Origin of the sequence: Microbispora sp. NPDC046933 (assembly GCF_040644635.1) — a bacterium.
In the GTDB taxonomy this organism is placed as follows: Bacteria; Actinomycetota; Actinomycetes; order Streptosporangiales; family Streptosporangiaceae; genus Microbispora.
On record NZ_JBEYWW010000035.1, the window covers coordinates 57,672 to 101,336 of the forward strand.

At 72.0% G+C, this 43,665-nt stretch carries 40 protein-coding genes and 3 pseudogenes (1 of these 43 cut by a window edge); 14 read left to right on the forward strand and 29 right to left on the reverse strand.

The genetic code is table 11. From position 1 onward, the window contains the following. A protein-coding gene (locus tag ABZ857_RS35175; protein WP_357052226.1) for a serine hydrolase domain-containing protein crosses the window boundary here: on the reverse strand, positions 1–694 show its 5' portion. The gene continues 533 nt to the left of window position 1, outside the view; the window shows 694 of its 1,227 coding nt (coding positions 1–694); its start codon is at positions 692–694; the stop codon falls past the left edge of the window. Between the two features lie 263 nt (positions 695–957). Here ABZ857_RS35175 and ABZ857_RS35180 point away from each other — a divergent pair, with 263 nt between their 5' ends. From ABZ857_RS35180 to ABZ857_RS35190, 3 genes are all read left to right on the forward strand, one after another. Further along, positions 958–1,704: a MarR family transcriptional regulator gene (locus ABZ857_RS35180; protein WP_357052119.1), complete on the forward strand. Its 747-nt coding sequence runs from the start codon at positions 958–960 to the stop codon at positions 1,702–1,704. Positions 1,705–1,898: 194 nt separating this feature from the next. Beyond that, a complete protein-coding gene (locus tag ABZ857_RS35185) occupies positions 1,899–2,771 on the forward strand; it encodes a LysR family transcriptional regulator (RefSeq protein WP_357052122.1) in 873 nt (290 codons plus the stop codon). Positions 2,772–2,819: 48 nt separating this feature from the next. Further along, a complete protein-coding gene (locus tag ABZ857_RS35190; protein WP_357052125.1) occupies positions 2,820–3,548 on the forward strand; it encodes a class I SAM-dependent methyltransferase in 729 nt (242 codons plus the stop codon). A 6-nt stretch (positions 3,549–3,554) separates the two neighbouring features. On the opposite strand, the gene ABZ857_RS35195 is transcribed toward ABZ857_RS35190, so the two are convergent. The 11 genes from ABZ857_RS35195 to ABZ857_RS35245 form a co-directional block, all read right to left on the reverse strand. After that, positions 3,555–4,334 (reverse strand): CoA ester lyase, encoded by a 780-nt coding sequence (locus ABZ857_RS35195; protein WP_357052128.1) that lies wholly within the window; start codon positions 4,332–4,334, stop codon positions 3,555–3,557. 267 nt (positions 4,335–4,601) lie between these two features. After that, entirely contained in the window at positions 4,602–5,777 is a 1,176-nt protein-coding gene (locus ABZ857_RS35200) for a CoA transferase (protein ID WP_357052229.1), read from the reverse strand. Positions 5,778–5,815: 38 nt separating this feature from the next. Continuing rightward, positions 5,816–6,697 (reverse strand): ribokinase, encoded by an 882-nt coding sequence (locus ABZ857_RS35205; protein WP_357052130.1) that lies wholly within the window; start codon positions 6,695–6,697, stop codon positions 5,816–5,818. After that, positions 6,694–8,058: an ADP-ribosylglycohydrolase family protein gene (locus tag ABZ857_RS35210; RefSeq protein WP_357052133.1), complete on the reverse strand. Its 1,365-nt coding sequence runs from the start codon at positions 8,056–8,058 to the stop codon at positions 6,694–6,696. Before ABZ857_RS35210 ends, ABZ857_RS35205 begins: the two co-directional genes overlap by 4 nt. 55 nt (positions 8,059–8,113) lie before the next feature. Further along, entirely contained in the window at positions 8,114–9,346 is a 1,233-nt protein-coding gene (locus ABZ857_RS35215) for an ADP-ribosylglycohydrolase family protein (protein ID WP_357052136.1), read from the reverse strand. Positions 9,347–9,386: 40 nt separating this feature from the next. Beyond that, on the reverse strand, positions 9,387–10,418 hold the full coding sequence (locus ABZ857_RS35220; RefSeq protein WP_357052139.1) for an ADP-ribosylglycohydrolase family protein: 1,032 nt from the start codon (positions 10,416–10,418) through the stop codon (positions 9,387–9,389). A 6-nt stretch (positions 10,419–10,424) separates the two neighbouring features. Further along, positions 10,425–11,435, reverse strand: coding sequence for an ADP-ribosylglycohydrolase family protein (locus ABZ857_RS35225; RefSeq protein WP_357052142.1), 1,011 nt, complete (start codon positions 11,433–11,435; stop codon positions 10,425–10,427). Beyond that, positions 11,432–12,745: a sugar ABC transporter substrate-binding protein gene (locus ABZ857_RS35230; protein WP_357052145.1), complete on the reverse strand. Its 1,314-nt coding sequence runs from the start codon at positions 12,743–12,745 to the stop codon at positions 11,432–11,434. Before ABZ857_RS35230 ends, ABZ857_RS35225 begins: the two co-directional genes overlap by 4 nt. 33 nt (positions 12,746–12,778) lie before the next feature. Next, on the reverse strand, positions 12,779–13,597 hold the full coding sequence (locus ABZ857_RS35235; protein ID WP_357052148.1) for a carbohydrate ABC transporter permease: 819 nt from the start codon (positions 13,595–13,597) through the stop codon (positions 12,779–12,781). A 1-nt stretch (position 13,598) separates the two neighbouring features. Next, positions 13,599–14,516 (reverse strand): sugar ABC transporter permease, encoded by a 918-nt coding sequence (locus ABZ857_RS35240; RefSeq protein ID WP_357052151.1) that lies wholly within the window; start codon positions 14,514–14,516, stop codon positions 13,599–13,601. Continuing rightward, a complete protein-coding gene (locus tag ABZ857_RS35245; protein ID WP_357052154.1) occupies positions 14,513–15,556 on the reverse strand; it encodes a LacI family DNA-binding transcriptional regulator in 1,044 nt (347 codons plus the stop codon). The genes ABZ857_RS35240 and ABZ857_RS35245 overlap by 4 nt, the downstream gene beginning before the upstream one ends. Before the next feature lie 212 nt (positions 15,557–15,768). On the opposite strand from ABZ857_RS35245, the gene ABZ857_RS35250 reads away from it, so the two are divergent. Beyond that, complete coding sequence (locus ABZ857_RS35250; protein WP_357052157.1) at positions 15,769–16,644, forward strand: hypothetical protein; 876 nt, start codon at positions 15,769–15,771, stop codon at positions 16,642–16,644. Between the two features lie 86 nt (positions 16,645–16,730). On the opposite strand, the gene ABZ857_RS35255 is transcribed toward ABZ857_RS35250, so the two are convergent. From ABZ857_RS35255 to ABZ857_RS35265, 3 genes are read right to left on the reverse strand one after another with little or no spacing between them, the layout of a single operon-like run. Further along, positions 16,731–17,093, reverse strand: a complete 363-nt coding sequence (locus tag ABZ857_RS35255) for a DUF2203 domain-containing protein (RefSeq protein WP_357052160.1) — start codon at positions 17,091–17,093, stop codon at positions 16,731–16,733. A 34-nt stretch (positions 17,094–17,127) separates the two neighbouring features. Then, on the reverse strand, positions 17,128–17,499 hold the full coding sequence (locus ABZ857_RS35260) for a VOC family protein (RefSeq protein WP_357052163.1): 372 nt from the start codon (positions 17,497–17,499) through the stop codon (positions 17,128–17,130). A 10-nt stretch (positions 17,500–17,509) separates the two neighbouring features. After that, positions 17,510–18,397, reverse strand: a complete 888-nt coding sequence (locus tag ABZ857_RS35265; RefSeq protein ID WP_357052166.1) for a helix-turn-helix transcriptional regulator — start codon at positions 18,395–18,397, stop codon at positions 17,510–17,512. A gap of 102 nt (positions 18,398–18,499) precedes the next feature. Between ABZ857_RS35265 and ABZ857_RS35270 the strand changes: the two genes are divergently transcribed. Beyond that, positions 18,500–19,897 (forward strand): MFS transporter, encoded by a 1,398-nt coding sequence (locus ABZ857_RS35270; protein ID WP_357052168.1) that lies wholly within the window; start codon positions 18,500–18,502, stop codon positions 19,895–19,897. 4 nt (positions 19,898–19,901) lie between these two features. On the opposite strand, the gene gdhA is transcribed toward ABZ857_RS35270, so the two are convergent. Further along, a complete protein-coding gene (gene gdhA, locus ABZ857_RS35275) occupies positions 19,902–21,245 on the reverse strand; it encodes an NADP-specific glutamate dehydrogenase (RefSeq protein WP_357052171.1) in 1,344 nt (447 codons plus the stop codon). A 70-nt stretch (positions 21,246–21,315) separates the two neighbouring features. Continuing rightward, the gene (locus ABZ857_RS35280) at positions 21,316–22,248 is read right to left on the reverse strand and encodes a GNAT family N-acetyltransferase (protein ID WP_357052174.1); all 933 of its coding nucleotides are present in this window, start codon (positions 22,246–22,248) and stop codon (positions 21,316–21,318) included. A gap of 209 nt (positions 22,249–22,457) precedes the next feature. Here ABZ857_RS35280 and ABZ857_RS35285 point away from each other — a divergent pair, with 209 nt between their 5' ends. The 4 genes from ABZ857_RS35285 (at position 22,458) to ABZ857_RS35300 (ending at position 27,671) form a co-directional block, all read left to right on the forward strand. Further along, on the forward strand, positions 22,458–22,979 hold the full coding sequence (locus ABZ857_RS35285; RefSeq protein WP_357052176.1) for a SigE family RNA polymerase sigma factor: 522 nt from the start codon (positions 22,458–22,460) through the stop codon (positions 22,977–22,979). Then, the gene (locus tag ABZ857_RS35290; RefSeq protein ID WP_357052179.1) at positions 22,976–23,950 is read left to right on the forward strand and encodes a hypothetical protein; all 975 of its coding nucleotides are present in this window, start codon (positions 22,976–22,978) and stop codon (positions 23,948–23,950) included. Before ABZ857_RS35285 ends, ABZ857_RS35290 begins: the two co-directional genes overlap by 4 nt. Positions 23,951–24,121: 171 nt before the next feature. Further along, on the forward strand, positions 24,122–26,008 hold the full coding sequence (locus tag ABZ857_RS35295) for a PQQ-dependent sugar dehydrogenase (protein ID WP_357052182.1): 1,887 nt from the start codon (positions 24,122–24,124) through the stop codon (positions 26,006–26,008). 175 nt (positions 26,009–26,183) lie between these two features. Further along, complete coding sequence (locus ABZ857_RS35300; protein WP_357052185.1) at positions 26,184–27,671, forward strand: PQQ-dependent sugar dehydrogenase; 1,488 nt, start codon at positions 26,184–26,186, stop codon at positions 27,669–27,671. Between the two features lie 13 nt (positions 27,672–27,684). Here ABZ857_RS35300 and ABZ857_RS35305 read toward each other — a convergent pair whose 3' ends face one another. The 4 genes and pseudogenes from ABZ857_RS35305 to ABZ857_RS35320 form a co-directional block, all read right to left on the reverse strand. Then, positions 27,685–28,458, reverse strand: a complete 774-nt coding sequence (locus ABZ857_RS35305; RefSeq protein WP_357052188.1) for a thioesterase family protein — start codon at positions 28,456–28,458, stop codon at positions 27,685–27,687. Positions 28,459–28,469: 11 nt separating this feature from the next. Beyond that, a pseudogene (locus ABZ857_RS35310) lies at positions 28,470–28,772 on the reverse strand (hypothetical protein); the annotation flags it as partial. Positions 28,773–28,873: 101 nt separating this feature from the next. After that, positions 28,874–29,179: a hypothetical protein gene (locus ABZ857_RS35315; RefSeq protein WP_357052191.1), complete on the reverse strand. Its 306-nt coding sequence runs from the start codon at positions 29,177–29,179 to the stop codon at positions 28,874–28,876. A gap of 52 nt (positions 29,180–29,231) precedes the next feature. Continuing rightward, positions 29,232–29,496: pseudogene (locus ABZ857_RS35320) on the reverse strand (transposase); the annotation flags it as partial. A 194-nt stretch (positions 29,497–29,690) separates the two neighbouring features. On the opposite strand from ABZ857_RS35320, the gene ABZ857_RS35325 reads away from it, so the two are divergent. Together ABZ857_RS35325 and ABZ857_RS35330 are read left to right on the forward strand one after the other, a co-directional pair. Beyond that, entirely contained in the window at positions 29,691–29,999 is a 309-nt protein-coding gene (locus ABZ857_RS35325; protein ID WP_357052194.1) for a hypothetical protein, read from the forward strand. Then, positions 29,996–30,391 carry a hypothetical protein gene (locus tag ABZ857_RS35330; protein ID WP_357052197.1) on the forward strand — a complete coding sequence of 132 codons (396 nt, stop codon included), beginning with the start codon at positions 29,996–29,998 and terminating at the stop codon, positions 30,389–30,391. Before ABZ857_RS35325 ends, ABZ857_RS35330 begins: the two co-directional genes overlap by 4 nt. An 837-nt stretch (positions 30,392–31,228) precedes the next feature. Here ABZ857_RS35330 and ABZ857_RS35335 read toward each other — a convergent pair. Further along, a complete protein-coding gene (locus ABZ857_RS35335; protein ID WP_357052200.1) occupies positions 31,229–31,576 on the reverse strand; it encodes a hypothetical protein in 348 nt (115 codons plus the stop codon). A gap of 127 nt (positions 31,577–31,703) precedes the next feature. Further along, positions 31,704–32,219, reverse strand: coding sequence for a hypothetical protein (locus tag ABZ857_RS35340; protein ID WP_357052203.1), 516 nt, complete (start codon positions 32,217–32,219; stop codon positions 31,704–31,706). Between ABZ857_RS35340 and ABZ857_RS35345 the strand changes: the two genes are divergently transcribed. Continuing rightward, positions 32,206–32,418 (forward strand): hypothetical protein, encoded by a 213-nt coding sequence (locus tag ABZ857_RS35345; RefSeq protein WP_357052206.1) that lies wholly within the window; start codon positions 32,206–32,208, stop codon positions 32,416–32,418. The two genes, ABZ857_RS35340 and ABZ857_RS35345, sit on opposite strands and share 14 nt — an antisense overlap. 316 nt (positions 32,419–32,734) lie before the next feature. Here ABZ857_RS35345 and ABZ857_RS35350 read toward each other — a convergent pair whose 3' ends face one another. From ABZ857_RS35350 to ABZ857_RS35370, 5 genes are all read right to left on the reverse strand, one after another. After that, entirely contained in the window at positions 32,735–34,852 is a 2,118-nt protein-coding gene (locus ABZ857_RS35350) for a peptidase domain-containing ABC transporter (RefSeq protein ID WP_357052209.1), read from the reverse strand. Continuing rightward, positions 34,849–35,865, reverse strand: a complete 1,017-nt coding sequence (locus tag ABZ857_RS35355) for a TIGR04500 family putative peptide maturation system protein (protein ID WP_357052212.1) — start codon at positions 35,863–35,865, stop codon at positions 34,849–34,851. Before ABZ857_RS35355 ends, ABZ857_RS35350 begins: the two co-directional genes overlap by 4 nt. After that, complete coding sequence (locus tag ABZ857_RS35360) at positions 35,862–36,833, reverse strand: MvdC/MvdD family ATP grasp protein (RefSeq protein WP_357052214.1); 972 nt, start codon at positions 36,831–36,833, stop codon at positions 35,862–35,864. The genes ABZ857_RS35355 and ABZ857_RS35360 overlap by 4 nt, the downstream gene beginning before the upstream one ends. A gap of 58 nt (positions 36,834–36,891) precedes the next feature. Then, positions 36,892–37,047 (reverse strand): hypothetical protein, encoded by a 156-nt coding sequence (locus tag ABZ857_RS35365; protein ID WP_193202133.1) that lies wholly within the window; start codon positions 37,045–37,047, stop codon positions 36,892–36,894. A 286-nt stretch (positions 37,048–37,333) separates the two neighbouring features. Then, the gene (locus tag ABZ857_RS35370) at positions 37,334–37,804 is read right to left on the reverse strand and encodes a hypothetical protein (protein ID WP_357052217.1); all 471 of its coding nucleotides are present in this window, start codon (positions 37,802–37,804) and stop codon (positions 37,334–37,336) included. A gap of 292 nt (positions 37,805–38,096) precedes the next feature. Here ABZ857_RS35370 and ABZ857_RS35375 point away from each other — a divergent pair. Then, positions 38,097–38,606: pseudogene (locus ABZ857_RS35375) on the forward strand (DDE-type integrase/transposase/recombinase); the annotation flags it as partial. On the opposite strand, the gene ABZ857_RS35380 reads toward ABZ857_RS35375, so the two are convergent. After that, entirely contained in the window at positions 38,603–39,961 is a 1,359-nt protein-coding gene (locus ABZ857_RS35380) for an FAD-binding oxidoreductase (RefSeq protein WP_357052220.1), read from the reverse strand. The pseudogene ABZ857_RS35375 and the gene ABZ857_RS35380 sit on opposite strands and share 4 nt — an antisense overlap. Positions 39,962–40,206: 245 nt before the next feature. On the opposite strand from ABZ857_RS35380, the gene ABZ857_RS35385 reads away from it, so the two are divergent. Beyond that, complete coding sequence (locus tag ABZ857_RS35385) at positions 40,207–43,467, forward strand: BTAD domain-containing putative transcriptional regulator (protein WP_357052232.1); 3,261 nt, start codon at positions 40,207–40,209, stop codon at positions 43,465–43,467. Positions 43,468–43,665: the final 198 nt, after the last annotated feature.

A 43,665-nucleotide genomic window follows, 5' to 3' on the forward strand; every position in this document is an offset into this window, starting at 1 on the left:
TCTGGTCGGCGGGCACGTGGAAGCCGGTGTCGGTCATCCCCAGCGGCCCGAAGACGCGCTCGCGCAGGAACTCCTCGAACGACCGGCCCGTGACCCGGGAGACGAGCACACCGACCAGGTCACTGCTGATCTGGTACTGCCAGCGCTCTCCGGGCTGGTGCATCAGCGGGAGCTCGCCCAGGCGGCGCATCCACTCGTCCGGCTCGGGCATCGGCACCGGCAGGTTGGGCGTGAGCCCCCGCTCGAAGACCGCGTTCATGATCGGAGTGCCCAGCGACGTCATGTCCATGCCGAGCCCGAACGTGGAGGTCAGCACGTCCCGGACGGTGATCGGCCGCCGCGCCGGCACGGTGTCGTCCAGCGGGCCGTCGAACCGCTTCAGCACCCGCCGGTCGGCGAGCTCGGGCAGCCACGGGTCCACGGGGTCGTCCAGGCGCAGCCGGCACTCGTCGAGCAGGACCATCGCCGCCGCGATCGTGACCGGCTTCGACGTGGAGGCCATCCGGAAGATCGTGTCCCGGCACATCGGCGCGCCACCGTCATGACGCATCGTCCCGATCGCTTCGACGTGCGTCTCGTCGCCCCGGCTGAACAGGGCGACCAGCCCGGGGATCCTCCCGGAGTCGACATACCGGTCCAGCACCTCGCGCACCCTGCGCAGCCCTGCCGGGGAGAAGCCGCTCGTGTTCATCATGAACCCCTCACGCATAGTCTTCGGTGTTCGGAAATCCCTGAACGTCCATGACAGTACATTGCGTTCAGAAAACAGTCAACAGAGAAAGAACGACTTTCCTCCTGGTACGTAAGGATGACAGAGCATGCTTTGCAATGAATATGAAGCTGAACGCAATGGACGATCGGCCGCGCATTGCAATGAGATCCGAGTGAATGCATACTGTGCAGCGGGTGTGCGGGCGCAGAGCTCCGCGCATGTCGGCAGACAGGAGACGAGCACCGATGCCCGGAGGCAGACTCACCAGTGAGGACCGTCAGCACATCGCCGCAGGGCTGGCCGAGGGGCTCGGATACGCGGAGATCGGCCGGCGTCTGGGGCGGCCCGCCTCGACCATCATGCGGGAGGTCACCCGCAACGGCGGACCCGACGGTTACGGGGCGGACCGGGCGCACGAAGCCACGCGGCATCGTGCGCGCCGGCACGGGCAGGCTCGGCCTCCCGCCCCGCCGGCCCCCGACGGCGGCCACGGGCGTGACCCCCGAGCCGTCGAGGACTTCACTGAGTCCTTCATCGCTCTCCTGGTCCAGCAGGGCATGCCCCGGATGGAGGCCAGAGTGCTGGCCTGCCTGTACGTCACCGACTCCGGCGCTCTCACCGCCGCCGAACTGGTCCAGCGGCTTCGCGTCAGCCCCGCGTCCGTCTCGCACGCCGTCGCCTACCTCGAACAGCAGGGAATGCTCAGGCGGGAACGGGTTCCCGGCACGCGACGCGAACGCTACGTCATCGACGACGAGATCTGGGTCCGGTCGATCCTCGCGTCTTTGCGGATGAACGAGGCCCTGGCGGCCGCGTCACAGCGCGGAGCGGAGATTCTCGGGGCCACGACCCCCGCGGGTTCCCGCTTCGAGTCCTCCGCCGAACTCCTTGTCCTCGTGAGCGAGGCCTTCCGGCAGGTCATCGAGGAGTGGCGGAAGAACCAGGCCGCCCGCAGCGCCCGGCACCCGGACCCGCAGGCCACGATGGGCTGAGCTCGTGATGTCGCAGCCAGTAGGCCGAGGCGGGCCCTGCGACGCAGGCGCCGGCGCCGGAAACGAGGATGTCCATCACCATGCTCCATCGAGCGAACCGTTCGTACGTTTCGAGGATCGAGTACGGTGAACGCCCGAACAACGACGGATCCCGCAAGATCACCTTCAGTGGAAGTAAACGGAGCAGGTCAGGCGTGGAACTACGCGACATCGAGATCTTCCTGACCCTGGCCGACGAACTGCACTCCGCCCGCACCGCCGCCCGGCTGTGCCTGTCGCCCGCCCGCGTCACCCAGGCGATCCAGAAGCAGGAGCGGCAGATCGGCGCCCCGCTGTTCGAGCGCAACAATCGCGCGGTACGGCTGACGCCGGTCGGGCGGCAGCTCCGCGACGACCTTCGGCCTCTCTACGTCGGGCTGCAGGACAGCGTGCAGCGCGCCCGGATGGCCGGCCAGGGCATCACCGGCACGCTGCGCGTCGGCATGATGCCCCTCAACGCCTACGACCTGCGCCACTACTGGGAGGTCTTCCGCCACCGTCACCCGCAGTGGCGGCTGCGCATCCAGAGCACACAGTTCAGCGACGCCTTCGCCGCGCTGCGCCGTGGGGACGTCGACGTCCTGGTCAGCTGGCTGCCTCTCGACGAGCCCGACCTCACCGTCGGACCGATCCTGTTCGCCGAGCCTCGGGTGCTGGCCGTCGCCACCGATCACGAGCTCGCCCTGCACACGTCGGTCTCACTGGAGATGGTCGCCGATTTCCAGCATCCGCATGCCGACACCGGGCCCGGCTACTGGTACGACGCCTATGCTCCGCGCCAGACCCGCCGTGGCCGCCCGATCGAACGTGGCCCCGTGGTGCGGGACGCGGAAGAGGCCATCACTTTCGCCAGCATGTCCGGGCTTGTCGTGCTCTTTCCCGCTCATATGAGCCGCTACTGGGTAAGGCCGGACATCGCCTACCTGCCGGTCATCGACATGGGGCCGCTGCCGTACGCGCTGGTGTGGCGCAGCGAGACGGAGAACGAGGTCGTCCGCGACCTCGGTCCCCTCCCCTCGGGAGACTGATCGCCCTCCGGACGTGGCGGCGCGCGGCTCGCGGGGTATGGTCGCGGAGTGCCCGACCCGATCTTCGCCCACCCTCGCCTGGCCGCCGTCTACGACGCCTTCGACGGTGACCGCGACGACCTGGGCGCCTACCTCGACATCACCGAGGAACTGGGCGCGGACCGCGTGCTCGACGTCGGCTGCGGAACGGGGTGCCTGGCGGTCCTGCTCGCCGGCGGCGGACGCACGGTCATGGGCGTCGATCCCGCCGAGGCGTCGCTGCGGGTCGCCCGGTCCAAGGATCGGACCGGAAGCATCACCTGGGTCCACGGCGATGCCACCACGCTCCCGGCGTTCGGCGCCGATCTCGCCGTGATGACGGGAAACGTGGCGCAGGTCTTCCTCACCGACGACGACTGGACGCGGACTCTCCGGGGCATCCACGGCGCGCTTCGTCCCCGGGGGCACCTCGTGTTCGAGACCAGGCGTCCAGAACGCCGGGCATGGGAGGAGTGGGCTTCCGACACCGGTCCGGTCGTCCTCGACCTTCCGGAGGCCGGGGTCGTGGAGCAGCGCCTCGAGGTCACCGACGTGAGCCTGCCGTTGGTGTCCTTCCGCTACACCTACACCTTCCTGGCGGACGGCGCGGTCGTCACGTCGGACTCGACCCTCCGGTTTCGCGACCGGGACGAGGTGGAGACGAGCCTGGTCGCGAACGGCTATCGCGTGCTGGAGGTGCGGGACGCCCCCGATCGCCCGGGCCGCGAGTTCGTGTTCCTCGCGCGGCGTACGGCGTGAAGCACGTCAGCGGTCGCCGGCGTCGCTGAGGATGCGGCGGGCCTGGCGGACGACGGCCTCGTCGACGAAGCGGCCGTCGGCGAGGGCGACCGCGCCCTGGTCGGCGGCGGAGACGACCTCCAGGGCGGCCACGATCTCCTCCCTGGTCGGGCGGTAGGCCGCCGCGATCACCGGAAGCTGGATGGGGTGGATGGCCGCCCGGCCGCGAAAGCCCATGGCCCGGCCCGCGGCGCAGGACGCGGCCAGGCCGTCGAGGTCGCGGACGTTCGGGTACACGGACTGGGCCGGGGCCGGCAGCCCCGCCGCCCGGGCCGCGACGACGATGCGGGAACGCGCCCAGGCCAGGCCCGCGTCGTCGGTCACCCCGAGGTCGGCACGCAGGTCGGCCTCGCCCAGGCCGATCCCGGCGACGGCCGGGGAGGCGGTGGCGATCTCGAAGGCGCGCTCCAGCCCGAGGGCCGACTCGACGATCGGGCGCAGCGGCACGCCCGGCACCGCGTCGGCGATCCACCGGACCTCGTCGGCCGACTCCACCTTGGGGATGCGCAGGCCGCCGCCGCCGTGCAGCAGCGACCCGAGCGCGTGCAGGTCGGCCTGGCCGTACGGCGTGCGGACGTCGTTGACGCGGACCTCCACGCGCGGCTGCGGCGTGGCCAGCAGGGCGACGACCTCGGCCCGGGCGGCGCCCTTGTTCTCGGGGGCGACCGCGTCCTCCAGGTCCACGACGACCATGTCCGCCTCGCCGCCGAGGGCCTTGGCGATCCGGTCCGGGCGATCGGCGGGCACGTACAACCACGTCAGGGGGCCGGAAGAAGGCACGGAAGAAGGCACGGAAGAAGGCACGGCAGAAGGCCCAGCGGCAGGCACGGCAGAAGGCACGGCGTCAACTCCTCGCGAATCATCCGTGCCCCTTTCCGGAAGATCGCCGTTCATGCCACCCCCTCGCCTGGCGGCTCGGGGTCACGTCGTGCCGGAGGCGCGCAGGACGGCACCTCGCGAACCGCATTGTGTTCGTTGATTCGCTCGCTCATGCCCGCACCGCGGTGTGACATGTCACACCACTCCCTTGGCACGCAGAGCCTGGATCTCCGCACCGGTCAGGCCGAGGCCGTGCAGGATCTCGTCGGTGTCGGCGCCGTGCGGACGGCCGGTCCACCGGATCCGTCCCGGAGTCTCCGACAGCCGGAACATCACGTTCTGCATCCGCAGCGGGCCCAGCTCGGGGTCCTCCACGGTGGTCACCGCGTCGAGCGCCGCGAGCTGCGGGTCGGCCAGCACGTCGCGCACGTCGTAGATCGGCGCCACGGCGGCCTCCGCCTCCTCGAACGCCCGCAGCACCTCCTCCCGGGTCCGCTCCCCGACCCACGCCGCCACGGCCGCGTCGAGCTCGTCCGCGTGCGCGACCCGGCCCGCGCCGGTGGCGAACCACGGCTCGTCCACCAGGTCGGGCCGCCCGACCAGGCGCATCACCCGTTCGGCGATGCTCTGCGCCGAGGTGGAGACCGCGACCCAGGAGCCGTCGCGGCACCGGTAGGTGTTGCGCGGCGCGTTGTTGACCGAGCGGTTGCCCGTACGCGGGGGCACGACGCCGAGCCGGTCGTAGATCGTCGGCTGGGCGCCGAGCACGGTCAGGATCGGCTCGATGATCGACAGGTCGACGACCTGCCCGCGCCCCGACCGCAGGGCCGTCATCACCGCGAACGCGGTGGCCAGCGCGCAGATGCCGTCCGCGAGCCCGAACGGCGGCAGCGTGGGCGGCCCGCCGGGCTCCCCCGTCATCGCGGCGAACCCGCTCATCGCCTCGGCGAGGGTGCCGAAGCCGGGCCGCCTGGCGTACGGGCCGAACTGGCCGAAGCCGGTGACCCGGGCGAGCACCAGGTCGGGGTTGACCTCGCTGAGCCGGTCCCAGGACAGGTTCCAGCGCTCCAGCGTGCCGGGGCGGAAGTTCTCGATGAGCACGTCGGCGTCCTCGATCAGCCGGACCATCAGGTCCTGGCCCTCCGCCGTGGACAGGTCGAGCGTCATCGTCCGCTTGTTGCGGCCGAGCATCTTCCACCACAGCCCCTCGGGCCCGTGCCCGCGCGACGGGTCCGGCCTGCGCGGGTGCTCCACCTTGACGACGTCCGCGCCGTAGTCGCCCAGCAGCATCGCCGCGGTCGGCCCGGCGAACAGCGTCGCGGCGTCGATCACCCGTACTCCGTCGAGCGCCCCGTTCCGCCCGCCCGCCATGCTCCCCCCGCCCTCCAGGGTCCCCTCGCCCTCCAGGTTCACAGCCCCTCCAGAAGCCGGTCGATCTCGTGCCGGTGCGGCATGGAGGTGCTCGCGCCCTCCCGCTGCACCGACAGCGCCGCCGCGGCCGAGGCGAAGCGCAGCGCCCGCGCCGGATCGGCCCCCTCGGTCCTGGCCACGGCCAGCGCCCCCGCGAAGGTGTCCCCCGCCGCCGTGGTGTCCACCGCCCGCACCGGTACGGCGGGCTCGCGCAGGCGGGTGCCGTCGCGCGACCCGTACAGGGCGCCCCGGGCTCCCAGGGTGACGACGGCCTCGGGGACGAGGTCGAGCAGCGCCTCCAGCGCGTCCCGGGGATCGTCGCGGCCGGTGAGGGCCGCCGCCTCGTGCTCGTTGGGCACGATGAGGTCGACGGCCTCCAGCAGTTCGGCGGGCAGCGGCACCGCCGGGGCCGGGGTCAGGATCACCCCGGCGCCGGGAACGTGAGCCGCGGCGACCACGGCGTCCATCGGCAGCTCCAGTTGCAGCAGCAGCGCGTCGGACCTGCCGATGACCTCCGCGTCCTGCCCGGCGGGCCCGGTGACGGCGCCGTTCGCGCCCGGCACCACGATGATCGAGTTGTCGCCGCCGTCCTGCACGACGATGTGGGCGACGCCCGAGGGGCCGGGGACGACCCGCAGCCCGGCCACCCCGACGCCCGCCTCGGCGAGCGCGGCGCGCAGGCCCGGCCCGAACGCGTCGTCCCCCACGGCCCCGAGGAAGGCCACCTCCGCCCCCGCTCGGGCCGCGGCGATCGCCTGGTTGGCCCCCTTGCCGCCGGGAATCGTGCGGAACTCCCGGCCCGTGATGGTCTCCCCCGGCTTGGGAGCCTGGGCGACGTACGCCACCAGGTCCATGTTGGCGCTGCCGAACACCGAGATCACCGTCGGTCCCCCTCACAAAGCGCGAGCGTGCGGGCGGCGAGCGACTCGATCGAGACGCCGTCGAAGCCGGGCAGGCTGCTGGCCAGCCGATCCCGGGTCGTCCACCGCTCGGGGACGCCGCCCGCCAGCGCCCCGGCGATCGACCCGGCCGTGGCGGCGGCCGAGTCGGTGTCCCAGCCTCCGGCCACGGCCGCGCCGACGGTCGCGGCGAAGTCCCCGGCGCCGTGGACGAGGGCCGCCGCCAGCAGCGCCGCGTTGTTGATGGTGTGCACCCAGTGGAGGTGCCCGTGCCGCGCGTACAGCCGGTCCACGACCCGCTCGAAGTCCGGTTCCGCCGCCGCGTCCGCGACGGCCTGCCGTACGGCTTCGGCGAGGCGCGAGCCGGGCGGCACGACCGACAGCCCGGCCTCGACGACCTCGTCCACGCCTCCGGCCACGAGCGCCTGCGCGCACATCGCGGCGGCGAACATCGCGCCGTAGATCCCGTTGGCCGTGTGGCTGAGCCGGGCGTCCCGCCACGCCCAGGACGCGGCCGTCGCCGGGTCGCCCTGATTGGCCCAGCCGTACACGTCGGCCCTGATCAGCGCGCCGATCCACTCGCGGAACGGGTTGCGGAAGGTGGCGGTGGCGGGTGGTTCGAGACCCATGAGCAGGTTGCGGTACGCCGCACGCTCGGCGGTGAAGACCCGCCCGGCGGGCAGCGCGTCAAGCCAGGTCTGCGCCACGTCCTCGGTCGTGAAGTCCCGTCCGTGCCGTTCGAGCACGGTGAGCGCGAGCAGCGCGTAGTTGAGGTCGTCGTCCTCGGGCACGCCGTCGATGTTCTCGGCCAGGCTGGTGGCCGCGCTGCGGCGGTTCCACGGCCACCGCTCGGCGATCTCCGGCGGCAGCCCCTCGGCGGTGAACCAGCCGCGGATCGGCCAGTTGCCGGTGGCCTCGGCGATGGCCCTGATCCCCTCGCGTGGGATCTTCTCCACCGGCTTGCCGAGGAGGCATCCGGCCGCCCGGCCCCACCAGGCCCCGCGTACGCGGCCGGGCGCTGGACGGATCCGCGGGCGGGCCTGCGGGCGGGAGGCGGGCCAGTCCGGGCAGCACGCCACGATCTCCTCCAGCGCCGAGGGCTCGGGCAGCGGCGAGGGGATCGCCGCGAGTTCGTCGAGCAGCTCCCCGGCCAGCGTGCGCAGCTCTTCCGGGGCGGGCCCGGCGGAGGCGCCCGCCCGGGGCGGCGCGTCGTGTCCCCCGGCGGCGCGCCAGCGGTCGCCGACGGCCGCCACCTGCGCGAGCGCGCCGCGTCCGTCCTCGGCCGCCTGCCGCAGCTCGTGGCCGACCAGGTCCTCCGGCTGCACCCACGTCAGCCGTATCATCGCGCGTCCTCTCCCTGTCGCCGCCGGTTCCCCCGCCGCGTCAGGGCAGCCGGCGTCATCGGGTGTCCCCTTCCCCGCGCGGCGCGAGCAGGGCGTCGAATGCCGCCTCGTGCGCGCGGCGGCGCTCCCGGTCGGCCCGGTGGACCCGCCGCGCCACGGCCGCGAGCGCCAGCCCCGGCCCGACCAGGTCGGTACGGCTGGCCGTCGCCACCTGCTCCAGCCAGTCGGCGGGGACGGCGGCCCGCCCGCCGAGCGCCCCGGCGACGGCCCCGCCCATCGAGGCGATCGAGTCGGCGTCGCGGCCGTAGTTGACGCCGCCGAGCACGGTCTCGCGGTAGTCGCCCTTGGCCATGACCAGGAACGCGAGCGCGAGCGGCAGCTCCTCGATGCTGTGCAGCCGGCTCGGTCTGCGCGCCCCCAGGCCCTGGTCGCGGTAGGTGTCGGCCACCGTGTCGTACGGCCGGACCGCCGCCCGCAGGGCCTCGAACGAGCCCTCCCAGTGGCCCAGCCCCCGGGCGACCGAGCAGACCGCGTCGATGGCGGCCCGGGTGCCGTCGCGGGCGAGCCGCAGGCAGGTCGCGACGACCGAGTCGGCCGTCGCCCCCGGCCGCATCGCCTCGGCGACCGCCGCCGCGAGCACCCCCGCCGCCTCCCGGCCGTAGCTCGACTGGTGCGCTCCGGCCAGGTCGATCGCCTCGGCGTACGCGCCGTCGGGGTCGCCGGCGTTGACGACGCCGACCGGGGCCATGTACATCGCTGCGCCGCAGTTGACGATGTTGCCGACGCCGGCCTCGCGGGGGTCGGCGTGGCCGTAGTGCAGCCGCAGCACGAGCCACTTCTCGGCCAGGAACACCCGGTGGAGCGGCAGCGCCTCGGCCTCCAGCTCGGGGATCCACCGCTTCTCGCCGATCATCTCGGGCACCAGGTGCTCCGCCGCGGCGTAGGCGTCGAGGTGGCCGCCGACCCGCTCGTACACCCGGATGAGGGCGTGCGTCATCAACGTGTCGTCGGTGACGTGGCCGTCCCCCTTGTGGTACGGCGCGATCGGGCGGGCGTTGCGCCAGTCCTCGTTGAACGGGGGGACGACGCCGCGGACCCGACCGCCGTAGCGCTCCTGGATCTGCTCGGGCGTCCAGCCCTCGGTGGCCCCGCCGAGCGCGTCGCCCACCGCGGCGCCCGTCACGCACCCGACGGCACGATCGGCCAGCAGATCACTGTCCGGCAGATCACTGTCCGGCAGATCGCTGTCCGGCAGATCGCTGTCCGGCAGGTCCTCCTGCGGCGTCATCAAGTCCTCCCCCTTGTCCGTACGCGTGATGCAGCGGGCGTCATACGATTCGCCCGGCGATGTCCAGCAGGTCGAGTCCCGCGAGCTCCGGCAGGCAGCAACCGGCCAGGGTGCGGACCCGCTCGCGCCAGGCGGCGGGCAGCGCGTCGTATCCGGCGGCGCAGCCGAGCAGCGCGCCCGTGAGCGCGGGCGCGGAGTCGGCGACCGGCGCGAGGCAGGCCGCCGCCGAGACGCCCGCGCCGAAGGCCTGGGCATCGAACTCCTCCGAACCGGCCGTCCGTGCGGCGGAGGAGACGGCGGCGTCCGCGAGGGCCAGCGCGATCGGCACCGTCTGCGCGGCGGCGACGCCGTAGCTGTAGACGTGGTCGAGCACGGCGGCGTCCAGGGCCGGGACGGCGGCGAAGGGCGAGCCCGCCGCCCGCGCCGCCGCGAGCGCCGCCCGCGCCGCGTGCCCGATGGCCGTGCCGGCCGGCAGCACGCCGAGCGCCGCCTCCACCGCGTCGGCCATCGGGGCGCCCTCGGTCAGCGCCGCCACCGCCCGGGCCGTCGCGACCGCGCCGAGCACGCCGTCCTCCGCGTTGGTCACGCAGGCGTCCTCCAGCGGGTCCAGCCCGGCCGCGCCGAAGGCGACGGCCCGCACGGCCGCCGCGTCGTCGAAGTGGTGAGGGTTGTCGTGCCCGCTGGCGGGCGGGCGCTTGCCGGCCGCCAGGTTGTCGAGCGCCGCCCACACCGAGATGCGCGCCCGCACGTCGTCACGGCCCGCGAGGCGGCCGAACGCCTCCGCCCGGTCCTCCCGGATCGTCAGGGCCGTCCAGGCCAGCCACTCGGCGTCGTCCGACGGGCCGACCGCGAGCGGCGCCACCGGCTGGTTCAGCGCGAACGGCACCGGCAGCGTGGTGACCTGGTGCTCCTCGGCGAAAACGTCGAGTTCGCGGTGCAGCCGCCTGCTCCAGCCCGCCAGCAGCGTCGACCGGTGCCGGGCCGCAGGCCAGCCGGCCGCGTCGCCGGCGGCGAGACCGGCGAAGGCCCCCCGCACACGGTCGAGCCTGTCCCGCCCGTCCCCCGATGGCATGTGGTCCTACATCCCCTTCACGATCTCGTCGGCGACGTCGCGGATGTCCCGTCCCGCGACCACGGGCAGGCATCGGCCCGCCACCGGGCCGATGCGCTCGGCCCAGCGTGCGGGCACCGCCGCCTCGCCCCGGCCCGCCCCGGCGAGAGCCCCGGCGATGGCGGCGGTGGTGTCGGCGTCCCTGCCGAGGTTGGCCGCCGTGACGATCGACGCCTCGACCTCCCCGCCGCCCGCCACGTAGGCGGCGAACGCGAGGGCGACCGCCTCGGGCGCCAGGTCCGTCCACGGGTAGTGCTTGACCACGACCGTGTCGTGCAGCGCACGCCCCAGCAAATCGTGCAGCGCACGCCCGAAGGAATCGTGCAGCGCACGTCCCGGCAGGGGGCGGGGCGTGCGGGCGGCGACGTCGAGTGCGGCGCGGAGGTTGCGGGCCGTCCAGGAGTCCTCCGGGACCGCCCGCAGGGCCGCCTCGGTCACCTCGCCGGGCGGAGCGCCGGTCATCGCGACCGCGACCGCCGCGGCCACCGCCCGGCCGCCGAGTATCCCCTCGCCGCTGTGGCTCACCCGCCCGTCGGCCTCCGCCAGCCGCGCCGCCTCGTCCGGGTCGCCCGCCGCGAAGATCCCGTACGGCGCGGCCCGCATGGCCAGGCCGTCGGACCAGCCGTGGGCGTGCCACCGGCCGGTCAGCGGCGGCTCCAGGCCGCGGCGCAGGGCCTCGACGGTGCCGAGCTCGGAGAACCCGGCGCCGCGCATCGGCCCGTCGAGCCGCGCCACGATCTCCTCGCGCCAGGCCCGCGCCACGTCCTCGGAGGTGAGCGCGTGGCCGTGGCGCAGGAGCACGGTGGCGGCGAAGATCGTGTACTCGGTGTCGTCGGTGCCGCCGCCCTCGATCTCGGTGAGCACGCCCCAGCGGGCGGCGATCTCCTCCGGAGCGAGGTTCTCCGCAGGAGCGCCCAGGGCGTCGCCGGCCGCGAGGCCGAGCAGGCAGCCCCGGGCGCGGTCGCGGACGGAGATCACCGGCTGTACCGCTCCAGCACCTTGTTCCCCTCCTCGACGAGCCGCTTGGCCAGCTCGTCCAGGCTGATCTTGTCGGCGAAGTACTCCTGCATCGCAGGCGTGGCCACCTTGCTCTTCCACTCGTCGAAGCCGTTCACCTTCAGGAACGGCGCGACGACGAGGTCCTTGGCCGAGGAGGTGGCGACGTCCCAGCCGTTCTCCTTCGTGGTGAGCGCGGGGTCCTTCGCGGCGGTCGTGCTGGTGGGCAGCAGCCAGTCACCCTTGGCCAGTTTCGCCTGGTTCGGGCCGTTCAGGAAGTAGGCGATGAACTTCAGCGCCTCGTCGGGGTGCTTGCTGTCGGCCGCGACCGACAGCGTCTGGGAGACCGCGCCCTGCTGGGCGGTCTGTCCCTTCAGCGGCGGCAGCGTGACCCACTCGAACCCGCCCGGCGCCTGCTCGGCGACCTGCTGCCGCAGGTACACCCCAGCCGGGATGATGGCGTACTTGCCGGCGAAGAAGCCCGGCAGCGGGTCGGCGGTGCCCATGCCGAGCGCGGACGGGTCGGCCGACTTGTCGGTGTAGAGCTGGTCGTGGATGCGCTGGAGCACCTCGCGCTCCTGCGGCCCGACCTTCACCGTGGTCTTGCCGTTCTGCGTGTCGAAGAAGGTGCCGCCGAAGTTGAGCGCGAGGTTCAGCACCTTGTTGACCGGCGACTTCATCGGCCAGGCCACGCCGTACGCGCCCTTCTTGGTGAGCTTCTTCGCCACGTCGGCGAACTCGTCCCACGTCCACGGGGAGTCCGGGGTGGGCACGCGCACGCCGGCGCCGTCGAGCAGCTTCTTGTTGGCGATGAGCACCTGCGACTCCTGCAGGAACGGCACGCCGTACACGCCCTGGCCGCTCTTACCGTCGGAGAAGGTGACCGTGTCCCACGCGGCCTGCGGGATGTCGCTCTTCAGCTCGGCGGGGACCTTGCCGGTGAGGTCGAGCAGGAAGCCCCGCGAGGCGAAGCTCGACAGCGCCGGGGAGTCGTCGTGGATGACGTCCGGCGGGTCGCCGGCCTCGAACGAGGTCACGAGCTGGTCGTTGACGTTGTCCCAGCTCCCCTGGACGTACTCGACCTGGATCTTCGGGTTGGCCGTGTTCCACTCGGCGACGATCTGCTTGTTGGCCTCGATCGACTCCTTCTGCCAGGCCAGGCTGAGGAAGCGCAGCTTCACCGGCTCCCCGTTCTGCCCGGGCGCGGCGTCGCCGCCGTCGCCACCGCCGCTCCCGCATCCGGCGGCGAGCGCGACCGCCGCCACAGCAAGCGCGGCACTCAATCGCTTCATTGGGCCCCTCCTAATCAGGTGTCGCCATGCGGGTCAGCCCTTGACGGCCCCGGCCATCAGGCCGGACCGCAGGCGCCGCTGGATGATCGCGAAGAAGACGAGGCTCGGTACGGTCGCGAGCAGCGACGCCGCCGCCAGCGGGCCGAGCCGGGCGACCCCCTCCGGGCCGACGAAGCGCACCAGCGTCAGCGGAAGGGTCTCCACCTCGGGATCCTTGAGGATCACGAGGGCGAACATGAACTCGTTCCAGGACGAGATGAAGCTGAACAGCAGCGTCGCGACCACACCGGGCGCGAGCAGCGGCGCGACGACGGCGGCCAGTGCGCGCAGCCGCCCCGCGCCGTCCACGGCCGCCGCCTCCTCCAGCTCGCGCGGCACCGCCCGCACGTATCCGCGCAGCATCCACAGCGCGAACGGCAGGACGAACGTGACGTGCACGACCGTGAGCCCGGCGAGGGTGTTCACCAGCTCCAGCCGCCGCAGCACCATGAACAGCGGGATGATGATCAGGACGACCGGGAAGACCTGGCTGACCAGCACCCAGCCGATCGCGATCTTTCCGGCCACGCCGCGGAAGCGGGCCAGCGCGTACGCCGCGGGCAGCGCGAGCGCCACCGTGATCAGGGCGGTGGCGACCGCGACGACGAGGCTGCGCAGCCCGGCCCCGACCAGGTCCTGCTCCGCGAAGGCGTCGGCGAAGTTCGCCAGCGTGGGCCGGCGCGGGATCCACGTGGGGTCGAGGGCCGCCATCTCCTGCGGCGTCTTCAGCGCCGTCGACAGCAGCCACAGCAGCGGGAACGCCAGGAACACGACGTATCCCAGCAGGGCGAGGTACTTCAGCGCGCGGGCCATGTCAGTCTCCCTCCCGCGCCTGCCGCCACAGATAGAGGCCCAGCACGGCCAGCACGACGATCGTGATCGCCACGCCGAGCGTCGCGGCGTAGCCGAAGAAGCCGTACCGGAACGCCTCCTCGTAGGCGAACAGCATGGGCAGCCTCGTCCGCCCGCCCGGCCCGCCCTGGGTGAGCACGTAGACCAGGCTGAACTGGTTGATGTTCCACACGAAGTCGAGCGAGGTGATGGCCACGATGACCGGCCGCAGCTGCGGCAGCGTGACGTTCCAGAACCGCCGCCAGGGGCCCGCGCCGTCCACGCTGACCGCCTCGTACAGCTCCCTGGGCACGTTCTGCAGGCCGGCGAGCAGCACGACCGTGGTCTGCGGCATGCCGGTCCAGACCCCGACGACGATGACCGCGGGCAGCGCGAGAGAGAAATCGTGCAGCCAGTCGACGTCCGAGCCGAACAGGCCGTTGAGCAGGCCCGCGTCCGGGTGGTAGACCAGCCGCCACATCAGGCCGACCACCACGGGGGGCATGGCCCACGGCACGACCGCCAGCACCCGGGCGACACCGCGCAGGCGCAGGTCCTGGTTCAGCAGCAGCGCGAGCCCCAGCGAGGCCAGGAACTGCAGCACGGTCACCGACAGGCCCCAGACCATGCCGATCCGGAACGACTCCCAGAAGTCGCCGTCCGACAGCAGCTCGGCGAAGTTCTCCAGGCCCACGAACGAGGTCTCGGTGTTGCGGCCGGACCGCGCGTCGGTGAAGGCCAGCAGGATGCCGTAGACCAGCGGGCCCACGCTGAAGACCAGCACCGGCACGAGCGCGGGGAGCAGCAGCGCGAGCCCGCCCCCGGACCGCGGCCCACGCCGTCGCCCACGCCGCGACCCGCCTCCTGCCCGGCCGTACGGCCGCTCGGCGAGCGCGGTCACCGGGCACCTCCCGGCGATGCCCCGGGAAGAGTGGTCGAGCCGCGGATCGTGAGGCTCGGCCGCACCACCGCCACCCGCGGCTCGCGCGGGCCGTTCTGCAGCCGGTCGAGCAGCAGCCCGGCCGCCGCCCTGCCGCGCTCGGCCGAGCCGAGCGAGACGCTGGTCAGCGTCGGCCAGGTCACCGAGGCGAGGTCGGTGTCGTCCATGCCGACCACCGCCACGTCGCCGGGGACGTCCCTGCCCTGCTCGCGCAGCACGTCGAGCGCGCCGAGCGCGATGAGGTCGTTGGCGCACATCAGCGCGTCCACGCCGGGCACGCGCGCCAGCAGCGCCCGCGCGGCGCGCGCGCCGCTGTCGCGGTAGAAGTCGCCCACCTCGACGAGGTCCTCGTCGTACGGCAGGCCCAGCGCCTCCATGGCCTCCCGGTACGCGGCGGCGCGGGCGGCGCCGGGAACGGTGTCGAGCGGGCCGTTGAGGAAGCCGATGTGCCGCCTGCCGATGGCGTGCAGGTGGTCGAGCGCGAGCCGGACGCCGGTCCTGGAGTCGGTCCGCACGTTGTCCACCAGCGCGCCCTCCGGCATGTCCTCCGGCAGCGAGCCGATGACGACGACGGGGGCGCGCGCGGCGACGATGGCCTCGACGTGCTCCTCGGTGACGCCCCGCAGGGGGCTGATGATGAGGCCGTCCACGTAGCGCTCGCGCAGCCCGCGCAGCACCCCGAGCTCGTCCTCGGCGTCACCGTCCGTGGAGTGGATCAGGAGCCGGTAGCCGGCCTCCTTCACCAGCGGCTGGATCTCGCGCACCATCGCCACGTAGACCGGGTTGCCGATGTCGGCCATCGCGAAGGCGATCTGGTCGGTGCGGCGGTTGCGTAGCGAGCGGGCGACCGAGTTGGGGACGTAGCCGAGTTCGTCGGCGGCGCGCATGACGCGCCGCACGGTGTCCTCGCGTGTCGGCAGCCCGTTGAGCACCCGTGACACCGAGGCGATCGACACACCGGCGCGTTGCGCGATCGTGGTGATCGTGGGACCCTCGGTCAACGGCACCTCACTTGGGGAAAGTGTCCTGTAATCGTTTACCGGCTTGTAACGCACCGCGATCTGTAAACGTTTACGGCCGGATGAGTCCATATCAAACCGGCTCCCCCGGAGAGCGTCAAGTAACGAACACGTAAACCGCCTAGATCACCAAGCCGCAACAAGCCGCGCGTTGGTTCTGCTCTTCGACCAGATTCGCCCTAGAATCCGCCGATGTGAACGAAGGTCACGAGGACCCGCCGAAGCTCCCCACCAGAGAGCGCTCTCCTCGGCCCGGGACCGGCCGCCACCGACGGCCGCTCCCCGCCGACCTGCCGCCCGACGCGCCCGCCCTGGTCCTGGCGGTGCCGGGCAAGGCCGGAGAACCGGCGGGCCCAAGCGGGGACGTGGCCATGGAGGTCGCCTCCATCGTCAAGCTCGACAACCCGCAAATCGACCTTCGCATCGTCTCGCTGGCCGACGGCGGCGCCGACCTCACCAAGGAGTTCACCTCCATCGCCGCGCAGCGGCCCGCGGACGGGCCGGCCGCGGTGGTCGTCCCGCTCGTCACCGGGCCCCATCCGCGCGTGCTGCGCGCCGTACGGGACGCCGTGACGCAGAGCGAGACCGCGGTGAAGATCACCGAGCCGCTCGGCCCGCATCCGCTGCTGGCCGAGGCCCTGCACGTGCGCCTGGCCGAGGCGGGCCTGGCCCGCGCCGACCGGATGCGCCTGTTCAACGTCTCGTCCCCGGTCGACGGGATCATCGTCGCGACCGCCGGGGGCGACGAGGCCGCGCGCGGCGCCGACGCGACGGCCGTCCTGCTGGCCGCCCGCCTGACACTCCCCGTCGTCCCCGCCGCGCTGGACGGCCAGCCGAGCGTGCGCGACGCCGCCGAGCGCCTGCGCAACATCGGCGCCAACCGGCTGGCCATGGTGCCGTACGTCATCGGCCCCGAGACCGACCGTGAGCGGATCACGACCGCCGCCGAGTCGATCGGCGCCGGGTGCGCCGAGCCACTCGGCGCGCACGAGTCCGTGGCCCGCATGGTGTGCGTCCGGTACGGCGCCGCCTTCGGCGGTTTCGACGGCTTCGACGACCTGTCGGAGTGAGAGCGGCGCCGGCGGTCAGCGCCGCACGAGAAGGCTGACCTGGGCGCCGGCCTCCCGGAACCCGAGGGCGCGGCGGCGGCCGAAAGTCAAGGCAGAGGGCGGCGGCCGGGGAAGCCGAGGTCGCTGCGGTGATACCAGCCCAGGGCGGTCTCCCCCTCCAGCCAGCACAGCCGCACGGACACGCCGCCGAGCACGGCGGGGAAGTCGACGAGCAGCGGGGCGACGCCCTTGACCTCGATCTCCTCGGCGTCGAACCAGCTCAGCAGCTCGTCCATCCGCGCCTCCAGGCCCTTGGCCTCGGGCAGGCCGCCGAGGGGTGAGGCGCCCGCGTGCCGCAGGTCGTGGGTGAGCTCGGCCAGGTCGGCGCGGACGACGACGAACGCGCGGGCGTGCTCCAGCACCTCCGGCATCAGCGACCTGGCCTCGTCGACCGTGAAGATCCTCGCCACCCTCCGGACGCTACCGCATCGGGCCTGCGGAGGCTCACAGGCGGCGGCGCAGCAGGCAGAACTCGTTGCCCTCCGGGTCGGCGAGCACGTGCCAGTCCTCCTCGCCGGTCTGGCCCACGTCGACCGGTACGGCGCCGAGCTTCAGCAGGCGCTCCAGCTCGGCCGCCTGGTCGCGGTCGGTGGGGTTGACGTCGATGTGGAGGCGCAGCTTGCCCCGCTTGGGCTCGGGCACCGGCTCGAAGATGAGCGTCGGCTGGAGACCGCCGAAACCGGTGCCGGGCGGGCCGATCTCCACCCAGCCGTCCTTGCGCTCGATCACCTCGAAGCCCAGCACCTCGCACCAGAAGGCGGCGAGCCGCTCCGGGTCGTGGCAGTCGACGACGAGTTCACTGATACGACAGGCCATGACTGCGGCTTTACCCGCGGACGGGCTCCCCATGCAGCGGGCAGTGGGCGACCTCCGGATGGACCGTCAGCCATTCGATCCGCTGCCGGCTCTCGTCGTCCATGGGCGTGTAGACCACGATGCGGGTCTCCGGCGGCGCCGCCAGCGCCATGCTGGTGGACGTCAGGCGGATCAGGCCCACCGACGAGTGCTTGAACAGCTTCATCCGGACGCCCGGCCTGGCCACCTCGTGCATCGCCCACATCCGGGCGAACTCCGGGCTGGCCGCCGACAGCCGGGTGACGAAGCCCGTCCACGCCGGCTCTCCCACGTGCCTGCCGAAGGCCGCCCGCAGCGTGGCGACCATCTGGGGAAGCTCCTCGTCCTTGTTCACGAGCGGGCAGCAGCAGTCCGGCATCGTGAACACCCGCCACAGGACGTTGCGCTCGAGCCTCGGCCGGCCGACCACGGACGCGAAGATCGTGCCGTACGCGGCGTTCCAGGCGAGCAGGTCGTAGCGCCCGTTGTAGACGCACGCGGGCAGCGGGTCGAGCTGGCGCAGGATCGTGTGCACCTCGGCGTCGAGGCCCTCCCCGTCGCCCGCAGGATCGGCGATCTCCGGCAGGTCCGCCAGCCGGTAGAGGTGCTCCCGCTCGGCCGCGTCCAGCCGCAGCGTGCGGGCGATGGCGTCGAGCACCTGCACCGACGCGTTGATGGGGCGGCCCTGCTCCAGCCAGGTGTACCAGGTCACGCCCACACCCGCGAGCTGGGCGACCTCCTCCCGCCGCAGGCCCGGCGTGCGGCGGCGCAGGCCGGGCGGCAGGCCGACATCCTCGGGCCGGATCCGCTCGCGCCTGCTGCGCAGGAAGGCCGCGAGCTGCTCACGCCTGGTGTTCCTGGTGCGAATCCCCGTCGTCACCTCCCCATCTTGGCCGGTGCGCGACCGCGTTGCCAGGTGGTGTCGGTACCAGTATCGGCAGGCTCTCGTTACCGGTATCGCGGCGGCCGCATCGTTGCCGCCATGACCACTGTCACCACCCGCGCGCCGGCCGCGCGGCGAACCTCGCCGACTCTGCTGCTCACCATCATTCTGGCGGGGCAGTTCATGGCCATCCTCGACGCCACCATCGTGAACGTCGCCGCGCCCACGATGCGCGCCGACCTCGGGGCCACCGGCTCCGGGCTGCAACTCGTCATCTCCGGCTACACCGTGGCGTACGCGATGTTGCTGATCACCGGGGCGCGGCTCGGGGGGCTGCTCGGCTACCGGCGGCTGTTCCTCACCGGGCTCGCGGTGTTCACGGCCGCATCGCTGATGTGCGGGCTCGCCCCGTCGACCGGCGTGCTGATCGCCTTCCGGCTGGTGCAGGGCGCGGGAGCCGCCCTGATGGTGCCCCAGGTGCTCAGTCTGATCCAGGTCACCTTCGACGGCGCCGCGCGGGGACGGGCGCTGGGCGTCTACGCCACGGTCATCTCGGCCGGCGCGGTCGTCGGCCAGGTGCTCGGCGGGCTGCTGGTGACCGCCGACCTGTTCGGCACGGCCTGGCGGCCGGTCTTCCTGGTCAACGTGCCGATCGGGCTCGCGCTGCTGGTCGTCGGCGCCCGGACGCTGCCCGCCGCACACGTGCGGCGTGAGCAGGGGCTCGACGTGCCCGGTCTGGTCACCCTGTCGCTCGCGGTCTGCCTGCTGGTCGTGCCGCTCGTGCTCGGGCACGAGGAGGACTGGCCGCTGTGGGGGTGGATCGCGATGGGCCTGTCGGTTCTCGCGTTCTGCGCGTTCCTGCTCGTGGAGCGGCGGGCGGCGCATCCGCTCGTCCCCGGCCGTCTGCTGCGCACGCCCGGGGTGGCCGTCGCCGCGTCCGGCATCTTCCTCGTCATGGCGGCGTACGGCGGCTGGCTGTTCGCCATGGCCCTCCACCTGCAGGGCGGCCTCGGCGACAGCGCCCTGCGGGCGGGCTGCCTGTTCATCCCCGCGGCCGCCGCGTTCGGGCTGACCAGCCTCAACTGGAAGCGGCTGCCGGCCCGCCTGCACCGGCCGATGATCGTCGCGTCCGCCGTCGTCACCGCCGGGGGCGAGCTGGCCCTGGCGGCGGCGCTGGTCGGCGGCGGCCACGGCGAGCCGCTGCTGGAGATCAGCTTCGTGGCCATCGGGGCCGGCATGGCGGGCACGTTCAGCCCGCTCATGGCGGTGGCGCTGGCCCGGGTCGCGCCCGCCGACGCGGCCGACGCCAGCGGCCTGCTGGCGATGATGCTCCAGCTCGGCCAGGTCGTCGGCGTGGCCGTGTTCGGCACGCTGTTTCTCAGCCTCGCCCCGTCGGCGCACGCCGCCACGGTGACGTCGCTGTGTCTGGCCGCGGTCTCGGTGGCCGCGGGCGGGTGCGCGCTGCCGCTGCTGCGCACCCGCCGGAACCGGGAATGAGCACTCAGATGAGGCCGAGGGCGAGCATCGCGTCCGCCACCCTCCTGAAGCCGTCGATGTTGGCGCCGGCCACGTAGTCACCCGGCATGCCGTACGCGTCGGCGGTCTCCAGGCAGCGGGCGTGGATGTCGCTCATGATCTCCTGGAGCCGCCGCTCCGAGAACTCGAACGTCCACGAGTCGCGGCTGGCGTTCTGCTGCATCTCCAGGGCGCTGGTGGCCACGCCGCCCGCGTTGGCGGCCTTGCCGGGCCCGAAGGCCACCCCGGCCTCCTGGAACACCCGGATGCCCTCGGGCATGGTGGGCATGTTGGCGCCCTCGCCGACCGCGACGCACCCGCCCCGCACCAGCGCCTCGGCGTCCTTGCCGGTGATCTCGTTCTGCGTGGCCGACGGCAGCGCCACCTCGCAGGGCACCTCCCACACGCTGCGCCCGGCGACGTACGTCGCCTCGGCGCCCCGGCGCTCGGCGTAGTCGCTGAGGCGGCGCCGCTCGACCTCCTTGACCTGCTTGAGGAGGTCGAGGTCGATGCCCTTCTCGTCCACCACGTAGCCGGAGGAGTCGGAGCAGGCGACGACGACGCCGCCCAGCTCGCGCACCTTCTCTATGGCGTAGACGGCGACGTTGCCCGAGCCCGAGACGACCACGCGCTTGCCGTCGAACGACGTGCCCCGCGCCTTGAGCATCTCCTCGACGAAGAACGCGCAGCCGTAGCCGGTGGCCTCGGTGCGGACCTGGGCGCCGCCGTAGGTCAGCCCCTTGCCGGTGATGACGCCGGACTCGTACCGGTTGGTGATGCGCTTGTACTGGCCGAACAGGTAGCCGATCTCCCGGCCCCCGACGCCGATGTCCCCCGCCGGCACGTCGGTGTACTCACCCAGGTGCCGGTAGAGCTCGGTCATGAAGCTCTGGCAGAAGCGCATGATCTCCCGGTCGGAGCGGCCCTTCGGGTCGAAGTCCGCGCCGCCCTTGCCCGCGCCTATCGGCAGGCCGGTCAGGCTGTTCTTGAAGATCTGCTCGACCGCCAGGAACTTGATGATGCCGAGGTAGACGGAGGGGTGGAAGCGCAGCCCGCCCTTGTACGGCCCGAGCGCGCTGTTGAACTCGACCCGGAAGCCGCGGTTGATGTGCACCTCGCCCTGGTCGTCCTCCCAGGGCACCCGGAAGATGATCTGCCGTTCCGGCTCGAAGATCCGCTCAATGATCTTCTGCTCCGCGTACTCGGGGTGCTTGCCGAGCACCGGGCCGATGCTCTCCAGCACCTCGCGTACGGCCTGGTGGAACTCGGTCTCACCAGGGTTGCGGCGCAGGACGTTGTCGTAGACGGCCTCGAGCCTTTCGTGCAGCATCAACACTCCCTTGCTGTCTGATTTCTCCCTGTTTCACAGTAGAGGCATCCGGGGTGTGAGCAACCTCATCTCAGCGGGTGGGACGTACGAGGGCCCGCCAGACGTCGATGACGAGCACCGGGCGCATGCCGACCGACCGGTACAGGCCGAGTGCGGGAGTGGTGTTGTTGCCGTCCACGTGCAGGATCGTGCCCACCCGCCCGCGCCGCTCGTCGGCCTCGAAGGCCCGCGTGAGCAGCAACCGGCCGAGACCGCGCCCGCGGAAGGCGGGCCGCACCGCCAGCGTGCGGACATAACCGCAGTTCTCGTCGGGCACGAAATGGTTCGTGCCGAGCAGCATGGCCGCGGGCTCGCCGTGGACGCGGGCCAGCAGCAGCTGCGTCCAGTCGTTCGCGCTGGACGCCTCCATCTCGTCGGCCCACTCCTCGAACGTCTTCGGCACGAACCCGAAGTGCTCGGCGAAGCCCTCCTGCTGGACGGCGTGCGCCGCGCGCAGCACCTGCTCGCCGCCGGGCGAGCCGGTCTCGACCGTGACCTCGGGCAGGAAAAGCGGCCGTACGCCGGCGTGGTCGGCCCGCATGCGGTGGAAGCTGGTCGCGGGCGCGAAACCGCGCTGCTTGGCGGCCTCGCGCATGACCGTGTCCCGGTCGTAGAGGCTGACGTCCACCACCGCGTGGTCGTGCCCGGCCTCGCGGGCGAGGTCGCCGGCCCTGCCGAGCACCAGGTCCCACAGCAGAGCGGCCGCGCCGGGCTCCCGCGCCTGCACGTCGATGTCCACGTTGTCGCTCGTGCCCTTGCGCCTGGCGTGGCCCCAGCCGAGGAGCCGCCCGCCCGAGCGGACCACCCAGCTGTCGCGCTCCAGGTCCAGCTCGCCGAGAGTGTCGGCGATGTCGCCGAGCGTCCAGTCGGGCTTGCCGGTCACTTCGATGTCGTGCTCGGCGACCAGTTCGTGGATGGCCGCCGCGTCGGCGGGCGTCGGCCGCCGGATGTCGTAGTCGTTCACGCCACTGTTTGTACGCATCGCCACTTGTGGGCGGCTTGCCGGAGAGTTGGCGGCAGCTCCACGGGCGATCCGAACGATCCCCGTCCCCCCGCTGGCCGGGCACGAAGACGCTCGCGGAAGCGAGTTCGGCCCGCCGTGCAACCTCCGCGGCGTCGCGCGCATCAGAGAGGCGAGCACGCCCGCGGGTACGGAAAGGAGGGCGGACGCAGGTGGGGGGAAGTCCGGCGCGCGACGCCGAGTTCACCGAGTACGTGACGGCGAAGGCGCTGTGGCTGCGCAAAGTCGCCTACCTGTTGTGCGGCGACTGGCATGCCGCCGACGACCTCGTGCAGGCCACCGTGACGAAGCTCTACACCAACTGGCATCGCGCCGGCCGGGCGGACAACGTCGACGGCTACGCCCGTACGACGCTCCTCAACACGTTCCTGGCCGAACGGCGGGCGCCGTGGGCGCGTCTGATCGTGCTGCGCGGCACCCACGACGACGTCGCGGACCACGAGGGCGACGTCGACGCGGCGCTCGACCTGCGGGCGGCCCTGGCCGCTCTGCCCCCGCGCCAGCGGGCCACCGTCGTCCTGCGGTATTTCTGCGACCTCAGCGTCGAGGAGGCGGCCCGCACGCTGGGCTGCTCGACCGGCAACGTGAAGAGCCAGACGGCACGGGGCATCGACACGCTGCGCCGTCTCCTCCGGACCCGTCCCGTCGCTTCGCCAGAGGAGTATCGAGCATGACCGGCGACATCCCGGACCTGGCCGCCGAGCTCAAGGCGCTGGCGCAGGCGCCCGCGCCCCCGATGACCCTGGATCTCGCCCGTGCACGCGCAACAGGACGAAGGCGACTGCGCCGTCGCCGAACCTGGACGATCGGCGTCGGCGCCGCCGCCCTGGCGGCCGGGCTGGCGGCCATGCCGCTCGTCAGGCCGGCGCCGGAGCCGGCTTCGGCGGTGACGTTGTCCGCCGGACCCGCCCCGCTGATCGCGCACGCCTCGTTCGGCTGGTTGCCCGAGCCGATCGCCGGAGTCGGCTACCAGGCGGGACCGCACGGCGACCAGATACTGGCGCGGGAAAGGGGCGACTCCGGCGCGCGGATCATCCTCAGCCTCTACCCGGATGACCGGGAGCCGGCGCCGGGAAGGTTCGCCGACGGCGCCGAGGGGGTCGCCGTACCCGCCCGGGTCCACGGCCGGCCCGCCTACTGGCTCACCCATGACGCCTCCGACCCCCTGAACGGTGGCGACATATACCTGCGCTGGCAGACCGCCGGCGGCCGGTGGGCCGAGCTGCACGCCTACTACCTGAACGTCGCCGATCCGCAGGAGGTCCTGCTGCGCGTCGCGGCCGGCGTGACCGTCGGGGACCACGCCGTGCCGCTGCCGCTACGCATCGGCGGCATGCCTGCCGGCTTCCGCCTACAGGAAGTGCAGCTGTGGCGGCCGCCGTTGCGGGGCACCGGCGCGTGGGAACTCCAGGTGTTCCTCTCGGCGAACGGCCTCCCCGTCACGGTGAACGTCAGCCCGGCAGGAGGCTCCCCGCGGCCTCCGAAGAGCACCTGCACGAGCGCCACCGGGCTCGACCTGTGCGTGCAGGTCGACGGCCCGGTGCCCGCGTCGCTGCGCGCGATCGGCGGTCCGCGGGGACTGCTCGACCGGATCACCCTGCTCGGCGCCGACGAACGCGACTGGACGACCCAGGTGATCGGCTGACGCGCAGCCCGCCCGAGCGCCCGCTCGTGAAAGTTTCCTCAACCGGACCCCGGCGGCGGACGTTCGCGCAGGCCGGCGCAGAGGCGTCCGCCGGTTGATTGCCTCGGCCGCCACGGACGCTTTCGATGGTTGACGAGCCGGTTGCCCCCCGTCCCGTCCCGGGAGCGTGTGATGCCCAAGCGCCTCATCGTGACACTCGCGGCCATTCTCAGCGCGGTGACCGCCGCCGCGGCGCTCGTCCTGACCCGGCCGGCCGCCGCGGGCGCGGCCACCGGCGGGTTCGACTTCACCCGGGCGCAGGTCGTCGCCACGGGGCTGCGGGTGCCCTGGGGGATGGCCTTCCTCCCGGACGGCAGCGCCCTCGTCTCCGAACGCGACACCGCGACCATCGCGCAGGTGCGTCCCGGCTATTCACCCGTACAGGTGGCTTCGGTCCCCAACGCGTATCCCGCCGGTGATGGCGGCCTGCTCGGCATCGCGCTCTCCCCCACGTTCGTGCAGGACCAGTTGATCTACGCCTACATCAGCTCCGCCTACGACAACAGGGTGGTCCGGTTCCGGATCAACGCCCCGCAGACCCAGCAGGTGATCCTCCCCGGCATCCCCCGCGGCCAGTTCCGCAACGGCGGGCGCATCGCGTTCGGCCCCGACGGCATGCTGTACGTGGCCACGGGCGACGCCGGGAACCCCACGAACGCCCAGAGCAACAGCCTGGGCGGCAAGATCCTGCGCATCACGCGCGACGGCACGATCCCCACGGGCAACCCGTTCCCCGGCTCGCCGGTCTACAGCTACGGTCACAGCAATGTCCAGGGGCTCGCCTGGGACGAGGGCGGGCGCCTGTACGCCACGGAGTTCGGCCAGAACGCCACAGACGAGATCAACTACATCCAGCCGGGTCGCAACTACGGCTGGCCGGCCTGCGAGGGCGTGTGCGGCAACACGAACTTCGCGAACCCCCTGGTGACCTGGAGCGCGAGCGAGGCGTCGCCGAGCGGCCTGGCGCACGCCAACGGCACGCTCTTCGCCGCGGCCCTCGCAGGTAAGCGGCTGTGGACGGTGCCGGTCAGCGGCGGCTACAGGACGGGCACTCCGGTGGCCGAGCTCCAAGGAAGGATCGGTCGGCTGCGCACCGTGGCCGTCGGCCCGGACGGCTGGCTCTGGGTGGCGACGAGCAACCGCGACGGCAGGGGGACCCCGGGCTCCGGCGACGATCTGATCATCCGGATCCCGCCCGCCGGCTACCCGTGGCCGCCATCCAGCTCGTCGCCCTCACCGTCGGCCGGCTCGTCGGCCTCACCGTCGGCCGGTCCCTCGCTCTCGCCGTCGGCCGGCCCCTCGCTCTCGCCGTCGCCCAGTCCCTCGCCGTGCCCCTCCCCTTCGCTCAGCCCTTCACCCTCGCCGTCACCCAGCCCCTCACCGTCCCCCAGCGCCTCACCGTCGCTCAGCGCTTCACCGTCGCCCAGCCCCGCACCGCCCCCCAGTCCCTCGCCGTCGCCCAGCGCGTCGCCGTGCCCCCCGGGGCCCAGCCCCTCGCCCACGCCGCCGGCCAGTCCCTCGCCGTGCCCCTCCCCTTCGCTCAGCGCTTCAGCGTCACCCAGCTCCTCGCCATCACCGAACCCATCACCGAGCCCGTCACCGTGCCCCTCACCGTCACCCTCACCGTCCCCCAGCCCGTCGCCGTCGGCCAGCCCTTCGCCCACACCGTCGCCCACACCGTCGCCCACACCGTCGCCCAGCCCGTCAGGTACACGATCGTGCGAGGCGACGATCCGGCTCAGCCTCTCGTGGACGGCGGCCTCCCGGGGCGAGCTGACGGTGCGGAACACGGGAACCCTGCCCATCTCCTCGTGGACCGTCACCTTCAAGGTCCCCAACGGGCTGAACTACGTGCAGATGTGGGACGGGCACTACGCCCAGCCGGGAGCCACGGTGACCGCCAACAACCAGTCATGGAACGGCGTGCTGCCGCCGGGCGCGTCGGTGACGCTGGAATTCGCGGTCGGCTGGTCCGGTGGCGCCGTCGAGGTGCCGGTGGTCACCTGCACGGCCACCTGACGCCTGTCCGACGTGCCCGCGCCCGGCCGGCTGTCAGCGGGAGACCGCGAGAGCGCGGCGCGCGAGTGATCACCCGGCTGATGGCACGGGTGATTGCACGGGTGATCGCAGGCGGCGCGGCGCAGCGTTCGATGAGTCATGAGCTGGAACCCGACGTCTCGACCTGGAGCCTCTGATGCCCAAGCGTCTCGCCGTGGCACTCGCAACCACCCTCAGCGCCGTGACCGCCGCCGCGCTGGTCGTGACCCAGCCGCCTTCCGCGACCGCGGCGACCGGTGGGTTCGACTTCACGCGCGCGCAGGTCGCCACCACCGGTCTGCAGGCGCCCTGGAGCATCGCCTTCCTTCCCGACGGCAGCGCCATCGTGTCCGAACGCGACACCGCGACCATCGCGCAGGTGCGTCCCGGATCCGCGCCGACGAGGGTGGCCACCGTCCCGAACGTGTCACCGCAGGGCGAGGGCGGCCTGCTCGGCATCGCGATCTCCCCCACCTACGCCCAGGACCAGTGGGTCTACGCGTACTTCAGCTCGGCATCCGACAACCGGGTGGTCCGGTTCCGGCTCAGCACCCCGCAGACTCAGCAGGTGATCCTCTCCGGCATTCCTCGCGCCCAGTTCCACAACGGCGGGCGCATCGCGTTCGGCCCCGACGGGATGCTGTACGTGACCACGGGCGATGCCGGGACCTCCGCGAACGCCCAGGACCTGAACAGCCCGGGCGGCAAGATCCTGCGGATGCGGCCCGACGGCACGGTCCCCCCGGACAACCCGTTCTCCGGCTCGCGCGTCTACAGCTACGGCCACCGCAACGTCCAGGGGCTCGCCTGGGACGAGGGCGGGCGCCTGTACGCCACGGAGTTCGGCCAGAACACCTGGGACGAGATCAACTACATCCAGCCGGGTCGCAACTACGGCTGGCCGGCCTGCGAGGGCATGTGCGGCGACTCTCGCTTCACCAATCCCATCCAGACCTGGAGCACCTCCGAGGCCTCGCCGAGCGGTGTCGCGTACGCCAACGGCACGCTCTTCGCCGCGGCCCTCGCAGGTAAGCGGCTGTGGACGGTGCCGGTCAGCGCCGGCAGCAGGACGGGCACTCCGGTGGCCGAGTTCCAAGGGACGTACGGACGGCTGCGGACCGCGACCGTCGGCCCGGACGGCTGGCTCTGGGTGATGACGAACAACCGCGACGGCAGGGGGACCCCGGCCGCCGACGACGACCGCGTCATCCGCGTCCCGCCCGCGGGCGGGACGTCGCCCAGCCCCTCAGCGTCGCCGAGCGTCTCGCCCTCCGCCAACCCCTCGTTCTCCCCCAGCCCCTCGCCCTCCGCCAGCGCGTCGCCGCCGGCCGGTCCGCGCGCATGCTCCGCGGCCTACCGGATCGCCAACCAGTGGCCGGGCGGCTTCCAGGGCGAGCTGACGGTGCGGAACTCGGGAACGGCAGCCATCTCCTCCTGGACCGTCACCTTCGCCTTCCCCAACGGCCAGAGCATCACTCAGCTGTGGGGTGGCCGCTACACCCAGTCGGGATCCACGGTGACCGTCACCAACGAGTCCTGGAACGGCGCGCTGGCCCCGAACGCGTCGACGACGGCCGGCTTCACCGGCAGCTGGTCCGGCGGCGCAAACGGTACGCCGTCGCCCGTCACCTGCACGGCGGCCTGACGCCCTGCTCGAGTCAGCGTGGCCCGACGAACAGGGTCTGCGTGGCCGCGCCGACCTCGCCGGACTGGTCGAACAGCGTGGTGCGGGTGAGCCCCCGCCCCCTGGGACCGATCGTCGTGGCCGCGTCCAGGCAGATCCACTCCCCCTCCGGGGCACGGAACAGCGAGATCGTGAGATCCACGTTGGCGAACAGGTAGGCGTCGAAGTCCAGGACGCCGCTGATGCCGTTGCCGCTGTCGGCGAACATCGCGAGCCGTTCCAGCGGCGTGATCTCCTCGCCCTCCACCAGCGGCACCCGCGCCCTGCCCCACGCGACGGACGGCCCGGCCTCGTCCGGGGAGCCCTTGACAAACCGCCAGTCCGTGGCCCTGCCGTACCCGAATCCCCGCGCGATCCAGGAGTCCGCGTCGCCCGGGGCGGGCGGCGGGACCGGCGCGGGCGGTGGCACGGCCTCGCTCGCCGGGCTTTCGGCCTCCCTGATGCGCCACGCGGTCGCCCTGACCAGCTCACGTCCGCCGGAGACGACGGAGGCGCCGAGACACTGGACGCGCCTGCCGTCCCGGATCATGTCGGTGCGGACCTCCACCTCCGCGACCGGGACGGGGGCGAACACGTCCACCGCCAGCCGCGCCGGAGGGAGGCCGGGGAAACGGCTGGGAACGCGGGCGAGCTCGTGCACCAGCAGCGCGGTGACGGGTCCCATGTGCTGATGCCGTGGATCCCACGGCCCCTGCGTGTGCTCCGTCGCCTGGAACCGGCCCTGGCCGAGGGGGACGTACATCGCCATGAAACAAGATTCTAGAGGCGACTTCCCGGCTCCCTCCGGCCGAAGCACCGCACCGCCACTTGGGCGCCCGCCGCCGACCCGGCTCGGTCCAGGCGTTGAACAGAACCCGTGCCGGGGACCGCATACCCCGGAATCGACGGCCACCGGACGGTGAGCACCACCGACTCCTCTTCGGCGTGCCAGGAGTGATCGACCCCGTGGCCCCACACCACGTAATCGCCCTGGTCCGCCAACAGCACGCTTCGCCCAGGAAACTCGACGCGAAAACGGCCGCTGATCAGCACGAGGAGCGCGGTGCGCCGCCTGATGACCGCGCGGCTGCGGCGTGCTCGTCTGTGCTCGCGCTTGCGTGAGAGCCGGGTCCGGTCGTACGGGATCCGGCCGCGAGTGGGGCCGGATCCCGGGTCCGCCGTGGTCAGGACGGCGGCTTCAGCTGACAGGGGAGGGTCAGCCCCTGGCGACGTTGCCGGGGTTGACTCCCACTGTGATGGCGCCGGTGAAGCCCGCGGAGGTGGAGCCGGTTACGGCGAGCAGGCCCGAGGAGGCGCCCGCGCCGTCGTAGATCGAGTCCTGCGCGAGCGTCGTCCTGGCGACGGTGTTGGTCCTTCGCGTCGGTGATCTGTGCGCCCCGCAGGAAAGTTCCGTCGTCGGGCTCGGAATGCCCGTTGCCTCCCACAAAGCCCGAATACTCCCCGAGCGCGTCCGCGTGCCAGATCTCCACCGCGGCGCCGGAGATCGGCGCGCACGTGGCGGAGTCGACGACCGTGATCTTGAGCGGCGGCCTTCTTCAGGATCTCCCGCTCTTCCCGCAACTGACGGACCTCCCGCCGCAGCCGCGCCAGTTCCTCCCGTTCGGCACTGGTCAGACCGTCCTCGCGGCGGCCCTCATCGCGCTCGGCCTGGACCACCCAGTTCCGGATCGACTGCGCGGTCGGCTCGAACTCCTTGGCCAGTTCCTCCGGCGTCCCGGCCGGCGCGGACCAGCTCCACCATCTGCCGCCGGAACTCCGGCGGGTACGGCGGACGTGACATCGGCACTTGTGCACTCCTCCCGGGACACATCGTCCCAAGCACTCAGGTGTCCACAAGACCGGGGCAACATCAAGCCCAGCGGCGAGCCGTAGGGCCGCCCGCGCCGTAGCCGACCCTCGGGGCGCGAGCCGTACATCCCGTACGGCTCGCGCCTGCGTGTTTCCCCTGACACGCCGTTCCTACCGAGGTAGGGTGCTGGTATGACCGTGAAGATAACTATCAGCCTCCCCGACGACCTCCACGAAGAGATCAAGGCCATCACCGACCAGAGCGGCGAAAGCGTCTCCGGCTTCTTCGCGGCCCTGGCCCGTACCAGGCTCGACGCCGACCGCTGGTCGCGCGAGCAGCTCAAGGCCGAGCTCGACGCGATACGCGCGGCCGACCCCGAAGGATTCGACCGGCAGCGCGCCGCACTGCGGGCTCGTATGCGCGCCGCGCTGGAGTCGGCAGGCCGTAAGGCCGCCGCCCGCGCCGCAGGGAGCAACGGCGCAGGGAGCAACTCCGCGTGATCGCCGGGTTCGTCGCCGACCTGACGGCCGTGTTGCACCTGCTCGACACGGGCGACAAGAGCGGCGCGCGCATGGCGCTGGACGACATCGCCGACGCGGGTCACACGCTCCTCATCCCGGCCACAGTGTTCACGCAGGCGCTCATCATCGCCGACCCCACCTCCGACCGGGTGATGTGGTTGTACGGGTTCCGCGCCTGCGAGGTCGCCGACCACACAGGCCGTGAGGCGTTCAACGTCGCGGCACAGTCCCGCTTCGCCGACCGACCGTACGAAGTCCACCTCCACGACGCCCAGACCGCCTACCTCGCGGGCGCCCGCGACTGGCCCATCCTGACCGCCGACCCCGCCAGGTGGACGGGATACAACCACCTCGACCTTGTCCAACTCTGACCGAAGGACTATCCCGTCATGGGTGCCATCCTCCAGCCGACCTGATCTGGTTGAGGACTGCCGCGTCGGCCTTTGCAACTGCAAGGTTTCACCTTCTCCGGGTGAGGCACGGAGCCGGACGTTGTCGGCGGCGCCGCCCTTGGTGACTGCGGTGACCCGGTAGGTGATCACGTCTCCCACGTTCACCGGGCCCTGCGGGCTGGCGGTCTTGCTCACGATCACACACGGCGTGGTCTGCAGCGAGACAGCGTTCAGCAGGTTGCCGAAGTTTGGCGTGTTGCGCGCGGCCGAGACCGAACGGAAGGCGAAGCGGGTGGTCGTCCGCCCGGCCGGCACGCTGTACGCCCCGGTGTGGGTACGCCAGTTGTCCTTGTCGTTGGTGATGAGCTGCTGCTGCACCACCGGTCCGGGCGCTCGGATGTCCAGGCCGTCGTGTCTACGCCATAGGCGCGCGGCGAGCCAGCCGCCAGTACACCTTCTGCTCTGGGTGGTCGGCAGGTCCTGACAGAGGGTCGACCACTGGTTACGTCACCGCATCTCACGACACCACCAAGCGGTCCCGGCTGGACCTGCTTCATGTGACGAATTTTCGCTGCAGCGAAAGTCATGCGGATGCCGCGCTCCTGGCAGTCCCGGAACGCAAAACAGGCTTAAGTTACTAGGTACTGGTGCACGCAGTACTTGCACACTCGCGAACCTGAGCACGAACACGCATAAGAACGTGGGCACGAATCACGCGCAGTGGCAGCGCGCTCGGGCGGGTCTTCCCCCCTGGTCCAGGGGTCTCGCCCCCCGAACCGGGTGTGGGATCGCCTCGCCTGGAACCGGCGGCGATCGTCAGCGCCTTCCCGGCGACGGAGGGAGAAGGGCGACCTGGTAGCGGTCGCGGTAGGCCACCCGGGAGCCGGGGGCGTTCTTGACGCGGATCACCCGTACAGTGTGACCCGCCTCGCGCAGCTCGGCCCAGTGGGCGCGGCCGTACACGCGCCAGCCCTCCTCGGTGTACCAGAACCGGACCCGGCGGTTGTTCAGCGGCGGCAGGCGCAGCCCGTCCAGCGAGGAGCACGGACCGCCCGACGCCCACGCCCCGCGCAGCCGCGTGCCCGAGGGCCTCTCGCCGTCGTCGCGGGGGATGTCCGCGTCCACCCAGCTCGTGATCGTGTCCGCCAGGATCCGGTAGAGCATGCCGGCACCTCCACCCCAAGGATGGGCCGGATCGCCAGCGGTAACCAGGGTGCGGAGCCTCAGGCGACGTGGACGGCCACGTCGGCGCCCGCACCAGGTGCGGGACCGTCTCCCCGTTGATCACTGCTCACTCCTGTTGGTCGGGGACCGGCGGACTGCGGCCCCACGGGCTCGACGGCAGCGCTATCACGCCGGCCGGTTGCACCCCGCACGGGACGCGGTTGGCGTGCGACTGCCGCAGGAACCACGCCGCGCTGGCGTCGCCCAGCAGCTCCAGCGCGTCCAGCGCGCCCCTCCCGGGTGTCAGGTCGACCACGCACTCGACCGCCTGCCCGCGCTCGCGGGCGCTGGCCACGCACTCGGTGCCCGGGCCCTCCCCGGCGCCCTCGCGGATCAGGTGGGCGGCCAGGCCGGTGAGGTCGATCCCGGCAGAGTAGACCGTGCGGACGAAGTACCGCCCGATGTCCTCGCGGGGCCGCAGGGGATGGAGGCGGCGCCGTTCCAGCACGGCGAACGCCTGCCGGGCGGTGGCCAGCCACTCGGCCGGGCCGCCGTGCAGGTGGTCGGCCACGCGCGCTGCCTCCAGGTACGCGCGGACGTCGCTGGCCCACGCCGCCACCGGCCAAGTCGTGGTCTTCTCCACCGAGATCCAACCGCTGGGCATCTACACCGACCCCACCGGCTGCACCAAGCTGCCCATCACCGCCCACTCCCTGGACAACCAGACCGACGCCCCCGTCGTCGTGTACGCCGACCCGCTCTGCCTCACCCCGGGCATCACAGTCAATCCCGGCCACGGCGCGCACCTTCCGCCGCATTCCGGAAGCTTCTCGATGGACTAGCTAGGGAGTGTCTGACAAATGCTGCCCGTCGCGAGCGTGGATCCAGGTGGATGTATCGCAAGGCCGAGGAGGAGGCCACGGAGCTATGGGCGACGACGAGAACGCAGCGAGACGCCGCCTGGGCCACGCGCAGCAAGGCGGGTAGCGCACCCCATGCGGGTCACGCGGATCCGGGACCGCGGCCAAGGCGCGCAGCAGGCCGCTGTGTTCCACCAAGTCGGCGGGGTGCCGCTGACGGTAGCGCTGCCGGCGGAGGTGTCGGCGACGCGGGTGTCTGCGGCACGCCCGAAATTCTTCAATGGACCGGAACCGTTGCTCAGCCGACCGGCGCCTGCAGGGACACCAGATCCGCGTACCGGCCGCCGCGGGAGATCAGGTTGTCGTGCGAACCCGTCTCCACGACGCGTCCCTCCTGCAGCACGACGATCAGGTCGGCGTCCCGGATCGTGGAGAGGCGGTGGGCGATTACGATCTGCGTGATTCCCAGGCCGCTGAGATTCTCCCGGATGCGTTCCTCGGTCAGCGCGTCGAGGCTCGAGGTCGGCTCGTCGAGCAGCAGGATGCGGGGGCGGCGGGCCAGCGCCCGGGCGAGGGCGAGTCGCTGGCGCTGTCCGCCGGATAGACGGCCGCCGCTCTCGCCGATGTGTGTGCCGTACCCGAGCGGCATGGCGGAGATCTCGTCGTGGATTTCGGCCAGCCGGGCGGCCTCCTCGATCACGTGACGTCCGACGGATCCGTCCCCGAACGCGATCGTGTCGCGGACTGTCCCGGAGAACAGATGGGGCTGCTGCGTGACCACGCCTATCTGCCGGCGAAGGTGCGGTGGGTCCAGGTCGCGCAGGGGTACGCCGTCGAAGCGGACCTCCCCCGCCAGGGGCTCGACGAGACCCAGCAGCACCCGGCCGAGCGTGGTCTTGCCCGATCCGGATCCCCCGACGACCGCGACCCGCGCCCCCGCGGGGATCCGCAGGTCGATGTTGTGCAGGATCGGGAAGCGCGAGTCGTAGCCCGCGGACACGCCCCGGATCTCCACTTCGCCGCGCAGCGTGGGCCGCAGGCCACCGGACGGCTCCGGGTCCGCGGCCAGCAGGTCGGCTACCCGGTCGAGGTGGGCGAAGGCGAGGTGGATCTGCTGTACGGTGCCAAGCAGCGACGAGAGGGGGGCGATCGCCGAGCCCGCCATCGCCGCGAGGGCCAGCAGGTCGCCCAGGCTCGACGAACCCGGCATCCGCGAGTAGATCACGACGAGCAGGCCGAGTGAGAGCGCGAGCTGGAGCGCCTCGGTGGCGGCCTGGACGGCGACCACCGTGCGGTCCCGTTCCGCGCTCGCGGCGAGCTCGCGCTGATGACTGGTTTGCCAGCGCTCGAACGCCCCCTCCTCGGCGCCGCTCGCCTTGAGCGCCTCGATGCCGGACAGGCTCTCCACCAGGCTGGTCTGCGTGGCGGAGGTCGCGTGCAGCCCCGCGTACGCGAGCTGCACCGACCGCCCGGCAAACAGCGCCACCGTGATCGCCTGCGCACCGGCGACCAGGACCGTCACGACCGCGATGGACGGTGTGGTCACCGCCAGGGCGATCACGTACGAGGCGGCGGTGAGCAGGTCGAAGACCAGGGCTAGCGACCGTTCGGCGATCATGTTGCGGATCCCAGAGACCGCGCTCAGCCTGCTCAGCAGATCGCCGCTGGTCCGCCGTTGGAAGAACCGGTACGGCAGGGTCATGACGTGCCCGACGAGCCGTCGCATCAGCCGGGCCGCCACTCCGGTCTGGAGCCGGATGAGGAGGAGCGACCTGGCGCGGGAGGTCAGCAGGTGCGCGGCCACGGCGGCCACCGCGGCGAGGCCCAGTGCCCCCGGCGCGAGGGCGCCGCCGTCCACCACGAGCTTGGTGAACAGCGGCACGGCCAGGCCGAGCAGTTGGACCACCGCCGTCGCCAGGACGACCGCGACGATGAGCCGCCGCTCGGTGAACGCTCCGGCCAGCAGGGACAGCACGGCCCGGGCCGCGGACCGGCCCCGCTCGGGTGGGGCTAGCCGGTCCGGGACGTCCGGGACGAGCAGGGTGCCGCCGTAGCCGTCGGCGAAACGCTCGCGGGTGAGCCGCGTCCGGCCGAAGGCAGGATCGGCCAGCACCATGTGGCCCCCGTCCACCCGCTCGACCACGACGAAGTGGTTCTGCTCCCAGTGGGCGACGAACGGCGTGGGCATCCCGCCGAGCCGGTCGGCCGTGAGCCGGAACGCCCGCAACCGCAGGCCGAATGCGGCGGCGGCGCCGATGAGATCACGGAGCGTCGCTCCGTCCGCGCCCTCGGGCAGGTGACGCCACACCTCCGCGACGCTCGTACGGCGTCCCAGGGCGCTGAGCACCATGGCGAGGCAGGCGGCTCCGCAGTCGGTCTGCGTCTGCTGCATGCGCAGGGGGACTCGTCGTCTCATAGCCAGTGCCACCTGATCTCGGCGGCCGCCCGCCGGTCGGCCAGCCAGGCGGAGTAGGCCGCCTCCGCGGCCGCGGCCAGGTCGGTGGGATCGTCCGGGTCGGGAACGGCACGGTGTAGCACCGCCCCGGCCAGCAGGCCGTCCTCCGACTCGGCGGGCCCGACGACCCGGCCCGGCTGGGCCGCGCGCAGCGGTCGCGGCAGCTCGCGGGCGAATCCGGAGCACAGCGTGAACCGCAGCCGTCCCGAGCCCTCCTGTACGGCACGCTGGGCCCGCAGGAGCAGTTCCGCCGGCGAGTCGGCCCGGGCGATCTCCTCGATCGCCGCCCGGTCGTGGCCGGCGACCCAGGCCGCCCGCGTCCGGGAGAGCTCCTGGGCGTGCGTGTGGAGATAGGTCTTCGCCGGCTCGCCGGTGAATCTCCGGCGCACGCGATTCATCCGCGCCGTCGTCTCCATGAAGCCGGCGAAGGCGTCCTCGGGCAGGCCGATCTCGTCCAGCCACCTCAGTGTCCGCTCACGGCTGAACAGGCCGCGCCGGCGCCGGAAGTCGTCCATGGCCTCCTGGAGCTCCGCGTCGGTGACCGGCTCCCGGTCGTCGGCGATCTCCGACAGCAGGATCCGGTAGTCCACCAGCTGCTCGTGGACGGTGCGGTCACGGGCGCCCAGCGAGCGCAGGGCGTACAGGGCGGCGGGGACGGACAACCCGATGCCGTCCACGCTGACGACCTGCCCCGCAGCCCAGTGGGTCGAGTGGTCGACCAGCCAGGGCACGCCGTCCCCGGCCTGCGCGGAGATCGCCACCGTGCCGCCCTCGGGGTAGGTCAGCAGCAGGTCGTATCCGACGTGGAGGCTGCCGGGCGGCTCGTCCACGACGAGCTCCGCGTCGAGCCGGGGATGGGCGGCAGACCAGGCACTGGCCCGCTCCTCCGCCTGCCCGACATCCTCTCTGCGCCGCGGAAGGGTACGCAGGAACCGTACGGCGGACGCCAGGTCGGCGCCGAAGACGTCTGTCATCGTGATCTTCCTTCGGTGAGCCAGTCGGCGATCGCGTCCCCGATCGGCAGGCCGGCGCGCAGCTCGACGAACGCCCATTGGCCGCTGACGTTGAGCTCCAGGAACACGTACTCGCCGTCCGGTGCGAGGATCAGGTCGATCGCGCCGTAGTTGAGCCCGAGCGAGGCCACGAGCCGCAGACACCGCTTCTCGACGTCCTCCGGCAGGGGATGGGGACGGTAGGCGACGCCCAGGTCTTCGTAGTGCCGCCAGTCCTGACTGGTCAGGCGGGACGATTGGGAGTCGATCTCGGCGCTGAAGACGCGCTCCCCGACGATCGTGACCCGCAGCTCGACGGCCTTCGCCAGGTTGGGCTGCAGGATCACCGGAGCGTGCCGGATGCGGTGCCGCCCGGCCAGATCCCTCCGCTCGATCTTCGTGGTGTAGACGTGGTGGTCCTCGCCGTCGATGAAGAACGGCCGGAAGCCGAGCGCCTTGGAGATCAGCCGTCCCTGGGCCCGCCGCCACGCGGGGACGAGCTGCCCGGGGTCGTTGCCGATCACCGTTTCGGGAATCGTGAAACCCAGCTCGGCCGCGCGCCTCAGGTGGAGCAGCTTGTTGTCGACGCGGGCCATGTGCCGGGGTCTGGCCGGCAGCCAGCGGTCGGTGGGCATCAGCTCGTAGACGCCATGGAGCATCTGACGGGCCATCTCCTCGGCGTACGCGCGCTGGCTCGGATCAACCACGGAGGACGCCTCCGGCGGGTTGGGGCGCCGGTGCCAGACCGCGGTGACCTCGGCGAGGTCGTGGGAGACGCCCTGGTGGACGAGGGTCTGGCGGCAGCCCGTGCCGGACAGCCGGGTGCAGAGAACGGTCCGCTCAGGGAAGTCGGCCTCGTCCCACCAGAGCACCGGCACGCCTCGCTCGTCGAGCCGGCGCACGACCATGCTCACCGAGTCGTCCCGGCGATCACTGATGATCAACAGCATGTGGCGTCCCTTCAGCCCCGGGTGCGGCCGGGCGGGGTGCCCGGCCGCACCCGCCCGGTCACATGTCCCAGCAGTCGCCGCTGGACGAGCCGTTGAGGGCGCTGCAGACGAAACCCGACTCGGGGCGCTGGGCGCCGGCGATGATGTCGAGCTGGTCGTCGGCCAGCTCCACGGCGGCGGCCGGGAGGTCGGCGATCTGGATGTTCTTCCGCACCGAAGTGCTCCTCTCTGATCCCGTCGCCAGAGGTTCCGGCGACAGGACGACAGTGGCAGCGGGCACTTGGCCGGAGCTTGGAGCTGACTAAGGAACGGCCGCTTGGAGACTTGGAACGAAGGGGTGACCACGAACAAGGGCATCGGCGGTGCCGGCCTGACCGCCGCCGTCCTGTGGGCGGTGTGCCTCGGAAAGCAGTTCGGCCCGGTCGAGGCCTCGTCCGCCTACCAGGCCTCCGAGACCCTCATGTCGATGTCGGCGGCCAGGGTGGGAGCATCGGGCGCGGTCATAAGACGTCCCCGATCGCGTCGAGCTTGTCGACTCTGTAGTCTGATGGCGGCCGGATCGGCACCTGCGGCAGTTCCAGCACCAAGGCGGTCCCGGGTGGGCAGACCTGTGCTGTTCCGGCACCGGCGGCCAGGATTGAGCGCCCGCCGTCGGTCCGCCAGCGGCGGAAGGCCACCGCCCGTTCCAGCGCCGCCCGCACCTGCTCGTCTCCGTGGGCGGCGCGTAGTGCGGCCAACTCGACCAGATCGGCGGCCAGGCGGCTGTTGCCCGAGGCAGCCGAGCCGGCCAGGAAGGTCTCAGGATCGGTCGAGCGCCAAGAACGCCTTCTCGGTCTCGGTCCTCGGGCGGGCGGCGCGCCGGGGCGCGAGCCGGGGACCGTCGTAGTGCTCATCGGCAATCGAGGTATGGCGCCGGGGCGTTCGCCGGTGGTCTGATCAAAGATCAGCAGCCGGCCGCCGGTCTCGACCACGCTGACGGTGGCGCCGATCCATCGGGTGGGCGCCGAGTAGCGGGCACCCCCTGGAACGACGGATTGAAGCTGATCAACCTGTACTGACCATGGACGTTGGTGACAGGGCTGCCCGGTGAGGTTGAACCGGTTGCATGGGTGAGGGCTTTCATGGCTCGGTGTGTAGCGACCAAACCGCAGCACCGACCAGAAAGCCCTCAATGCCCCACCGTAACGCCCCACTGACCGAGACCGGGCGTCTTCGCCTGGCCCGCTGCATCGTCGAGAACGGCTGGAGCATCCGCCGCGCGGCCGAACGGGCAACATCCCCGACGGCGGCGGCCACCGCATCGTCGGCCGCGCCCAGGGCGACAAGAACAAGCAGGCCAGCACGACCCGGCGGCGCAACAGCAAACCCGTAATCGGCTACAGCTACCCGCACACCGCCTTGGACGACCACTCCCGCCTGGCCTACACCGAGATCCTCCCTGACGAGCGCAAAGACACCGCGACCGGCTTCCTGGCCCGCGCCACCGCCTGGTTCGCCGCCCACAACGTCGCCGTTTAGCGCGTGCTCACCGACAACGGCGCTTGCTACAAGTCCCATCTGTGGGCGGCCACCTGTACCCGCCTGGGCATCGTTCACGAGCGCACCCGCCCCTACCGGCCGCAGACCAACGGCAAGGTCGAACGCTTCCACCGCACCCTGGCCGACGAATGGGCCTACGCCCGCCCGTACGCCTCAAAGGCCGAACGCCGCGCCCTGAAAGGCCAGCCACCCATCAGCCGCGTCACCAACCTCCCTGATGGGGAGTGCACCTAGAGCAGGACGGGGTGGTTGCTGACGAGGACGCCGTGCGGGTCGCGGCGGCGCTTGATCTCCCGTAGGCGGCCCAGGATGTCGGGGGGGAACGCGAAAGCGGCCGATTCGCCGTGGCTGAGGAAGGTGAAGGGCTTGCGGCCGCTGGTGTATGGCTCCACGGCCCGGGCCATGGACGCCTGGCGCTCCTCGATGGCCTCTTCCATTCCGGGGGCGGCGAGCACGCCGAGCAGGAAGAGCAGGTACGGCTCCTCGATGTGGCCGCAGGCCCCGCCGTTCTCGCTCACCTGGGCGAGCGCCCCGCCGAGGTGGCGGATCTGCACGTAGGCGAGCGGTGCGATGGTGCCGGGGCCGGCGGCGGCCAGCAGGGCTGCGGCGGCGTCGAGCCCGGTCAGCAGTTCGCCGTGGAACATGGCGGCGTTCGGTTCGGTCGGCTCGGCGCAGATGTCGGCGAGGTTGGCGACCGGCATCCGGGTCCGGGTGTCGAGGATCGGGCCGTCGATGCGGTCGAACCGGTGGAGCAGCTCCCGCGCCTGGTCCGGGCCGCCCAGGTAGGTGACGTCGATCGTCACGGCGGACAGGCCACGCAGCGTCTCGGGCAGCTCGGGGAAGGGCGGGAACTGCAGGAGGTGGAACCATACGGTGAGCTCCTCGGGGGCCTCGGCGGTGGTCGCGCGGAAGGCGGCCAGCACCTCCTCGGCCCGTCTGGCCGGCCAGATGATCCGGCCGCCGTACAGCTCGGGCGCCGGGTGGAGGTCGAACTCCATCGCGGTCACCACGGCGAAGTCGCCGCCGCCCCCGCGCAGCGCCCAGAACAGCTCGGGGTCGCTGTCGGCCGTGACGGTCGCCTGGTCGCCGGCGGCGTCCACGATCTCGAAGGAGCGGACGCTGTTGGCCGCGAAACCGTACTTGCGGCCGAACCAGCTGAGCCCGCCCCCCAGCGTGAAGCCGGTGGCGCTGACGGCCGAGGTGCTGCCGACCAGCGCGGTCAGGCCGTGCTCGCTGGTGGCTGTCAGGACCTCGCTCCAGGAGACGCCGGCCTCCACCCGGGCGACCCGGTTCTGTGGGCGGACCTGGAGGCCCTGCAGCGCGCCGGTCCGCAGCAAGATGGCGTCGTCGAAGGCCGCTGGAGCGTGGCCGTTCGGCTGGGTGGCGACGGGCAGCCCGGCGATCTCCGCGTAGCTGACCACGGCCGCGACGTCGTGGGCGTCCTCCGCCTCCACCACCGCCGCGACCCGCTGGTTTACGGCGGAGTCCCAGGGGCGGCGGGCCTCGTCGAAACCTTTGTCGCCGTGCACCCGCACCCGGCCGCGCACCACCCGGCGAAGGTCGGCGCCCAGCGCAGTGATCCCGTTCATGTGTCCTCCCTGGTGGATGTTCCATTGCGTGGCTCCACCGTGGACCAGGGCTTTTGGCCAGGGGCTGGAGGCGGATTGGACAGCCTTCCAAGCCGGGACAAGTGGACCGTTCCGGGACCGGTCGCAGGACCTTTATGCTTCTGATGCGTTAGATGGGGAGGGTCATGGGCTCGCTGTTCTTCCGCCTTTTCGGTCCCTTCGAAGTCAGTGACAAGGCGGGGCGGACCCTCGACATCGGGCCCCGGATGCAGCGGGCGGTCTTGGCGCTCCTAGCTCTGAATCCGGGGAGGGTGGTCTCGCTCGATCGGCTGATCGACGAGCTGTGGGCGGACCAGCCCCCGTCGAGTGCCACCACAACGCTCCAGGTGTACATCTCCAACCTCCGTAAGGTGCTTGAGCCCGGCCGGCAGCGGCGGACACCCCCCAAGGTGCTGCTCACACGCGAACCCGGTTACCAGTTGGCCGTCGCTCCCGATCAGGTGGACCTGGTCCGCTTCACCACCTCGGTGGAAGACGGGCGCAAGACGCTGGCCCGGCGCGAGTACGGCAAGGTTCTCGAGGTGCTGGACCAGGCGCTGGGCATGTGGCGGGGCGAGCCTCTGGCCGAGTTCTCCGTCTATGAGTTCGCCCAGCCGGTCATCGCGCGTCTCGCCGAGTTCCGCGCGGTTGCCGTTGAGGACCGGTTCGAGGCCAGGCTCGCGATGGGCGACAGCCTCTCATGCGTGGCCGACCTGGAGCGGCTCGTCGAGGTGTATCCGTTCCGCGAGCGGCTGTGGGGCCTGCTGGTGCTTGCGCTTTACCGGTCGGGCAGGCAGACCGACGCCCTCGGGGCACTGCGCAGAGCGCGCGCCCTGCTGGCGGAGGAGATGGGGCTGGAGCCGGGACCGGAGCTGCGGCGGCTGGAGCAGGCCGTCCTGGAGCAGTCCGCGGACCTGGACGTCTCGTCGCCCGTGCTCTCGGAGGTGTCACCGCCGCTGACTCTCACTGCGGACCGCCGGCACATTACACGGGCCCGTGCTGATGCCCCCATCGCGCGGGACGAACAGCTTGGCCGGCTCGCCGAACGTTTCAGTGCCCTGCGGCAGGGGCGTGGTGGAGTGCTGTCGCTGACCGGAGAGGCGGGTGTCGGCAAGACCCACCTGGCCCGGCTCGCGGCCTCGGAGGCCGAGAGCCAGGGAATCACCGTGGTGTGGGGCCGCTGCGTGGAAGCGGAGGCGGCGCCGCCGTTCTGGCCCTGGTTGCAGGCATTGCGCGAGCTGGGAGAGCGGGGCCGGGTTGCCGCCCGGCTCATGGCGGGCGAGGGCACCGACACGACCGCCGACCCCGGGAGGGCGCTGTTCGAGCTATATGAGCATGTCCTGTCCGCGCTGACCGGTGTGGGAACCCCGACGATGCTCATCCTGGACGACCTGCACTCGGCCGACGCGTCCTCGCTCCGGCTCCTCACCTTCCTGGCGTCCGAGTTGCACCGCAGGCCGATACTCGTCTTGGCCACCCTGCGGCCGGAGCCGGGGAGAGAGCCGGAGCATCTGGGCGACACCCTTGCCGCCCTGGTGCGGGAGCCGGGAACCGAGCTTCTGCCGCTGCCTCCCTTCACGTTGCGTGACGTACGTGCGTTTCTCGAACCGCGCGGCGTGACCGACCCGGCGTTCGCCCGCATTCTCTACGAGAGAACCGGGGGCAATCCGTTCTACCTGGTCGAGCTGCTGAGACTGTTGGGCAGCGAGCACCGGCTCGACTCCGTCTCATCCGGCATCCCGCAAGGAGTCCGGGAGGTGATCGGCCGGCGTGTGTCGCGGCTGCCGGATCAGACCCGCGAACTGCTCGGCCAGTGCGCCGTACTCGGGCGGGACGTGAGTCTCGATGTGTTGACGACCCTTGCCGGGGTGCCGGCCGAGCAGGTGATGTCGGCGCTTGAGCCTGCTGTCGCCACAGGGGTGCTGATCGAGACGGTTGGCGGCTTCGACTACCGCTTCTCGCATGCCCTGGTTCGTGACGCGCTCTACGCGGGTCTCAGCCGCCTTGAGAAGGCCAGGCTGCACCTGCGCGCGGGACAGGCGTTGGAGGGTCTTCCCGGTGGGGACAATGCCTCTCTCCTGCCGATCCTGGCCCATCATTTCGCCATGGGCGCGCGTGTCGGGGGAGCCGACAAGGCCGTGGAGTACGCGGCCAGGGCGGCTCGGCAGGCGACGGCCCAGCGCGCCTATGACGAGGCCGTGGAGCTGTGGGACAAGGCGCTGCTCGCCCTCGGACAGCGCGACCCGGCCAGGCGCTGCCGGCTGCTGATCGAGCTGGGCCGGGCGCTGCGCGTCATCGGGGACGTGGATCGCGGCCGCATGGTTCTCGACGAGGCGATAGAGCTGGCGGCGGAGATCGGCGACAAGATGGCGGTCGTCGAGGCGGTCATCGTGTTCGGTGGCCACAGCGTCTGGATGTGGCGTCCCTACGGAGTCGTGGAGGAGCGCAGGGTCGCCCTCCTGGAGAGCCTGCTGAAGGAACCGCTGGACGACCCCGACCGCGCCGCGCTGCTCGGCACGCTCGGCCTGGAACTGTACTACGGGCCGCGCCGCGCCGAGGGCGAACGGCTGGCGGCCGAGGCCGTGCAGATCGCCCGGCGAGTGGGCGATCCTGCGCTGCTCTTCCGGGTCCTCAACAACTACGCTCTCGCCACCCGGGTTTGCGGGCGAGAGAAGGAGCAGCGCAGCGCCGCAGACGAGATGCTGGGTCTGCCGGGCCTGTCCGCGGCCGCGCAGATCGTGGCCCTCACCATCCGCATGTCCCACCTGCTGAAGGACGGCGAGTTCGCCGACTGGCAGCGTGACCGCCTGCGCGTCGAACAGTTGGCGCAGGAGGTCCGACGGCCGGAGCTGACCGCGATGATGTGGACCGCGGAGGCCGCCTACGCCACCCTGCACGGCCGGTGGGCCGAGGCGGAGCGTCTCGTGCTCGAAGCGGACGAGCTTCTCAGCAGGTGGTGGATAGTCATACGTGACTTCGTGAGGTTCTGCACGATCTTCACCTGCCGCAGGGCGCAGGGCCGCGTCACGGACATCGCGGAGGAGTTGATCGCGCGGGCGGCCGAGCCCGACATGTACCCGCTGCGCCCCCTCGCCGTCCTCGCCGCTCTGGATGTCGGCGACCCGGACCAGGCTCGCGAGCTGATGGGCCGCTGGGGCACGGACGTCCGCGACGACTGGTTGGCCGAGTTCCACTTCGTAGTGTGGGGACATGTGGCGGTCGAGCTGGGCGCACCCGACCTCGCGGAGCTGTACCGCAGGCTCTCGCCGCACGGTGACCGGTTGGTGGATGCGGGCAGCGGTCAAATCGTGAGCTGGGGCTCGACGCACCAGGTGCTGGCGAAACTGGCGGCGGCGATGGGTGACCGGGAGCGGGCCCTCGACCACGCCCGGCGGGCCCACGAGATTCATCTGCGCCTGGGCCTGGACTACTGGGCAGGCCAGAGCCGACAGCTCCTGACTCGACTGGGCGCGTCACCGCACGCCTGATACCTGCCCGAGCAGCTGACAGAGGCCAGGTCTTTCGAGCTTACGGATCAACGTCGGTGGGGACCGCGTGGCGGCTGAACCGCTCCGGCTTTCGTGGAGGCCCTGATGTGCCTCGGGTTCTGTGGAGTCGGCTTGGTTGGCCGTCATGCCAGCTGGGTGTTTGCGTAGAGCATCTCGTATTCGACCGGAGTGCGCATC

Coding starts and splice junctions, on each gene's coding strand:
- ABZ857_RS35305 (WP_357052188.1), bottom strand. CDS start 28,458: ATGGCGATGTACGTCCCCCTCGGCCAGGGCCGGTTCCAGGCGACGGAG.
- ABZ857_RS35230 (WP_357052145.1), bottom strand. CDS start 12,745: ATGAAGCGATTGAGTGCCGCGCTTGCTGTGGCGGCGGTCGCGCTCGCC.
- ABZ857_RS35360 (WP_357052214.1), bottom strand. CDS start 36,833: ATGCTGTTGATCATCAGTGATCGCCGGGACGACTCGGTGAGCATGGTC.
- ABZ857_RS35180 (WP_357052119.1), top strand. CDS start 958: ATGCCCGGAGGCAGACTCACCAGTGAGGACCGTCAGCACATCGCCGCA.
- gdhA (WP_357052171.1), bottom strand. CDS start 21,245: ATGCTGCACGAAAGGCTCGAGGCCGTCTACGACAACGTCCTGCGCCGC.
- ABZ857_RS35215 (WP_357052136.1), bottom strand. CDS start 9,346: ATGACGCCGCAGGAGGACCTGCCGGACAGCGATCTGCCGGACAGCGAT.
- ABZ857_RS35210 (WP_357052133.1), bottom strand. CDS start 8,058: ATGATACGGCTGACGTGGGTGCAGCCGGAGGACCTGGTCGGCCACGAG.
- ABZ857_RS35325 (WP_357052194.1), top strand. CDS start 29,691: ATGACCGTGAAGATAACTATCAGCCTCCCCGACGACCTCCACGAAGAG.
- ABZ857_RS35355 (WP_357052212.1), bottom strand. CDS start 35,865: ATGACAGACGTCTTCGGCGCCGACCTGGCGTCCGCCGTACGGTTCCTG.
- ABZ857_RS35270 (WP_357052168.1), top strand. CDS start 18,500: ATGACCACTGTCACCACCCGCGCGCCGGCCGCGCGGCGAACCTCGCCG.
- ABZ857_RS35235 (WP_357052148.1), bottom strand. CDS start 13,597: ATGGCCCGCGCGCTGAAGTACCTCGCCCTGCTGGGATACGTCGTGTTC.
- ABZ857_RS35220 (WP_357052139.1), bottom strand. CDS start 10,418: ATGCCATCGGGGGACGGGCGGGACAGGCTCGACCGTGTGCGGGGGGCC.
- ABZ857_RS35350 (WP_357052209.1), bottom strand. CDS start 34,852: ATGAGACGACGAGTCCCCCTGCGCATGCAGCAGACGCAGACCGACTGC.
- ABZ857_RS35200 (WP_357052229.1), bottom strand. CDS start 5,777: ATGGCGGGCGGGCGGAACGGGGCGCTCGACGGAGTACGGGTGATCGAC.
- ABZ857_RS35335 (WP_357052200.1), bottom strand. CDS start 31,576: ATGCTCTACCGGATCCTGGCGGACACGATCACGAGCTGGGTGGACGCG.
- ABZ857_RS35295 (WP_357052182.1), top strand. CDS start 24,122: ATGCCCAAGCGCCTCATCGTGACACTCGCGGCCATTCTCAGCGCGGTG.
- ABZ857_RS35385 (WP_357052232.1), top strand. CDS start 40,207: ATGCAGCGGGCGGTCTTGGCGCTCCTAGCTCTGAATCCGGGGAGGGTG.
- ABZ857_RS35260 (WP_357052163.1), bottom strand. CDS start 17,499: ATGGCCTGTCGTATCAGTGAACTCGTCGTCGACTGCCACGACCCGGAG.
- ABZ857_RS35380 (WP_357052220.1), bottom strand. CDS start 39,961: ATGAACGGGATCACTGCGCTGGGCGCCGACCTTCGCCGGGTGGTGCGC.
- ABZ857_RS35290 (WP_357052179.1), top strand. CDS start 22,976: ATGACCGGCGACATCCCGGACCTGGCCGCCGAGCTCAAGGCGCTGGCG.
- ABZ857_RS35300 (WP_357052185.1), top strand. CDS start 26,184: ATGCCCAAGCGTCTCGCCGTGGCACTCGCAACCACCCTCAGCGCCGTG.